Origin of the sequence: Paraglaciecola sp. 20A4, assembly GCF_011378905.1 — a bacterium.
In the GTDB taxonomy this organism is placed as follows: Bacteria; Pseudomonadota; Gammaproteobacteria; order Enterobacterales; family Alteromonadaceae; genus Paraglaciecola.
Genome location: NZ_WTPY01000011.1, coordinates 29,255 through 86,925, shown reverse-complemented (window position 1 = coordinate 86,925; position 57,671 = coordinate 29,255). Strand labels below are relative to the sequence as shown.

At 42.3% G+C, this 57,671-nt stretch carries 44 protein-coding genes and 2 pseudogenes (1 of these 46 cut by a window edge); 27 read left to right on the top strand and 19 right to left on the bottom strand.

The window, feature by feature from the left end; all coding sequences use genetic code 11:
* From glgP to GQS54_RS12360, 3 genes are all read left to right on the top strand, one after another.
* Window positions 1-604: the 3' portion of an alpha-glucan family phosphorylase gene (gene glgP / locus GQS54_RS12370; protein ID WP_166424296.1), read on the top strand. Its footprint begins 1,943 nt before the window's first position; only the last 604 of its 2,547 coding nucleotides appear in the window; its start codon lies off the left edge, out of view; its stop codon occupies window positions 602-604.
* Between the two features lie 182 nt (window positions 605-786).
* Window positions 787-3,327 carry a plasma-membrane proton-efflux P-type ATPase gene (locus tag GQS54_RS12365; RefSeq protein WP_240919925.1) on the top strand — a complete coding sequence of 847 codons (2,541 nt, stop codon included), beginning with the start codon at window positions 787-789 and terminating at the stop codon, window positions 3,325-3,327.
* A gap of 115 nt (window positions 3,328-3,442) precedes the next feature.
* Window positions 3,443-4,135, top strand: coding sequence for a VIT family protein (locus GQS54_RS12360; RefSeq protein WP_166424294.1), 693 nt, complete (start codon window positions 3,443-3,445; stop codon window positions 4,133-4,135).
* A 224-nt stretch (window positions 4,136-4,359) separates the two neighbouring features.
* Here GQS54_RS12360 and GQS54_RS12355 read toward each other — a convergent pair whose 3' ends face one another.
* Window positions 4,360-5,274, bottom strand: a complete 915-nt coding sequence (locus GQS54_RS12355; RefSeq protein WP_166424293.1) for an SGNH/GDSL hydrolase family protein — start codon at window positions 5,272-5,274, stop codon at window positions 4,360-4,362.
* A 492-nt stretch (window positions 5,275-5,766) separates the two neighbouring features.
* Window positions 5,767-6,225, bottom strand: coding sequence for a hypothetical protein (locus GQS54_RS12350; protein ID WP_166424292.1), 459 nt, complete (start codon window positions 6,223-6,225; stop codon window positions 5,767-5,769).
* A gap of 48 nt (window positions 6,226-6,273) precedes the next feature.
* Here GQS54_RS12350 and cls point away from each other — a divergent pair, with 48 nt between their 5' ends.
* From cls to GQS54_RS12335, 3 genes are all read left to right on the top strand, one after another.
* A complete protein-coding gene (gene cls / locus GQS54_RS12345; RefSeq protein ID WP_166424291.1) occupies window positions 6,274-7,728 on the top strand; it encodes a cardiolipin synthase in 1,455 nt (484 codons plus the stop codon).
* A gap of 59 nt (window positions 7,729-7,787) precedes the next feature.
* Window positions 7,788-8,561 (top strand): endonuclease/exonuclease/phosphatase family protein, encoded by a 774-nt coding sequence (locus GQS54_RS12340; protein ID WP_166424290.1) that lies wholly within the window; start codon window positions 7,788-7,790, stop codon window positions 8,559-8,561.
* 671 nt (window positions 8,562-9,232) lie between these two features.
* Complete coding sequence (locus tag GQS54_RS12335; protein WP_166424289.1) at window positions 9,233-11,875, top strand: TonB-dependent receptor; 2,643 nt, start codon at window positions 9,233-9,235, stop codon at window positions 11,873-11,875.
* Between the two features lie 153 nt (window positions 11,876-12,028).
* Here GQS54_RS12335 and GQS54_RS12330 read toward each other — a convergent pair whose 3' ends face one another.
* Window positions 12,029-15,022 (bottom strand): tetratricopeptide repeat protein, encoded by a 2,994-nt coding sequence (locus GQS54_RS12330; protein WP_166424288.1) that lies wholly within the window; start codon window positions 15,020-15,022, stop codon window positions 12,029-12,031.
* Window positions 15,023-16,025: 1,003 nt separating this feature from the next.
* Between GQS54_RS12330 and GQS54_RS12325 the strand changes: the two genes are divergently transcribed.
* Window positions 16,026-17,045, top strand: coding sequence for a GGDEF domain-containing protein (locus tag GQS54_RS12325; RefSeq protein WP_166424287.1), 1,020 nt, complete (start codon window positions 16,026-16,028; stop codon window positions 17,043-17,045).
* Window positions 17,046-17,101: 56 nt separating this feature from the next.
* On the opposite strand, the gene GQS54_RS12320 is transcribed toward GQS54_RS12325, so the two are convergent.
* Window positions 17,102-17,506, bottom strand: coding sequence for a DUF1801 domain-containing protein (locus tag GQS54_RS12320; RefSeq protein WP_166424286.1), 405 nt, complete (start codon window positions 17,504-17,506; stop codon window positions 17,102-17,104).
* Between the two features lie 344 nt (window positions 17,507-17,850).
* Between GQS54_RS12320 and GQS54_RS12315 the strand changes: the two are divergent.
* The 8 genes and pseudogenes from GQS54_RS12315 to GQS54_RS12280 form a co-directional block, all read left to right on the top strand.
* Window positions 17,851-18,672, top strand: a pseudogene (locus GQS54_RS12315) (alpha-amylase family glycosyl hydrolase); the annotation flags it as partial.
* A gap of 150 nt (window positions 18,673-18,822) precedes the next feature.
* Complete coding sequence (locus GQS54_RS12310) at window positions 18,823-19,689, top strand: alpha/beta hydrolase-fold protein (protein ID WP_166424285.1); 867 nt, start codon at window positions 18,823-18,825, stop codon at window positions 19,687-19,689.
* A 73-nt stretch (window positions 19,690-19,762) separates the two neighbouring features.
* Complete coding sequence (locus tag GQS54_RS12305; protein WP_240919924.1) at window positions 19,763-22,195, top strand: TIM-barrel domain-containing protein; 2,433 nt, start codon at window positions 19,763-19,765, stop codon at window positions 22,193-22,195.
* Window positions 22,196-22,418: 223 nt separating this feature from the next.
* The gene (locus GQS54_RS12300; protein WP_240919923.1) at window positions 22,419-23,237 is read left to right on the top strand and encodes a transporter substrate-binding domain-containing protein; all 819 of its coding nucleotides are present in this window, start codon (window positions 22,419-22,421) and stop codon (window positions 23,235-23,237) included.
* A 116-nt stretch (window positions 23,238-23,353) separates the two neighbouring features.
* Window positions 23,354-23,674 carry an excalibur calcium-binding domain-containing protein gene (locus tag GQS54_RS12295; RefSeq protein WP_166424282.1) on the top strand — a complete coding sequence of 107 codons (321 nt, stop codon included), beginning with the start codon at window positions 23,354-23,356 and terminating at the stop codon, window positions 23,672-23,674.
* Window positions 23,675-23,833: 159 nt separating this feature from the next.
* Window positions 23,834-24,463 carry an HD domain-containing protein gene (locus GQS54_RS12290; protein WP_166424281.1) on the top strand — a complete coding sequence of 210 codons (630 nt, stop codon included), beginning with the start codon at window positions 23,834-23,836 and terminating at the stop codon, window positions 24,461-24,463.
* Window positions 24,464-24,612: 149 nt separating this feature from the next.
* Window positions 24,613-24,999: a ribbon-helix-helix domain-containing protein gene (locus GQS54_RS12285; protein ID WP_166424280.1), complete on the top strand. Its 387-nt coding sequence runs from the start codon at window positions 24,613-24,615 to the stop codon at window positions 24,997-24,999.
* Window positions 25,000-25,231: 232 nt separating this feature from the next.
* A pseudogene (locus tag GQS54_RS12280) lies at window positions 25,232-26,152 on the top strand (M14 family metallocarboxypeptidase).
* A gap of 138 nt (window positions 26,153-26,290) precedes the next feature.
* Here the strand turns inward: GQS54_RS12280 and GQS54_RS12275 are convergent.
* Window positions 26,291-27,097, bottom strand: coding sequence for a class II aldolase/adducin family protein (locus GQS54_RS12275; protein WP_166424279.1), 807 nt, complete (start codon window positions 27,095-27,097; stop codon window positions 26,291-26,293).
* An 87-nt stretch (window positions 27,098-27,184) separates the two neighbouring features.
* On the opposite strand from GQS54_RS12275, the gene GQS54_RS12270 reads away from it, so the two are divergent.
* Window positions 27,185-28,111 (top strand): LysR family transcriptional regulator, encoded by a 927-nt coding sequence (locus GQS54_RS12270; RefSeq protein ID WP_166424278.1) that lies wholly within the window; start codon window positions 27,185-27,187, stop codon window positions 28,109-28,111.
* Here the strand turns inward: GQS54_RS12270 and GQS54_RS12265 are convergent.
* Window positions 28,108-30,480, bottom strand: coding sequence for a TonB-dependent receptor (locus GQS54_RS12265; RefSeq protein ID WP_166424277.1), 2,373 nt, complete (start codon window positions 30,478-30,480; stop codon window positions 28,108-28,110). The two genes, GQS54_RS12270 and GQS54_RS12265, sit on opposite strands and share 4 nt — an antisense overlap.
* A 446-nt stretch (window positions 30,481-30,926) precedes the next feature.
* Here GQS54_RS12265 and GQS54_RS12260 point away from each other — a divergent pair, with 446 nt between their 5' ends.
* On the top strand, window positions 30,927-32,210 hold the full coding sequence (locus GQS54_RS12260) for a DEAD/DEAH box helicase (protein ID WP_166424276.1): 1,284 nt from the start codon (window positions 30,927-30,929) through the stop codon (window positions 32,208-32,210).
* A gap of 150 nt (window positions 32,211-32,360) precedes the next feature.
* On the opposite strand, the gene GQS54_RS12255 is transcribed toward GQS54_RS12260, so the two are convergent.
* Together GQS54_RS12255 and GQS54_RS12250 are read right to left on the bottom strand one after the other, a co-directional pair.
* Window positions 32,361-33,788, bottom strand: a complete 1,428-nt coding sequence (locus GQS54_RS12255; protein ID WP_166424275.1) for an MFS transporter — start codon at window positions 33,786-33,788, stop codon at window positions 32,361-32,363.
* A gap of 108 nt (window positions 33,789-33,896) precedes the next feature.
* Complete coding sequence (locus GQS54_RS12250) at window positions 33,897-35,600, bottom strand: RluA family pseudouridine synthase (protein ID WP_166424274.1); 1,704 nt, start codon at window positions 35,598-35,600, stop codon at window positions 33,897-33,899.
* Window positions 35,601-35,770: 170 nt separating this feature from the next.
* Between GQS54_RS12250 and GQS54_RS12245 the strand changes: the two genes are divergently transcribed.
* Together GQS54_RS12245 and GQS54_RS12240 are read left to right on the top strand one after the other, a co-directional pair.
* Window positions 35,771-36,178, top strand: a complete 408-nt coding sequence (locus tag GQS54_RS12245; RefSeq protein ID WP_166424273.1) for a DoxX family protein — start codon at window positions 35,771-35,773, stop codon at window positions 36,176-36,178.
* 464 nt (window positions 36,179-36,642) lie between these two features.
* Window positions 36,643-37,926, top strand: coding sequence for a transporter (locus tag GQS54_RS12240; protein ID WP_166424272.1), 1,284 nt, complete (start codon window positions 36,643-36,645; stop codon window positions 37,924-37,926).
* 413 nt (window positions 37,927-38,339) lie between these two features.
* Here GQS54_RS12240 and GQS54_RS12235 read toward each other — a convergent pair whose 3' ends face one another.
* From GQS54_RS12235 to GQS54_RS12220, 4 genes are all read right to left on the bottom strand, one after another.
* The gene (locus GQS54_RS12235) at window positions 38,340-38,825 is read right to left on the bottom strand and encodes a hypothetical protein (RefSeq protein ID WP_166424271.1); all 486 of its coding nucleotides are present in this window, start codon (window positions 38,823-38,825) and stop codon (window positions 38,340-38,342) included.
* A gap of 14 nt (window positions 38,826-38,839) precedes the next feature.
* Window positions 38,840-39,511, bottom strand: coding sequence for a C39 family peptidase (locus tag GQS54_RS12230; RefSeq protein ID WP_166424270.1), 672 nt, complete (start codon window positions 39,509-39,511; stop codon window positions 38,840-38,842).
* A gap of 19 nt (window positions 39,512-39,530) precedes the next feature.
* The gene (locus GQS54_RS12225) at window positions 39,531-39,878 is read right to left on the bottom strand and encodes a hypothetical protein (RefSeq protein WP_166424269.1); all 348 of its coding nucleotides are present in this window, start codon (window positions 39,876-39,878) and stop codon (window positions 39,531-39,533) included.
* An 80-nt stretch (window positions 39,879-39,958) separates the two neighbouring features.
* A complete protein-coding gene (locus GQS54_RS12220) occupies window positions 39,959-41,857 on the bottom strand; it encodes a dentin sialophosphoprotein (protein WP_166424268.1) in 1,899 nt (632 codons plus the stop codon).
* Window positions 41,858-42,524: 667 nt separating this feature from the next.
* On the opposite strand from GQS54_RS12220, the gene GQS54_RS12215 reads away from it, so the two are divergent.
* Window positions 42,525-43,355, top strand: coding sequence for a winged helix-turn-helix domain-containing protein (locus GQS54_RS12215; RefSeq protein WP_166424267.1), 831 nt, complete (start codon window positions 42,525-42,527; stop codon window positions 43,353-43,355).
* A gap of 56 nt (window positions 43,356-43,411) precedes the next feature.
* Here GQS54_RS12215 and GQS54_RS12210 read toward each other — a convergent pair whose 3' ends face one another.
* Window positions 43,412-44,344, bottom strand: coding sequence for a LysR family transcriptional regulator (locus tag GQS54_RS12210; protein ID WP_166424322.1), 933 nt, complete (start codon window positions 44,342-44,344; stop codon window positions 43,412-43,414).
* 164 nt (window positions 44,345-44,508) lie between these two features.
* Between GQS54_RS12210 and nfsB the strand changes: the two genes are divergently transcribed.
* Window positions 44,509-45,162 (top strand): oxygen-insensitive NAD(P)H nitroreductase, encoded by a 654-nt coding sequence (nfsB, locus tag GQS54_RS12205; protein ID WP_166424266.1) that lies wholly within the window; start codon window positions 44,509-44,511, stop codon window positions 45,160-45,162.
* A 184-nt stretch (window positions 45,163-45,346) separates the two neighbouring features.
* Here the strand turns inward: nfsB and GQS54_RS12200 are convergent, their stop codons facing one another.
* Window positions 45,347-46,468, bottom strand: a complete 1,122-nt coding sequence (locus tag GQS54_RS12200) for a zinc-binding dehydrogenase (RefSeq protein WP_166424265.1) — start codon at window positions 46,466-46,468, stop codon at window positions 45,347-45,349.
* Window positions 46,469-47,432: 964 nt separating this feature from the next.
* Here GQS54_RS12200 and lepB point away from each other — a divergent pair.
* Window positions 47,433-48,083, top strand: a complete 651-nt coding sequence (lepB, locus tag GQS54_RS12195) for a signal peptidase I (RefSeq protein WP_166424264.1) — start codon at window positions 47,433-47,435, stop codon at window positions 48,081-48,083.
* A 74-nt stretch (window positions 48,084-48,157) separates the two neighbouring features.
* Here lepB and GQS54_RS12190 read toward each other — a convergent pair whose 3' ends face one another.
* Window positions 48,158-48,979, bottom strand: coding sequence for an alpha/beta fold hydrolase (locus tag GQS54_RS12190; RefSeq protein ID WP_166424263.1), 822 nt, complete (start codon window positions 48,977-48,979; stop codon window positions 48,158-48,160).
* A gap of 23 nt (window positions 48,980-49,002) precedes the next feature.
* Window positions 49,003-50,121, bottom strand: a complete 1,119-nt coding sequence (locus tag GQS54_RS12185) for a Zn-dependent alcohol dehydrogenase (RefSeq protein WP_166424262.1) — start codon at window positions 50,119-50,121, stop codon at window positions 49,003-49,005.
* Between the two features lie 152 nt (window positions 50,122-50,273).
* Between GQS54_RS12185 and GQS54_RS12180 the strand changes: the two genes are divergently transcribed.
* The 4 genes from GQS54_RS12180 (at window position 50,274) to GQS54_RS12165 (ending at window position 54,299) form a co-directional block, all read left to right on the top strand.
* Window positions 50,274-51,149, top strand: a complete 876-nt coding sequence (locus GQS54_RS12180; RefSeq protein WP_166424261.1) for an AraC family transcriptional regulator — start codon at window positions 50,274-50,276, stop codon at window positions 51,147-51,149.
* A 231-nt stretch (window positions 51,150-51,380) separates the two neighbouring features.
* Window positions 51,381-52,538: a cytochrome P450 gene (locus GQS54_RS12175; protein WP_166424260.1), complete on the top strand. Its 1,158-nt coding sequence runs from the start codon at window positions 51,381-51,383 to the stop codon at window positions 52,536-52,538.
* Between the two features lie 164 nt (window positions 52,539-52,702).
* A complete protein-coding gene (locus GQS54_RS12170) occupies window positions 52,703-53,011 on the top strand; it encodes a 2Fe-2S iron-sulfur cluster-binding protein (protein WP_166424259.1) in 309 nt (102 codons plus the stop codon).
* A gap of 31 nt (window positions 53,012-53,042) precedes the next feature.
* A complete protein-coding gene (locus GQS54_RS12165) occupies window positions 53,043-54,299 on the top strand; it encodes an FAD-dependent oxidoreductase (protein ID WP_166424258.1) in 1,257 nt (418 codons plus the stop codon).
* A 142-nt stretch (window positions 54,300-54,441) separates the two neighbouring features.
* Here the strand turns inward: GQS54_RS12165 and GQS54_RS12160 are convergent, their stop codons facing one another.
* Window positions 54,442-55,788, bottom strand: a complete 1,347-nt coding sequence (locus GQS54_RS12160; RefSeq protein WP_166424257.1) for a HAMP domain-containing sensor histidine kinase — start codon at window positions 55,786-55,788, stop codon at window positions 54,442-54,444.
* A gap of 5 nt (window positions 55,789-55,793) precedes the next feature.
* Window positions 55,794-56,513 carry a response regulator transcription factor gene (locus GQS54_RS12155; RefSeq protein ID WP_166424256.1) on the bottom strand — a complete coding sequence of 240 codons (720 nt, stop codon included), beginning with the start codon at window positions 56,511-56,513 and terminating at the stop codon, window positions 55,794-55,796.
* A gap of 169 nt (window positions 56,514-56,682) precedes the next feature.
* Here GQS54_RS12155 and GQS54_RS12150 point away from each other — a divergent pair, with 169 nt between their 5' ends.
* On the top strand, window positions 56,683-57,111 hold the full coding sequence (locus tag GQS54_RS12150) for a Spy/CpxP family protein refolding chaperone (protein WP_166424255.1): 429 nt from the start codon (window positions 56,683-56,685) through the stop codon (window positions 57,109-57,111).
* 115 nt (window positions 57,112-57,226) lie between these two features.
* Here GQS54_RS12150 and GQS54_RS12145 read toward each other — a convergent pair whose 3' ends face one another.
* Complete coding sequence (locus tag GQS54_RS12145; RefSeq protein ID WP_166424254.1) at window positions 57,227-57,607, bottom strand: hypothetical protein; 381 nt, start codon at window positions 57,605-57,607, stop codon at window positions 57,227-57,229.
* Between the last annotated feature and the right edge of the window lie 64 nt (window positions 57,608-57,671).

Genomic DNA, 57,671 nt, shown 5'->3' with positions numbered 1-57,671 from the left:
TCCTGCTTGGGATGCGATCGAAGCAGAAGCCCTTTACGATTTGCTTGAACAAGAGGTGATACCCGAATTTTATCAGCGAGATACCCAAGGTATCCCTGTTGCTTGGACAACTCGTATGCGTGAAAGCATGGCCCGTCTTACGCCACTGTTTTCAACCAATCGCGTGGTACGTGAATACACCGAACAACGTTACCTTCCTGCTGCTGAGGCTTTTCGTGCGCGAGCAGCCGATAACGGCGAAGTGGCGCAACAGATAGCCAATTGGCAGCAAGCATTAGAGCAACAATGGGCTGGATTACGTGTGGACGGCTTTACCGCAAGACAAGAAGGCAACCATTACTTATTTGCTGCCAATGTATTGCTAAACGGTTTAGCACCCGAAGATGTGAATGTTGAACTTTACGCTAATGGCTGTGACGGTGGTGATGCGATAAGACAATCAATGGATTGTGCTTATTTACCTGATGACAATAGGGGCGCTCACTTGTATCGCATCACATTACCCGCATTGCACGCGTTATCGCAATACACGCTACGAATAATTCCCTCTCGAGAGGGCGTATCAATCCCCCTAGAAGTGAACCACATTCTGTGGGAGCACTAATAATAGGTCCCAACGACGTCTAACAACTAGCATTACGTAAGCTTTTCTCCAATATAAGCCACGTTTACGGTTATAAACTTTAGTTTAGTTTTATATTGACAGATGCCGCTGGGAATATTTGCTAAGAGCGAGGATAAAAGCACTTAATTTCGACAATTCAACCTTATGAGAAGATGAATAATATGAAAACTAATGCTCACCAATCAAAAACACCGGGGCGGGAAAACGGTGAATCATTAGCGACTAATGACGATCTTAAAACGTTGCCCATTAGTGACGTAAAAAGAATATTAGCGGCATCGCAGGATGGTCTTACGCAATCAGAAGCAGCGAAGCGTTTGAATGCATACGGGGCCAATGAGATCCAGGAAAAAAAGACCAATTTGTTTCTAAAATTTCTCAGCTATTTTTGGGGACCGATCCCTTGGATGATAGAAATTGCGGTTATTCTTTCTGCTGCCGTCGGACATTGGGCAGATTTTTTCATTATCCTTATTTTACTTATGGCCAATGCCGTTATTGGTTTTTGGGAGGAAAGCCAAGCCGGTAATGCTATCGAAGCGTTAAAGGCTAAACTTGCCAGCAAAGCGCGTGTAAAGCGCGAAGGAAAATGGCTTAACCCTCCTGCACGAGAGTTGGTGCCCGGCGACGTTATACGCTTGCGGCTAGGCGACATTGTGCCAGCTGACGCGCGGTTGTTGGAAGGCGACACTGTAGAGGTTGACCAATCGGCGCTAACGGGAGAGTCGTTGCCTGCTACGCTTAAATCTGGCGACGCCGTTTTTTCAGGTTCGATCATTCGCCAAGGCGAAATTGAGGCGTTGGTTTATGCCACTGGCGAGAAAACCTATTTCGGCAAGACAGCCCAATTAGTAAAGGATGTGCATTCGGTCAGTCATTTTCAAAGGGCTGTGTTGAAGATTGGCAATTACTTGATTATTTTGGCCATAGCGTTGGTTGCGTTAATTATTACGGTTGCCATTTTACGTGGAGATCCAATACTTACGACTATCCAATTTGCTCTTGTGTTGACGGTGGCTGCAATACCCGTGGCAATGCCAACTGTACTGTCGGTGACGATGGCGGTTGGCGCGCGTTTGCTTGCTAGAAAAAAAGCCATTGTGAGCAAGTTAGTAGCCATCGAAGAATTAGCTGGTATGGATTTACTTTGTTCAGATAAAACCGGTACGTTGACCCAAAACAAACTCACGCTGGGTAGTCCATTCGGGGTGAGCGGGATTTTGGCAGAGCAGGTGATACTCAACGGCGCATTGGCATCACGTGCTGAGAACAACGATACAATTGATTTGGCTGTCCTTGCGGGATTGCCAAGCAAAGACGCGCTAAGTGCTTATGAGATCACTCATTTTCAACCATTTGACCCCGTTCATAAGCGAACGGAGGCGACAGTTAGAAATAAAGATGGAAACGCCTTCAAAGTGACCAAGGGTGCCCCACAAGTCATTTTGGAATTATCAGCCAATGCGAGTCAAGTGAAAGATGCGGTTGATCAGGCAGTGAACGAATTTGCCGCGCGGGGTTTTCGTTCGCTTGGTGTTGCTCGAGATGAAGGCGATGGGCAGTGGCAGTTCATGGGCATATTGCCTCTATATGATCCGCCCCGTGAAGATGCCAAAGCAACTATCGCGGCTGCCTTAACAATGGGCGTAAAAGTTAAGATGGTGACCGGTGATGCGCTTGCTATCGCCCAAGAAACCGCTAAAAATTTAGATATGGGTACTCACATTCTCAATGCCTCGGGCTTGGGAGACTCAGAAAAGCAAGAGAGCCCAGAGGTATCCAATTCCATCGAAAGCGCTGACGGGTTCGCTCAAGTTTTTCCCGAACACAAATTTCATATTGTTGATGTTTTGCAGAAGCGCCGTCACATTGTGGGGATGACTGGCGACGGCGTAAACGACGCGCCTGCGCTTAAAAAAGCGGATTGCGGTATAGCGGTCTCCGGTGCAACAGACGCGGCGCGTGCTGCAGCAGACATCGTGCTTACTACGCCGGGATTGGCGGTGATTATCGATGCGATAAAGGAAAGTCGGCGGATTTTTCAGCGGATGAACAGTTACGCGATATACCGCATCACCGAGACGATTCGCGTACTGCTCTTTATGACGCTAGCGATTCTGGTATTTAATTTCTATCCGCTTACCGCCGTTATGATCGTCATGTTAGCTCTGCTTAACGACGGTGCTATATTGTCTATCGCTTACGACAACGTGCGCTACAAAGACCAACCAGAGAAATGGAACATGAAGATGGTTCTAGGTGTGTCAACTGTACTGGGTGTCATGGGTGTTGTCTCTGCTTTCGGCTTATTTTATCTTGGCGAACGCGTGTTTCATCTTGACCGTGCGCACATCCAATCATTGATGTATTTAAAGTTGTCAGTCGCGGGACACCTGACTATTTTTCTAACAAGGACACGTAAGCCGTTCTGGTCAATACGCCCTGCAAAAATTTTGTGGATTGCCGTACTCGGTACGCAAATAATAGCAACATTTATTGCCGTATATGGTGTGTTTATGACGCCACTGGGCTGGGGGTGGGCTGGGTTTGTGTGGGGATATGCACTGTTATGGTTCCTTGTGAATGATCGAGTGAAGTTATTAGCTTATCGAATTTTCGATCCTGTCAAAAATACCACAGAAAAATCTGACACAGACGTTTTGCAAAATTCGCCACCAAATGAGATACCCAAAATGAATTAATAAGGTAGTGGCTGATGTGTAACGATTGCAATAGTGCTGTGCAACTTCCATGTTAGCCGCATTTTGTACTGCGAGTGGCAACATAAAATAAAAACGATTTAAGGAAAACGACCTGATGTCCCACACACAACCTCATCGTCAGAATCGCGTGGGTTGGTTAAGAGCGGCTGTACTCGGTGCAAATGATGGCATTGTATCAACTGCGAGCCTTATTGTTGGTGTCGCCGCGGCTAATGCCAGCCATATTTCCATCGTAGTCGCCGGTACGGCCGGCTTGGTTGCAGGGGCGATATCCATGGCCGCGGGAGAATATGTATCTGTTTGTGCTCAGGCCGACACTGAAAAAGCCGATCTGCTGTTAGAAAAGCAGTCACTGGAAAATGATTACGAGTCAGAAGTAACCGAGCTGGCTAAAATATATCAACAGCGTGGTGTAGAGCAGGCGTTATCGGTGACGGTAGCGCAACAATTGATGTCTCATGATGCCCTAGGCGCACACGCTAGAGACGACATTGGTATTTCTGAGCTAACCTCAGCCAAGCCATTATCTGCCGCATTTGCATCAGCGCTTAGTTTTACATTTGGTGCACTATTACCGTTAATGACGGCATATTTTTACCAAGCCGATAATTTGTCCTTGGTTATAGCGCTATTATCGCTGATTTTTCTGGCGATGTTGGGTGTTATATCAGCTTATCTGAGTGGGGCGAAAATCCTGACGGGTGTTGTTAGAGTGACCTTTTGGGGGGCCTTGGCCTTGTTAGCGACCGCACTGGTTGGTCAGGCTTTTAACGTCACAATAAGTTGATACTTCTAATGCTAGTCACATAATGTGAGTATGGTGCTAAAAATAAAAACTGGTAAGACATAACGATGTTTTGCTCACAAATAGCGAGTAGCATCGCAAATGGTCGCTGATTAATGCGTCTTAGAATCTTCTGTCGACTCGGGTATTCAAACCGGTATTGGTGACTAAATTACAGCTATAAAAAAGCCCTCCGTAGAGGGCTAATTGTTATTACGTTACATTTCTTAGGCTAAAGTTTTGCGTCTTGTACGCATCAGTCCAATCAATCCAATGCCAAAAATTGCCAGCATGGCAGGCTCCGATACTGGCAAGGCAGCCAGTGCCGCAGCCGCAATAAACCGATGTCCAGCTGCGGTTGGGTGTACTTCGTCCCATAACAAGTATTCTTCAGGATCTGCACAAGCGGTAACACCGTTTAAACAAGGTTGGGATACATTAGTGAAAGGGTATTCGTCCTGATTCAGCGTTATGTCAAGAAAGGTACTGAACGCATCGACTTGAGTAATGTTTAATCCGCCACCAATTGTGCCAAGACTACTTGCTAACGCAGAATTAAAGGCCAAAGCCCAAGGATCGGCGATAGGTAGGTTGGGAATTAAAAAGTCCATTGCACCTGCTGCTGAGAGAGATAAAACACTATCGATGATGTTGGTAACTGCACTCATCGGGGTGTAGGTATCAACTGGATTATTTTGCAGAAAATCATTGCCCCCAGCCCATATAACGTAGAGTGCATCAGCATCTGCGACGCCCCCATTTAAGGCTAAAAATCCAGGGATCTGTTCCTCGAGAACATTATCAGTTCTTTGCCCGCCGATAGCGTAATTCGTTCCGCCGGTACCTGCGTAAGCGGTAGTAGCAGATAAGCCTAGCTCGTCTGCTAAAAGCTCAACCCAAACTGGTCCATTAGAGAATCGACAATCAGCATAGGGATCAGGGGGACAAAATGCAGGGGCAAGATAGGTCAGTGCTCCTGTATCTGATAGCGAGTCACCAAAAATATTAAGACTACTGATTGGTGTAGCCGTGGCTGTCGCGCTGACAATTAGCAGAGAAGCCGCAGTTAAAGAAATCGTTTGTTTTACTTTGTTCCCGAAAAAATTAAGACTTCTAGCGAGTGGATTAATTATTATTTTCATTAAATTACCTTTAGACGTTATTAAACAAAATGACGGCATGTAGAATTTATTATTATTTGTACCCCACACGGATACGCTTCAGCCAAGAATCCCTCCAAAACGCATAGAAGTTTTCATGCTATTGAAAATAATGCAAATTTCGAGCCTTTCAATAAAATCAATAGCTTAGCTGAATTATAGAAAGTAAGTGGAAAAAAAACGGACACTTTATAGGCGTTTAGATTTGTATCTTGTTGATTATTGATTATTGATGTATCACGCTTGTCAGCTACAAGTTGTCGTTTTGATAAAACCTATCTGCTTAGCAGTGAATAACATATGTATCGACGAGTAGACGTAATATATTGCTTAGAATCTTATTTTTGGGTCGGTAAAATGATGCCTAACTAACGGCGTGAAGCTGCCTGAGTAGCAATGTTGAAATAGATAATTTCAGTCTAAAATAAGATGACGGTGTGATGCTTCACCACTATTCAAAAAGTAGCCGCTTATTTAATCAAAAATAAAGGGCTCTTTATTGGCTTTGGCACGGATCCAATTGAGGGAAGATCTGACCGATTTTCTTGATAGAAGATTCTGCTCTAATTCATTTTTGCCAGGGAAGGGGATCAGGCTTAGCCCTATTAACATGGTAATTAAGCCTTGCCCGGGCAAAACTAACATAATAATCCCACACACCAGTAAACCTATCCCAATAAGTATTTTTGCCATTTCAATGATGAATATTACGCTGCTTTTACCCGACGATAGTATAGAGATGACGTCAGCATTTTTACCTTTGCTTTTTCTGCGGATAAAGTATCGTTTATCCATGTTTGTAATGATGTAACTCATCAATATAAAATAACCTATAGAAACCGCCGTCGTTAGCAAAATGGTTAAGAATATAAAATTTGGGCCCATTGTCTCCGTTAGAAAGGTTGTCGCTTTGGTGTAATATTCTGTCAGCACTTTGTTTTCCGAAATTGATTTACATGCGCATTATTTGAGTTGGATTTTATGCAAATATTTGAACAATGGGTCGAATGGATTTACATCCATTGGGTAACCATCATAGTTGTTTTGCATATTGGCTTGTCCATTATGACATCCTTACATGTACTTCTGTTCAAAGAAAATGAACGTACATCGTTAGCGTGGATTGGCTTGGCTATCTTTTCGCCCGTCGTAGGCAGCTTATTTTATTGGCTGTTTGGGATAAATCGTATTAAGCGCTCAGCGCAGAAAAAGCATCCTCAAACACTTAAGCAGGATTTTCGCTCTCCAGATAAACCCAATAAAATATCTCATCTGCCGACTCATTGGCAACCGGCAATAATAGCGGGGCACACTATTCACCCTGTTAACTATGTTACAGATAATAGCATTGAACCACTTATTAATGGTGATATGGCTTACCCAGAAATGATTCAATCAATTGATGCGGCTAAACGCTATATTGTTTTATCGAGTTACATATTTGACTGCGACTCACTTGGACGAAAATTTGTAAATGCCTTGTCTGATGCGCATCAACGAGGTGTTATCGTTAACGTTTTATTGGATGGGGTAGGCATTGGATACAGCTGGCATAAATCAGACAGAGCGTTAAAAAAACTAGGGGTGAAGACAGCTCGTTTTTTACCTGCAATTTCGCTTACTAGTATTCGCTTTATAAATTTACGAAACCACCGAAAAATACTTTGTGTGGATGGTGACGTAGCCTATGTCGGCGGAATGAATATAAGTAAAGAAAATGAGGTGGAATCGGCAGAACACCCCATTGATGATATTCACTTTAAAGTGACCGGTCCGGTGATTGATCAGATTAGTCAGGTATTTGTCGAAGATTGGTTTTTTGCGACAGGAGAATTAATTGAATTTCCTTTGTTCGTGCAAAATCCAATGGCCCAAACCAGCAATAAAACTGTTGTCGCTCGCGTTATTCAAGATGGTCCCGATGAAGACCACAATAAAATACGGTGGACCTTGATTAATGCACTCGTTTGCGCACAAACAAGTGTGAAAATTATGACCCCTTACTTTATACCTGACCAAACTTTAATGACGTATTTACACGCTGCGGCCTTACGTGGCGTATCAGTGGAGATAATTGTACCTGAACACAGTAACATTCCTTTTGTGGATTGGGTGATGGAAGCAAATTTCTCGCGCATAATTGAGCATGGTGTAAAAATTTATAAAAATAAAAGGCCATTTGATCACAGTAAAATTGTTGTTATTGATGATATTTGGTCATTTGTCGGTTCTACTAACTGGGATGCCAGAAGTTTGGAATTCAATTTTGAAATCAATTTAGAATGTTTTGATAGCCAACTTAATGCCAAATTGAGTGCTTTTTTTCTCTCTAAAAAGCAAAATTCGCTACCGGTTACACAGCAGGAAATTAGCAATCTATCCATCTATAAGAAGGTTCGTAATAATTTGTTCCGGTTGTTTTCACCTTATCTTTGATAGGGTTAGTAAGCTATTAGATCTGTTTATAATCTTGTTTGCTAAAGGCCAATATAGTCATGCTTAAGAGTCGTTACAGTCCATTGGAGTCCTTGAAAATAATGGGGCATGCACCCAACCAAGTGATGGGCCCGAACATTGAGCTTTTGCTATGGAATGTGTTTAAATGCAAAAAAAAGGGTTGGTTAGAGGATTTCAAATCTCTGTCTAGTGACAAAGATTTAATCCTTTTACAAGAAGCGATATTAAATTCACCTTATGATGTCGACTTCAAAAAGTCGTTGCAGCATCAATGGATGATGGCGCGTAGTTTTAAGAACGTGAAAACGAATATTGAAACGGGCGTTAAAACGGGCTCAACTGTTGCGGCGCAGCAACATTATTTTTCGGTGTCGAAGCCTAGTGAGCCTCTTTCACAGACAAAAAAAATGTTGTTAGCAACGGTATATCCATTGCCGACCTTAGGGCAGTCGCTGCTGGTGGTAAACTCTCACATTATTAATTTTGTTTCTTTTGATAAGTTTAGTACACACCTGAACCAAGTATTCCACATGCTGGAAAATCATGATGGACCCATATTGTTAGCGGGTGACTTTAATACATGGAATGGAAAAAGGTTGCGCTACTTTAATCAGTTAGCAAGATCGTTTTCGTTAAACGAAGTAAGGATGGATCGTAAGCCAAGGATCAATCATTTATTTCAGCACCTTGACCATATCTATTTTCGAGGATTAGAGGTTGTGAACGCCCATGTGCATACGAATATTCACTCTTCCGATCATTATCCAATCAGCTTGTCATTGCATACACTAAATCCAGTTGCTATAAAGTAACCTAGATTTAAATCTATCTGTCGTATAGAAACCAATCAAATGATAGGCGCAAGAAGGAAGGTTGCCCAAGAGAGGTTAGGTTAGGGGATTTTATACCACTAGTCTCTATTGATGAAAGGTATTACCTTAGTCGCTTGTAGGTTATTCTTTAGCGTTATTTGAAAGCTATTTTTATCTATGTGAAATTTGATGTTCAAGGTATTTTAAAGCGTCGGACATACATTACAAACGTTAATGCCACGAGAGCTACAGGTGTTATTGACTTCGCTTAATACGGATTGTTAAGGATAACAGCATGCAATTTAAAACCTCGTTAAATGCACCTTTGGGGCTATTCCGCCAGATCGAGCTTTATAGTTTAAATATATTGCTCATCCCCTGTTTTGTGCTGAACGCCTTAATACACTCCAATACTACCAAAAAATTTGACTATTTCGATGTCGTAATAACAGTCTTCCTATCCGTGATAATGATTGGAAAGCGGATTTTCAGGCAACTATGTTTGCTTTATCTGAATGATTCAACTCAGAACTATAAACATGCAGCCTTAGGTTTTTTGAATAGAAAACGCTGGTAAATGTGTGTGGAGTCTAGTGCGCATGCAACAGTCAGCTAAAACTCAAACGAAAAATCATTTTAAAACGATAAACTGCCAGGAAAAGGACACACACATGGATAAAACAGCAACGCCTAAATTTATAAGAAACCCGATTGCGGTATTGGTAACACTTTCTTTGGGTCTTACGATCCCCATTGTTTGTGCTCAGGAAATCGAAGAAGAAGTAGAAACTCTGCGTCTGGAAACGATTACGGTTAAAGCGCAAAAACGAAAACAGAATATGCAAGCCGTGCCTGTGTCTGTTACGGCAATTTCCGGTAAACAGATGACTGAGGCTGTGCTACAGGACATGTTTGATGTTACGGCCAGTGTGCCGGCTTCATCAGCATTTCAAACTCAGAATGTGACTAATTCGAGCTTTTCAATACGCGGGATTGGTACGTCTTCACAGAACTTTGGTTTAGAGTCGTCTGTGGGGCTTTATGTTGATGGGGTTTATCGTGCTCGCCAGAGTTCTATGGTCAACAATCTCGTCGATATTGAAGCGGTAGAAGTGCTACGTGGTCCTCAAGGTACTTTGTTTGGTAAAAATACCCCTTCAGGCGCGATGTTAATCCGTAGTGTAGCCCCTGATCATAGCGGTACTAATAATTTTGTTGAAGCAACAATCGGTAATTACGGGTTAGTGAATTATTCAGGTGCTGCATCAATTTCTGCCATTGATAATGTCCTTGCTTTTCGTTTTACCGGTTTTGGTAGTCAGCGTGACGGCTTTGTTAGTGATGTTAACTATGGTGATGACGTAATAAATGATAGAGATCGTTGGGGCGGCAGGGTTCAAGCCTTATACACACCCAGCAATGATTTATCCGTTCGAATTATTGCTGATTATTCACAGATAGATGAAGTTTGCTGTGCTGCACCAGTGCAGTTAAGTAATGCCGAAGCATCCGGAATTGAAGGTAAGTTTGGTTCGGATAGTTTGCTATCACAGGCGCCATTTAACGCTACTATATTTGATGGTGATGATTTTTTTGAGCGAGAGGTTGCGCTTTCGTTTCTACCTGAGTCCAGCATGAAAGACCGTGGTTTGTCAGCTGAGATTAATTGGAATATTGATAAACAATACACGCTGGTTTCTATATCTGCTTATCGCAACTTTGACTCTGTTGATAATATTGATAGTGACTTCACCGATGCCGATTTGTTTGGCACGCGCAATGATTCACAACAGCGCTCTTTTTCGCAAGAATTACGCATTGATTACAACTCTGAAAATATGTCGGGCATACTCGGCGCTTACTATTTCCACCAGAATTTAGATTTAGATTATAGCTTGTACACGGGCGAGCAATTCAATGATTTTTTTCTGTCTGGCTTCTCTCAAGGCGCGTTTAATGACTTACTTGCTGGCATCGATACCTTAAGTGTTGCAACGAACGGGCTTATAGCTCCTTCTGCTGCACCGGCGCCTGCTTTTTCGGCCTTTGACCACATTGCCAAACAAACACACGAAAGTTACGCTATTTTTGGACAGGTTGATTATCGATTAACCGAAAAATTCACTCTCACAGCTGGTTTGCGCTACACCGATGAAAGCAAAGACCTGTCAACGGTTTTTACTGAAAATTTAGCAGACAATTCCGCGTTCCCTACGTTTTTCTCTTCTGTGGGTGATCCTCAGAATCCGACCTCAATTGTTCCAGGTACATTACTGTATGGGGCTGCTGCTGCTGGAAATGTTTTGACGGGGATCCAAACAAACACTATTGATATTACTAGCCCTGAAGGGCAGGCTGCTCTTGCTGCATTAACGCCATTTCAACGTGTTGGGTGGGGGTTTAACCCTCTTGGTGCCATTACAGCCGATAGATCAGATATTTCAGATTCGTTAAGCGATGATCAAGTAACTGGGACGGTGAAATTGAGCTATTTCCCAGACCGTAATACCCTGCTTTATGCGTCGTACGGTACTGGATATAAGTCCGGTGGAACGAATACAGATAGGATATCAGAGGGGTTCGATCCTATTTTTGGGGCCGAAACATCACGCGCTTTCGAACTAGGCCTTAAGAAAGACTTTATTGAACACGATTTGCGGGTCAATGTTGCTGTTCACTCAACGATAGTCGACGATATACAAGCCAGCACGTTTACGGGAACTGGCTTTAACTTGCAAAATGCCGGTGATTATAAGACCTCAGGTTTGGAAGTTGAGCTAACGTGGTTACCCACGGACACAGTTCAAGTTGATTTTGTGTACGCTCGTGTCAATGCTGAATACGATAACTTTATGCGAGGAAATTGCTGGACTGCATATACCTGGCATACGGGTATAGCAGATCCGGGGCAAGAAAGTACCGATCCGGCTGCTCCGAATCCATATTGTGATCGTTCAGGTGATAGACCAGGTGGTGAACCTGAAGATTATGCGATGATTAAGGTCAAGAAAGATTTCACTATTCGAGATGATATCAACGCTTATGTGTTAGCCGAATTTAGCTACACGGGTGATGTCGTATTGGATGGTAGTAACGACCCATTTGCGGTTCAAGATTCATACAACTTGCTTAACCTACGCTTTTTCATGAACTTCGAGAAATACGATATGGACCTGGTCTTTTGGGGACGTAATGTATTGGACGAGGAATATCTTAATCACATAGATTTCAACACCCCTTTACAAGAAGGCAAACTCAATGCCTATATATCTGATCCGGCTACCTTCGGCGTAACTTTACATAAGCGTTTTTAATCGATGGGTCGCTCCCATTTAGTCTTGAGTAAATAGGAGCGATTTAAATTTGTTAGCGTAAAAATAACCGGCATTAGCCGGTTATTTTTTGCGTTAATTATAGCCTTAATGTTATTCACTATTTAGTTTATAAAGCAGCATCAATGCTTGGTATTACTGCCAGCGAGCGTCCTTTGCAATGTCTATATTATTGCGTGTTGCCGTTATGAAAGGATGGTCTTTCGCATAGATTTCGAGCCCCGTTTTTAAGGCTAATTGATAATATTTAAGGGCTTTTTTATATCGTCCTTTTGCCTGCCACGCACTGCCCAAGTTAGAACGAGTTGTCGCAACAGACGGATGATTTTGACCAAAGTTATCGAGACTATTTTCCAAGGCTAACTCATAATACTCAATCGCCTTATCGTATTCTCCTTTCGCTTGCCATGCGCTACCTAAATTACTGCGTGTGGTGGCCACATTAGGATGATCCTCACCCACGGATGAGATGTATGTCTTTAAAGCGCGTTGATAATATTCAATGGCTTTGTCGTAATCACCTTTAGCTTGCCATGAATTACCTAAATTGTTCTGCCTAATAGCAACAGATGGATGGTCTTTACCAAGCGTTAAAATGCCACTTTTTAATGCCTGCTCATAATATTCAATGGCTTTATCATATTGGCCTAATGATTTGAATACACTTCCTAAATTACTGCGCCTTTTTGCCACCGAAGGATGGTTTTCACCAAAGTTCTTAATGCCTCCTTCAAGGGCTAACGTATAATATTCAATCGCTTTGTCGTATTCACCTAATGATTCCCATGCACTGCCTAAATTACTGCGCCTAATTGCGACCGAAGGGTGATCTTCACCAAAGGTTTTGATCCCACTGGCAAGGGCTAACTGATAATATTCGATGGCTTTATCGTATTGTCCTTGAGCCGCCCACAAACTGCCTAAATTACTACGCCTGATAGCAACTGAAGGGTGATCTTCACCTAAGGTTCTGATACCACTATTAAGCGCTTGCTCGTAATAGGTAATGGCTTCAGCGTATTGACCTTTGGCTTTTAATATCCGGCCGAGACTACTGCGTGTTTCAGCCACATCTGGATGATCCTCCCCTAATATTTTTATATTGCTGGCTAATGCCTGTTCATAAAATTCAAAAGCTTTATCGTATTGACCTTTAGCCAACCAAAGGCTACCAATATGACTTCGCGTGGTCGCTACAATAGGGTGCTCTTCGCCCAAGGATCGTCGGGCACCTTGTATTGCTAATTCATAATACTCTCTGGCTTTATCGTATTGACCTTGAGCCTGCCATGCACTGCCTAAATTATTACGAATTTTTGCAACATCAGGATGATCTTCACCAAAGATAAGTAGCGCTTGCTCAAGCGCAAGTTCATAATATTCGACTGCTTTTTGATATTGACCTTGTACTTGCCATAGACTACCAAGTAGCCTGCGAGTGCGCGCTACATCTGGATGTTCTTCACCAAAGGTTTGAATAACACTTGCCAGTGCCTGCGTATAGTATTCCATCGCTTTGTCATATTGACCTTTTTCTTGCCAAACGCTACCAAGCTGTCTACGTGTGCTTGCTACGTCAGGATGGCTATCGCCAAAGGTTGTAAGACTACTTGCAAGAGACAGATCATAAAATTCAATCGCTTTATCGTACTGACCTTTTGCCTGCCATAGACTGCCCAACAAGCTTTGTGTAGCAGCTACATTTGGGTGTTGCTCTGCAAAAATTTGTCTATCACTTGCTAAGGCCTGTTCGTAATACGCTAAAGCGACTTCATATTGGCCTTTTTCTTGCCATGCGCTGCCGAGCTGACGGCGAATGCTTGCCACGTCAGGGTGGCTATCACTGAATGTTAACAGGCTAGAAGATAGTGCGAGCTCATAAAATTCAATCGCTTTATCGTATTGACCTTTTGCCTGCCACAGACTACCAAGTAGCCTGCGTGAAACTGCTACATTGGGATGTTCCACACCAAACGTTTTAATATCACTTGCCAAAGCTTGCTCATAATAGTCCAAGGCTTTTTTATACTGGCCCTTTTCTTGCCAAGCGCGACCCAGTTGTCTACGTGTATTCGCTACATCGGGATGGTTTTTACCAAAAGTACGCACGTTGATAACAAGGGCTTTTTCGTACTGTTCAATCGCTTTGTTATACTCGCCTTTTGCTTCCCAGGCACTGCCTAAGCTATTCCGTATTATCGCGACCGAGGGATGATTCTCCCCGACGGAACGAATACTGCTGGTTAGCGCTAACTGGTAATAGTGAATTGCTTTGCCATATTGACCAAGTGTTTGCCATGCACTTCCTAGTTTGTTGCGCCGAGTGGCCACTGTTGGATGGTCTTCACCAAGGTTTGCGATACCACTTTTAAGTGCGAGTTCGTAATACGTTAACGCTTTTTGATACTGGCCTTTAGCTTCCCAAGCACTGCCTAAATTACTGCGCCTAATGGCCACAGATGGATGGTCTTCGCCATAAGTAGCAACGCCATCTTCAAGGGCTAATTCAAAGTTGTGAATGGCTTTGTCATACTCGCCCTTAGCTTGTAAAACCAGTCCTATATTGCTGCGTATAGTGGCCACGAACGAGTGATTTTGCTCTACATTAATAAGGCTACTAGCGAGCGCTAATTCATAATAATCAATTGCTTTATCATATTGTCCTTTGGCATACCAGACCAAGCCTAAATTGCTGCGTATTGAAGCAACTTCTCGATGATCTTTACCAAAATATTCGAGATTGTTGGCGAGAGCTAACTCATAATAATAAATTGCTTTGTCATATTGGCCTTTCGCCTTCCATGCCAGCGCTAGGTTATTGTGGAGCGTTGCGACATTAGGATGTGCTTTACCATAGGTTTCAACGTTACTGGCAAGTGCTTGTTCAAAGTATTCTATAGCTTTGTCGTATTCGCCTTTTACATACCACGAACTGCCGGATTGCCCGAGTGTTGTGGATGTAGTTACATCTTGCTCACTTTGAGCGGAACATACGGTTACAGGAAAAACTGTAACGAGTAAGGCAAATAGTATGGTTCTTGTGATCTGGGGTGAACATTGCATCCATACATTTGTTTGCTGCTCACGCTTAACTAACATTTTAAATTGACTACTACGTTTTCCGTTCATACGCATTCAATTACCAAGCCGCTTATTAACTCACTCTACAATAAAATGATAAAATAGCTGACACGATTAAAGATGGTGAGTTTGCACCTTAGTTGATGTTGTCAGATTATATCGTCGTTATTTGTACACATTTCAAGTTAGAAAAGAATCAATACACAAAGGTATCCGAGACACAGCATCCTAGCTTCTCTAGTTGTATCTTAATAAGTCTGTTTAGAATGTCTATCATTCAATTCTATCAGCGCAATGAATATGCAATATTTATTGCTTGTAAGGGACTGCTTTGCGCCGCATTTTATTTAAAATTCGGTCAACTACTTGCAGCGTAATTCAACTACTGCTTGATAACCCTGCATTCAACGGTTAAATGCGCTTACATGATCTGAATTAAGACCAATAGCCTTATTAATTATCTAAACTTGGGAATGATTATGACTCGGGCAATGACTATAGACGATCCGTTTAGAAACAAATGGGTGCGAGTGTTGAGGATATGGTTTCAATTGCCATTGTTAAAGCAGATTGCCAGCGGACCACTGCGCTAAATTTTGTGAGCAATGTGATAACCACAGTCCACGAGTATGCAGAGAAACAGTTTCTGGCATAAAGCCTTGTCTTGACGGTCAATCCGAAGTCGAAAAATAACGACAAGTGCCCTCAGGTGTTGATCGCCAAGGCGGTAAAAATAGTCCATTACGATAACGGGACCAGTTAATTAATCCTAAAACATTAACTTATTATGTGTTTTATAATCCGTTGAATACATAGCGTTCATCGACAGTATGCGACCGTTGTTGTGAGGATGAAAAGCCACAGGTGTCACAAATACCTGCATCAATGTGCGGATTAACGTATCAATACTTTTTCAAGTGTTAATGCATACTAAATGGTCAACTCACTCATTGTAGGTATACTCAGTAAATAGATCAGGTTTTGGCTAACCGTTATTTGGTTACTGGAAATTCAACACAAACGCGGTTGTCAAAGGGGAATAGATAGTTTAATGGTGATTTCCAAGTTATGGGCCAACGAATTTGATTATCGGCGCAATGTATTAAAAGCGGTATTGCTCGTTATCATATTTGCTGGCTGTATTTTTGTCGTCAGTAACTGGCAAGCGGGTTTTAAAGTCTACGCGGGAATCGAATTAGGGCTAGTAATCCTGTCTATTGGTATCCTGACTATTCATCAGAAAACACCCAATCTTACGTTATGGTCTTCAGTTTTTTTGGTTGCCTTATATTCAGTAATATTGATTGGAATATATAGTATTTCATTTAATTCAACCTTGTATACGTGGTTATATATTATCCCTGTTTTATCGTATCTATTGCTTGGTATTAAATTGGGCAGTTGGTTTACCATTGTCTATTTAGGGGCAGGGATTGGTGTACTTATCTTTGCTCATTTGCTTAAAAATCCTGATATTAACCCTATTGCGGTTGTCAATATTGCTCTGTGTTTAACGGCCATCTGGGTGTTGTCTTATACCTACGAATCTAAACGGACTGCTATGGTAGAGCGTTTGCAACAGATGGCAGCTATTGATCCCTTAACGGGCTTGAATAATCGTCTGCATCTTAATTCCGTCTTTGAAATGCTGTGTCAAAGTATTCCCCAAGACCAGCAATCCGTATCTATGCTGCTGCTTGACCTCGATCATTTTAAAAAGGTCAATGATCAATACGGCCACGATGTGGGGGATGAGGTGCTGGTAAAGGTATCTAGATTGATAAATGAGATGCGTCGTAGAAATGACTGGGCGTTTCGTTTTGGTGGTGAGGAATTTTGTTTGTTAATACCTAATACAAATGAGGCGCAGACGCAGCAAGTCGCAGAGCGATTGAGGCAGGCAGTTGAAAAAGATATTACCATCGATGATTTTACACTTAATATTACTGTCAGCATAGGCGTTGCTCGCTGGCCTTTAGATGGGAATAATTTAGCGCAGATTTATAAGGCTGCTGACGCGCGACTTTATCAAGCAAAAGAGCAGGGAAGGAATCGCATCATTCGGACCTAAGCTGAACAAAATGTTATGCCTACTTTCGCTGCGTTATTTCCAATGTGTTTTTATATTCATGCACCCAATAGAGGTTGATGCTTGAGGGTGTGGTACTTCAACGCAAGCGTTAAACAATGACCTAGAGGGGTAAGTTCAATCTTGCTAGTAAGAGGGATAGCTATTGCTCTATTGCCTTCGTAAATGAAGTCGTTTGGATAAATCTCTTTGAATGTTGAAAGCAAAATTGTTTGGCAATGAAAGTATACCTTGATGAAACTGGGATCCTTTGCTTTCCAATCTATTCGAATGGCACTACCGCCTTTAACCTTATAACTTGGCTCACCCCATTTTAAAGTTTCTTCAACGGGATTCAATTTATTGATGTTCGCGAGAGAAAATATTAAATTTTGAATTGATAAAAACTGGCTGATTGCTTGTTGTGGGTAGCCAGCCAATACCGCCTGAATATCTTCACTCATTGGTTACCCAGCCTTATCTCGTTATCGAACAAAAACACATCATAATAATCATATCTAAATATATGAACTAATCTAGATGGATAGCTCAAAATCTGGATGAAATAATGTACTGATAAGTCTTTTTATAACACATTAAAAGGATTCTATTGTATATGACGTTAAAAATTGACATTGGGTAACTTATTAAGCGCAACTGGTTAGTAATGAACCTATGAATACGTATGTAATATGCTATTCGAATCATGCTCTTACGAGTATCATTTGTGATTAAACTGTTAATATTTTACCCGTACTGTATGGATCGCAGTCAGTGAAATGTGTCGCTTTATTAGGATACCAAAACCATGCACGCACAGATGAAAAAATATAAATATAGCACCCGAATATTTACCTTAATATTGATGACCTCAGCTCTATTAGCCTGCTCCGATCAAATAAAAACTCAAGCGGCTCAACGCCTAAAGGAAACAAACGAAACGGTGACAGATGTTAATGTTAAGGGTGGCAAGCCAGTGGTTTATCAGGTTTTCACTAGGCTGTTCGGTAATACGAACACCACCAATAAGCCATGGGGCACAATTAAAGAAAATGGTGTGGGCAAGTTTAGCGATATTACTGATACAGCGCTTAAGGAAATTAAGGAGCTTGGTGTGAGTCATATTTGGTATACCGGCGTGCCCCACCATGATGTGATTACCGATTACACTAAATTTGGCATCTCACAAGATGATCCTGATGTAGTGAAAGGACGCGCTGGTTCGCCTTATGCGGTCAAGGACTACTACTCAGTGGATCCTGATCTTGCTGACAACCCAGCTAACCGTCTAGCAGAATTTGAAGCATTGATAATGCGCACACATGCCAACGATATGCGGGTAATCATTGATATTGTTCCAAATCACGTGGCGCGAAATTATCACTCGCTTGCCAAGCCTGATGAGCGCGCTGATTTTGGTGAAAATGATGAAACGTCTGTCGAATATGCCCGGGATAACAACTTTTACTATGTTGTTGGGCAAGATTTCAAAGTACCGAAGACGACTGGTCATTACCAACCGCTTGGTGGCGAATTTCATGATTTGGCCGATGGTAAGTTTTTTGAGTCACCTGCGAAATGGACCGGGAATGGCTCACGTAAAGCACAACCTGACGAGAATGACTGGTACTAACCGGGCAAAAAGTAAATTTTGTTGTGGAAAATCAAAAAGGGCATATCTCAATAAGCCTAGGACCGTTACAATCTCTGGTACTGAGTCTCGCAGTATAATATTTGAAGGCTCTTTTTTTAGCCAAGTAACTGAATGAGGCGGGTTGTAATGGGAATGTGGACGCGTAGCGCGAGTAGAATGTTGCTATCGGTTATCGTAGTTAGTGTTGCGCTAATGGGTGTTTCTGGCTGTGGACAAATTGAAAAGAGGGCTTCTACTGCAGCAGCCAATGTATCTATTTTACCTTATCCATTTCTTATCCCTGGACTTGACCGTCAGCGCATTGTGCGCCTGTATTTACCACCAGATTATGACAATGAAACACAGTCTTATCCCGTCATATACATGCACGATGGGCAAAATCTCTTTGACAATGCAACAGCATACGCTGATGAGTGGAAAGTAGACGAAAGCCTTAATTCGCTTGCTAAAAAATCAGGGCGTGAATTCATTGTCGTCGGTATCGACAATGGCGGTGACTTTCGCATGAACGAACTAAGCCCTTGGCCAAATGAACGTTTCGGTGATGCGCAAGGTAAAAATTACATGCAACTGATAGTTGAAGTGGTTAAGCCTTATATCGACAGCAATTATCGTACGCTCAGTGATGCGCAAAATACGGCCATAATGGGCAGTGCTATGGGTGGCTTAATGTCTCATTATGCAATTCATCATTATCCTGATGTATTTGGTAAGGCAGGCATATTTTCACCGTCCTATTGGTATTCACACGACGTGTTCAGTGATACCAAATTGCATCGAGCTAATAATAAGGCTCGCTTATTTATGTTGTATGGCAGCGGCGAAGGAGACGGCATGATTTCAGACGCGGACAAGATGCAACGACTACTGAAACAACAAGGCCACCCTCGCAATAATATGAAGTTTGTGAGTGTGCCACAGGGGCAACACAATGAGCTGTTGTGGGGGCAATCTTTTACCGAAGCAATTAAGTGGTTATTTGAAATCCATTGATATACCCGCTTAATTTCGCTGTTACTGTAAATAAGATAATATGATTAAAACACACATTTCAAATGGACGGAAAATGACACGACGATCTATCGGCTTATGCTTACTCCTTTTGGCATTTTCAGCCTCCAGTAGTGAGTATTTATCTCATTCACTCAATGGGCAAGTACTGCAGATTCAAACAGATGAAGGCGACGTGAGCATCACCGCGTTAGCTAATGACGCATTTGAAGTGTTTTATCAGCCAAATGATGTGAAGCAACTACCTTCATTTGCCATCGATGGGGTAGCAAAGCCTGCTAAATTGACGGTAACGAATGAGGCTGAAACGATTGTTTTTTCAGCCCAGGGCATACGTGCTGAAATTGAAAAGTCTCCACTGCGTATTCGCTATTACCGAGACGATAAATTGTTGTTGGCTGAAAAAGGTGGTTTGTTTATTGATGATAATCAGCGCGGTTTTAGCTTTGCCTTACAAAATAATGAAAAATTACTTGGTGGTGGTGAACGAATTGTCGGGATGGATCGACGTGGCCAGCGTTTACCGCTATATAACAAAGCCCATTATGGTTACACCACCGAATCAAAACAAATGTATTTTGGTTTGTCAGCGATCATGTCGAGCAAAAAATACGTTTTGATATTCGATAATTCGGCTCGTGGTTATATGGATTTAGGTGCCACTGACTCTGATGAGATGCGTTTCGAAGCGATGGGCGGGCGCACCAGTTATATTGTGGTGGCAGGGGATACCTATCCGCAACTTATAGAGCACCTTGTCACAGTGACTGGAAAGCAACCATTGCCTCCACGTTGGGCACTGGGTAGTTTCGCTTCGCGTTTTGGTTATCGAAGTGAGCAAGAAGTGCGTGATACGGTCAAATTATATCAGGATTCTGGTTTTGGACTAGATGCCATTGTGCTTGATTTGTATTGGTTTGGGGCTGATATCAAAGGCCATATGGGAAATCTAAGCTGGGATAATAAAGCATTCCCCACACCGCTGAAAATGATCAGTGATTTGCGCCGTGATGGTGTCAAAACAATATTAATTACTGAGCCTTTTATCTTATCATCATCAAAAAAATGGCAAGACGCAGTGAGCAATAATGCTCTGGCACTGAATAGTGAAGGGGCGCCTTATCAGTTTGACTTCTATTTTGGCAACACAGGGTTAGTCGATGTGTTTGATCAAGATGCACGTGATTGGTTTAATCTAACCTATGCTGAACTTTTCAAACAAGGTGTTGCAGGCTGGTGGGGCGATTTGGGTGAGCCTGAAGTACATCCTGGTGATATGTTACATAACCTAAACGGTATTGTTGCGACAGGTGACGAAATTCATAATGCTTATGGGCATAAATGGGCGGAGCAGGTTTACCAAAACCAACTTTCATTAGCACCCAATACGCGCCCATTTATTATGATGCGTTCTGGTTTCGTTGGCTCTCAACGCTATGGAATGATCCCATGGACCGGTGATGTCAGCCGTTCCTGGGACGGCTTGAAACCTCAGGTCGAGTTGTCATTGCAAATGGGCTTATTCGGACTGGGCTACACCCATTCTGATTTGGGCGGATTCGCTGGTGGGGAGGTATTTGACCCGCAAATGTATATAAGATGGTTACAATATGGCGTATTTCAGCCAGTGTTTAGGCCCCATGCTCAAGATAATATAGCCCCAGAACCGGTCTATCATAAAGGTAAAACCAAAGAAATCTTGCGCTCATATGTTGAATTACGCTACGCCATGTTGCCTTACAATTATTCGTTAGCATATGAAAATAGCTTGACGGGCATGCCACTAATGCGCCCGATGTTCTTTGAGGACGAGAGTGACTTAAGCTTGATTGACGAAAAGGATCAATATTTTTGGGGGGATGCGTTACTGGTAAAACCAATCACCAGCGCAAATATGAAAGAAGTAAGTATTAGGTTACCTAAAGGCGTGTGGTTTAACTTTTGGAGCGACGAGCGATACGACGGAGAGCAAACCATTACCGTTGCCACGGATATTAAACTTTTACCTGTTTTTGCGCGAGGTGGATCCATAATACCTATGACGATACCGGTACTAAGCAGTGATAATTACGCCACTGAGTCGTTGGACTTACATTATTACGCCGATCAGAGTATTTCAAGTTCTAGCAGTGTTATGTATAACGATGATGGCAAAAACCAGCATGCGATACGCGACGGTGCGTTCGAAACGATTACGTTTTCTGCAAAACGCGGCACCGATGCTAAGGGTACCCAAAATACACTTGAGTTCAGTTTAAAGCGAAAAGGTAACTTCAAAGGTATGCCGAATAAACGGATGATTACTTTATGGATCCATAATTGGACTCAGAGTATTAATCAAGTAAGGATTGGTGACAATCAACTGGAGTTGATTGAAGACAAAACGGTATTTCTTAATGCTAATAGCGGAGCAAGGTGGGACAGCGACACGAACACTCTTGAAGTAAAATTTAGCTGGCAGAAAGACAATATTGTATTTGTACAGTAATGCTGTTGGCGCAGGAACAGTTTTGTTAATCATCACATGATGAAATTAAGGTGATAACGTTACTAGCTGAATATTGAAACGCTGCTATAGCAGTAAAAGAAATTTGCTGATAACAAATTTTTTTCATTTAAGTTGGTAAGTTTTACGCTCTGCGTTACCTTAAGCATTAGGTGCAAGTTTTGGCGCTATAAAACGTGCCATTAAGCCAAAGAGAATGGATTGCTTGAAATATCAAAACGGCGTTTTGCTTGCTTCAATTTTGTTATTGAGTCAAGTGTCAATCGGCAGTGAGAGACAGACTTTAAAAGCATGTGGTCATCACGATTACGCGCCCTGGAATTGGCTCGAAGGGGACAAAATTGTCGGTGTTTGCGCCGAAGTAGCCACGCAGCTTTTTGGTGATCTGGGTTATAAAGTCGATTTAACGTATGTGGGCCCATGGAAACGCTGCCAGCAATTAATTGAGCAGGGTGACGTGGATCTCAATATCTGCTCCTTTATTAATTTAGAACGAAAAAACTACTCGGTTTTTTCTAAAACACCGATGGCAAGCAATGAGAATGCGCTGTTTGTAAACAAAGAACGCTATTTTGATTACACAGGGCCTGAATCGCTAAATGCAAAGTTCATCGGCTTAGTTCATGGGGTAAGCCTTGGCAGTAACTTAGATCATCACTTACAGAAAAATAGCTACGTAATTCGAGTTGCAAACCACCAGAGCTTATTTTCAATGCTCGCACTTCAAAGAATTGACGCAGTGATTGTTGGGCGCCAATCAGGGCAGCACTTGCTTAATCTATATAATTTAAACACGCAAATAGTCGATGTGCCTACGCCTTTGTTAACAGGCAATTTATTTTTCTCCATGTCAAAAAAGTCTCCGTATATTGGTTTGCTCAATGATATAGAAAAGGTCTTAACTTCGGAACAATACCGTGTATGGTTATCCAGTCTATTAGAGCGATATTCCTTTAAGCATAAAGCATTCGTGCATCGTAATGCAGTTGTGGATAAAACCCTTGAGGTAAAGCCTAAAAACTAAGCGCGATTTCAAATGTGATATATATGCCTAAGTACGGTTAAATATACCTATCTACAGTGGTTTTATTCCGCTGTATTATTATATGCTTTCATCAAGTTCTTATATGGAGTTAGGCAATGAAAAAATTAATTGTCTTGGCGCTGCTGTTTTTCGCAACGATTCAAATTATACCGACACTTAATGCACAATCAAATCAAGGTGATCTGCTTACTCAAAGCGCACAGCAGATGATACAGACAAAAAATCCTGCGCAATCCGTTAATAAGCCAGCACGCAAGTCAGCACCAATGATCATGAATTTTCGCTGTGATGGTCGTCAATATTGTTCACAAATGACATCTCGAGCCGAAGCTGAGTATTTTTTGCAACACTGCCCAGATACTCGTATGGACGGTGATAACGACGGTATTCCGTGCGAAAATGATAGCCGTTTTTAATAAAAGCGCTTTTTATTAATAGAATCCAAAAATATTAAGTTTTTAACCTGAATAAAATCAAATATTAGTGCTTTATACTTTCATTTATTAGTTAGTCTTTACGGTTGAAAAACCAGCACTATTTGATTTGGTAAAACACCCACAGCATAGGTAAATCCCATGGACGTATTTGTAGCTAAAATGGCTGAGTTCATCAAAGTTGAGATGGTCACTGATCTCGCTCACGATTTTGAGCATGTCAGGCGGGTAGTGTCTAACGCTAAGCAGTTAAGTTTGGCAGAAAGAGCCAATGAGTGGGTGGTTATGCCTTCAGTGTGGTTACACGATTGTGTGACGTTACCAAAAAATCATCCTCAACGGGCGTCGAGTTCTGTAATGGCAGCTGATAAAGCGTTAGTTTTTTTAGCTGAGATAGACTATCCAAGGGAACATTTTGCACATATTCACCATGCCATAATGGCGCACAGTTTTAGCGCAGATATAGTGCCGGTCAGTTTAGAGGCATGTGTGGTTCAAGATGCAGACAGGTTAGATGCCATTGGTGCGATAGGTATTGCGCGTTGTTTGCAAGTCGGTAGCGCATTACACCGTGACTTGTATGAAGCGGACGATCCTTTTGCACTGTATCGTGATATAGATGATAGACAGTTTACTTTAGACCATTTCTATCAAAAATTACTTAAAATTGAAGATACATTACATACAGAAGAAGCGAAGCGAGAAGCGCGGCTGCGTACCGATTTTATGCACCACTATATCCGCCAATTACGCCACGAAATTGGCGTGTAAGACGCAGCAAACAACAAGTGAGTATAATTGTAGTATAGTTTTATTACCCTAGAGTGCGATGTTCATGATTAACTTTACGTAGATGATTCTCGTGGGGATCGTGTTTAGCATTATAAAAGTATGCAGGACATTCTAAAAGGAGCGTTAGTATGTGTCAGTTGTTTGTTGGGGCAGAGGCCGAACTGTGGCTAAGTAGAACAAAGTCGTTACGGATCGAAGGTGTGGTAACATCAATTCGTTTAGAAAATTTCTTTTGGGATGTATTAGCTGAAATTGCCTTTCGTGATGAAATGTCTGTTAATCAACTGATTACAAAACTGTATTTTGAATCTCAGGATACTGAATTAGACTTGAGTAACTTTACGTCATTTTTACGCGTGTGTTGCGGCCGATATTTGTCATTAGTGGCCGATAGTGAATTAACCCGCTGTGAAAAAACACCAATGAAAAAAGATGGAATCGATTTGTTATTGTCGAATGAAAATAAACGAACTCAAGCTAGGCGTCGCTGCTTTACCCGTGAGCCCTCAGTATAAATTTTCGATTAAAAACGGTATTACCATTCAAGTAATATCGATTTTCGCCCTTACCTTGTTTCTCTTCGCTGCTTATTCGTAACGACTAGTCAATAATTGCTGACAAAATTCTCTATCTTTTACCAAGAATAAATCTTTCCGTATCTGACTATTACTTATAAATACTTTACTATATTCATGTTTTCATCATCTCCTCCCTCTTTAGCCACACACAATATTTTATAGGTAATTCATGACTCAAACGCTTAGTTACAGTATTGGTAAACCTGGTATTCCTTGGACTCTCCCTGAAAAAGAACAATGGCTTGCACAGCAAGTCATTAAGCGCAGCTACCATAACGAAGTAATCGTGCACATTGATAGTTTGCGAAGTGATTTCAACGTTGAGCAGTATGGTGTTTTAGAATACGTCAATGGCCCTTATCCACTCTATGTTGTTAGCACGAAAGAATTTAGTAAACAAAAGCCGACGATATTAGTAACCGGTGGTGTGCATGGTTATGAAACAAGTGGTGTGCAAGGTGCGCTGCGTTTCGCATTGCAACATGCGGCTAAATACCAAGCGAATTTTAATCTGGTTATTGCGCCATGTATCAGCCCTTGGGGGTATGAAACGATTAATCGCTGGAATCCGGTGGCGGTTGATCCTAATCGCTCTTTTATACCTCAGAGTCCATCACTTGAAGCTGCGCAAATTATGGCTTACGTCAGTGATTTAGGTATGCCAATTTATGCTCATATTGACCTACACGAAACCACTGACACTGACAATAGTGAGTTTAGGCCTGCACTTTGCGCTCGTGATGGTATCTTTCAAGAAAATTGACAGATCCCCGATGGTTTTTATACGGTTGGAGATACGCAAAATCCCCAAGATGCATTCCAACGCGCAGTGATCGAAAGTGTTGAGAAAGTAACTCATATTGCGTTACCAGATGAATCAGGCAAGTTAATAGGTTCACCCATGACGCAGCATGGTGTAATCAATTATGCATTAAAAGATTTGGGCTTGTGTGCTGGCTTTACGAGTGCGCTCTACACCACAACTACCGAAGTGTATCCCGACAGCGCTAATGCAACACCCGAAGAGTGTATTTTAGCGCAAGTGGCAGCCATTACTGGTGCCCTGGATTTTTTGCGTAAACAAAAATAGGCTCATCTTTAATAGTGAACAGCGAGAGCCCTCGCTGTTCACCTTAATATTCTAAGAAAACCCAAATGTTGTTAACGTCGCGTCAGATGTCTTAGATTCAAATAAAGCTGATTCAAATCGTTGCAGTAGCAATCCAGCCTATTCTAAGAAACTGGGATCCTGGGCTAATAACATTGAATACAGTGGCTGGAAATTACCCCAAGTCACTAATTCAGAACCGTTAGCCGCTTTTGTTTTACGAGCAATTTCAGGGTTTATCAACGTCAATGGTCCTGCCGCTTGCGCGAGTAGTTGGCTTTGGCAGCAGCTGTCCATCAATATAAAGTTAGCGACCGCAGCATCTACAGAAGATCCCACCGTAATTAAGCCGTGATTTTGCAAAATGACTGCAGTGTGTTGACCTAATGCTTCGGCAATCAAATCACCTTCGCCTTTTTCAGCAACAACACCTGTAAATGTACCAAAAATCCCATGGTTCTCGTAAAACATGCACGCGTCTTGAGAGATAGGCTGCAAAGGTTCGCCTAATGAAGAAAAGGCTCTGCCATATTTGGTATGCGCATGAGCTACCGCGTTGACATCTGGGCGTGCCATATGAATACGCGAATGTATTGCAAATGCTGCGTTATTTACGGCGTGTACACCGTCAACTATATTACCTTCATGGTCGATACGCACTAAGTCAGTCGCTCTGATCATCGAAAAGTGAATACCCAGTGGGTTCACCCAAAAGGTATCGGGCTCGATACAATCACGAAGGGTGATATGCCCGGCCAATCCTTCATCGAAATGATGCAGCGCAAACGCACGAAACCCAGCGGCTAAACGCTGCTTCTCGTATTCGCGCTGCTGTAGCTTATCGGTAAACGTAGGTGGCATGGGAATTTTGAATTTGCCCGCACCGATAGCCATATGTTGTGCATCTTGTTGAATTTTATTGTTCACGTTATACCCCTAGTTTATTGATTTGACACCAGTGTAATACTTATTAGAATGAATACGAATGATGTTATTTGATTGTGATGAATTAATATGCTGCATAGTAAAATTGATTTAAATCTGTTTCTTATCTTGGTAGCGGTTTATCGAGAGGGTTCGATAACGGCAGCGGGAAAACGACTTCATCTTAGTCAACCCGCGGTCAGCCATGCGCTCTCTCGCCTGAGAGACAAGTATCAAGATCCGTTGTTTGTGCGTCATGGTCGTAAAATGATACCCACAGAAATGTGCCAAACTATCATGCCCAGAGTGCTGAACTCAGTGTCTGAGCTCGAATCTACTTTGCATAATATTGGTGACTTTGACGTACACCAATACCAGCGAGAAATGAAATTCGGATTTAGGGATATCCTTGAGTCTATTTTCTTCCCTGAACTTACAACAGATCTTATGATCAACACCCCAAACATTACCGTGAATAGTCGCCAAGTGAGTCGTATCGACATGGAAGCGGCCCTAGAAAACCAAGCGCTTGATATTGTGATTGACGTGCTCACCCCAACCAGTGATGACATACAACATACCCTCATTTGTGACGAACACTTTTCATTGATTTGCCGAAAAAACCACCCGATTCTGGCGGACATCTCTTTGGTGAATTACATAAAAGCTGATCATGCATTAGTGACATTGAAAGATTCAGCGGTTAACACCGTGGATATGGCATTAGCCAAGCATGGTGTGTCACGTAAATTCGCCCTAAAATGTGAACACTATTTTGCTGCTACCAGCGTCATTAGCCGCTGCGATATGTTACTCACCATGCCTAATGCTTACGCTCGTTTACTCAAGCAACAAATGCCCGTGGAAGTCGTGCTATTGCCGTTTGAAGTGCCCATTTTACCAATACACATGTATTGGCATAAACAAGCCGTGCACGATCCACTAAATACGTGGATGAGGGGAAAATTACTCGACATTGCCAAGCGAGTTATTCCCCCACCATCTAATAACGCCTAAAAAAAGTACGCCCCCTGAAGTAGAATACTGCGTGGGCGTTCCACTAAGAAACGATGGGCGTAACTCAAAACGGGAACATCGTTCGCTTGGCTAAAGGTGCGTTTGTCCGTTAAGTTATTGACCAGTAAAGACAAAGACCATTTATCTTCTGCGTCTAGTAAACCTATTCTTACGTTCACTTTCTGATACGCGTCCTGGTGAGCGATGGGATCTAAATCTTGCTCAAGGAAGAAATCGTCAGTGAAATTCACTGCCACGTTTGCGCTAAACGTATAGCCTGATAGCACAGTTGTTTCGTAATTGAGCGCAATATTACCTGAATAATTTGGTGCGAATGCCCCGGTTTTGCCCGTCAAAGACTGTGTTGCCTGCCCGAGTAATTCTGACTGGCGAACAGTAGGCGCGGCGCCATCATAGGCTTGATACTCAAAATCAAGTAATGCAACATTGGCTGTTAAATCCCAGTTGTCAGCAATAGCCCAACGGGCATCTACTTCCAGACCTTTTACGGCTGTTTCCGCCGCATTTTTGACTACGAATGCATTGCCATTAAATTCAGACACCTGCAAGTTTTCATACTCGGTATAGAATAGTGTTGCATTGACTTCCAGTTGGTTTTTTATCGGTTCTGATTTGACGCCTAGCTCATAGTTGGTCGCTTTTTCGTCTTCAAATTCAAAGCCCGATTCGGGGTCAATATCTGTGCCTTGCGATGCGTTCAAACCTGAACCATCAAAGCCTCCAGCCTTATAACCTATCCCTGCATTTGCGAATAACATGGTGTCACTAAAGCCAAAGTATTGAAAACTGATGCTGGGTGAAAGGTGTGATTCCGACCGATCAGTGGCTAAGTTATGTACGCCAGCGCCAGACAAGCTGCGAGAAATCGTTGGCGCAGCGGCAGTGGCGAATTGTTGCACAGCTTCAGGCGTTCCTTCTGCAAATAATGCATAGACAGATTGCTGGCTTGTGACGTCTTTAGTTTCGTGCTGATAACGCAAGCCTACATTGGCTTTCCAATCGGTGTTCATGTTCCAGGTGACAGATGTGAAGGCCGAGTAGCTTTCTTGATCCTGTTCAAAAAGAGCTAGGGTGCCTAAGGACGTTCCCACCAAATTGGGTATTAAAATCGATGCGCCAAGCATAACGTCGTTAGGGTGTGACAATTCACTGTTCATGTAAAACACCCCTGCTATATATTCAATAGTCTGATCTGTCGGGGAAGCGATCCTAAATTCTTGGGTAAATTGTTGGTAGTTCTCAATGTACTCTTGGCGAATAAGCGATACTTCTGAATAATCTGCATCAAAAAGTGCATCCCAATCGTACTCACTGTAAGTTGAAATTGAGGTGAATTCATAATCACTGACATCGTAGGTGATGTTTAATACCGCATTGTCACTTGAAGTGTCATTTCCCTCGTTTAAGCCACCGGGGTGGCCGTCACCAGAGACCGAACTGATGTAATCTAAACCACTGGTATCTGAGAGTAAAAATGAGCGATAGCCCACATTACCAGTGTTGGTGGGGTCTAAGGAGATTTGCTCATTCCGTGACGGGGTATCGATTATATACTGATAGCGAGAGCCGCTAGTAGAAAAATTACCATGTTCCCATTTAAATTGGGCGCTCAAGTCGTTATTAACCTGCCAATCAGCGGTGAAGCGCACGCCATGGGCATCGCTTGATGCTTCATCTCTATCTCGTGCTTGATTGAATACGAAACCATCTCTTGATTCGTCAAATGCGGCCACGCGGATAGCTAAATCGTCTGTAATAGGCAGATTAACCACAGCGCTATAGCGGCGCTCGTTATCCGAGCCTATCTCTACTTTTACATTGCCCTCAAACACAGAGCTTGCAGGGTTAGAACTCATACTTAGTACGCCAGCCGTGGCGTTTTTACCAAACATAACGGACTGGGGGCCTTTGACTAATTCTATGCGCTGCATGTCCAAAAAAGGGAATTTTGCTTGGTGGCCCCGGCCTAAATAAATGCCGTCTTTATAAATGGCTACCGACTGCTCAAACCCGGCGTTAGTGCCAGAGCCGATGCCACGCACAAAAACGCGTTTACTACTAGAAGTTTCAGTGATGTGTACATTAGGCAAAGATTCCGACATATCCAGTAAATTACCAATGTTATTTTTGCTTAGATCTTCTCCGGAAAATGCCTGAATAGAAGTCGGAATATCTTGTAGCGACTGCACGCGCTTTTGAGAGGTGACTATGATGCGTTCAAGGCCCGACGTGTCAGTTGATTTCTGCTCTTGAGCCATTTCAACCTGCGCCGTGACACTGGTTGAAGCAACAAGCGTGATACTCAAACTGTTGCGAATAAAGCGGCATAGCGGTGAAAGAGTAAACATGATATCCCCTGTTAATTTATGGTTTTTATTTTGTTAACGAAATGTGTTTTATCGATAGTCTCTGTAACAGAAGGAAATGGGAACTGATGAATATGCATTTTGGTCTATGCACACGATGCATGATTAATCGTATTTACTATGTGCCTAACGAAGTAACGCGGCCAATATTGTTGAAATCTACTGGGGTAAGAGGCGGGCATTTCATTGCATTTTTAACCGGGAATTTTCAATAATGGCGCGATAAGGGTCATTAAGTGGTGTATTGATTGATATAGTTGTGATCCGAAACGGAATTTCCTGTATATTTCGCCATCGTTTTTTAAACCAATCACGCAAATTCAACATTCAGACGTTACGCTTACTAAATAACGTCATGGCAACTATTTACACAGATAGCATGTAAACAAGTTGCGTCTATGTTTTTGTCTGCCGAAAGAGAAATTAGCATGAACTTTTCATCATTAGATTTAGCGCCAGAATTACAACAAGCGATTGATGCTTGTGGCTACAAAAAAATGACGCCCGTCCAGCAGCAAGCCATTGTGGTTGCGCGTCGTGGTAGGGATGTTTTAGCCAGCGCCCAAACCGGTACCGGTAAAACCGCAGCATTTGCAGTCCCTATTTTACAACAAATGTTAGCTAGACCAAAAGCTACCGTACCGGGAACACCTCGCGTTCTTATTTTAACTCCGACGCGAGAGCTTGCTGAACAGCTTGCGACTAACATTGCACGTTACGCTCAATTTACTGAAATTTCAGTGTTGGCCCTTTATGGTGGCGTGAAGTTAGGTGGACAAGCCAGTAAACTAAAAGCCGGTGTGGATATTGTCATTTCTACCCCTGGGCGTTTACTAGAACATATGACGCTAAAAAATGTTGAATTAGCGAAGGTAGAATTTGTGGTCCTTGATGAAGCAGACCGCATGCTGGACATGGGGTTCATTGCTGATGTACGCCAAATGCTTGCTCAGATCACATCGGGACACCAGACGCTATTATTTTCAGCGACTATTTCTCCTACAGTGAATGAGCTAGCGCATAAGCTGCTTACCAATCATCAAGAAATTCGTGCTACTCAGTTAAACAGTGCCGCTGATACAGTACAACACGTAATGTACCCTGTAGCAGAAGAAGATAAAACACGTCTATTCAAAACGCTGCTAGCCGAACAGAATTGGTATCAAGTACTTGTTTTTACCAGTACTAAAGAGCAAGCCGATAAACTTATGGCTGCTTTGAAAACCAGTAAAATTGATGCGGCTGTTTGTCATGCTGATAAAAGCCAAGGTGCTCGTCGCCGTGCCATAGCAGATTTTAAATCTGCCAAACTTCAGGTATTAATTGCGACTGAAGTCGCTGCCAGAGGTCTGGATATTCAAGGCCTTGATCATGTAGTTAATTACAACTTGCCGTACTTACCAGAAGACTATGTGCATCGTATTGGCCGAACAGGACGTGCGGGACAGCAAGGTAACGCTATATCGTTTGTTAGTCGCGAAGAAGAACGCACTGTAGAGCGTATCGAACGTTTAATTAACAGTAAAATTAAGCGTATTTCACGCCCTGATTTTGCGGTAAGTAACCGTGAGTCGTTGTTGAAAACAGTGCGTAAACACAGCAAAAATAGCCGTACTAATAAAGTGTCGCAAACGGTTATTCGGATGGATAAAACCAGCGGCGCCAAAATAAAGCCTAAAGCCAAGCCAAAGGCAAAGCGCCCAACTAAGTAGTAATGAGTATGCGAACGGTTGAATAGTGAACGAATTCAACCGCTTGTAAACGCATTTAAGGCTCTAATAAAGCGAACTTGATAACATCAGGCTCGCTTTTTTAATGCCACCCAGAATACAAAAAATATTTGTATTCTGGGTGGCATTAAATTATATCTCGTTATCTGCTGAAATGGCTTTATCGGGCTTGCTTTCTCGGCCACGAAAACCAGATATGAAGCAGGCCGCCACCACGCAACCAAACGAAACATTCAACGCAACCAAAACGGTTTGCAGCAGAGCAGGGTATTGCGCAGGGACAATTTGCGCATCACCAATGTAATGATGAACCAATAAATTCACCATACTCATGCCCACTAGATTACCGATGGTTCTGGCTAAATTTAACGAAGCCGAGGCCACGCCTAATTCAGTACTGTGTACAGCACCCATAATGGCGTTGTTGTTCGGGGTTGAAAATAATCCAAAACCAATACCAACCAACAGCAACGAGCTGCCGATATACCAAGCTTGGGTATCAATATCCATTCGACTCAAAATGAAGAAGCCACAAGCCACTATTGCACAACCTGTCGTGGCCAGTAATCGTGGCTGTACTTTGTCAGATAACTTGCCTGATAATGGTGCTAAAAACGCCATGGCTAGGGCTTGCAATAGAATAATTTGACCTGACTCAGATGGGCTAAATCCTTTCACATATTGCAGATACAAGCTAAGTAAGAAAGTTAAAGGATAGTTACTGGCGTACATTAGCAATGAGGTTGCCAGTGACATCGAAAATACTCGGCTCTCTTTGAACATTTGGACCCGAATGAGGGGGTGATCCCGTTTTGACTGATGTACAACAAACCACACCATTGATATCAGTGCAATAGCGAGTAACACGCACCCCATAAGAGAAGGCAGTTGACTCAAACCAAAGACTAAGCACGTTGCGGCAATAATAAAAATACCCGAGCCACGCCAATCAAACTTAGCCTTGTGCTCGTTTTTCCACTCGCCGTGCATACGGGTTTTAATCAATAGGAGCAGCATAATGACTAGGGGGACTTGGAATAAAAAGACTGAACGCCATCCCCATAATTCAGTCAGCCAACCACCTACCGCAGGGGCGACGGTTAAGCCTATGTACACACAAGCGGCTGCTATACCTAATGCAAAACCGCGCCTATCCGCCGGGGTAACAGAGGTTAATATCGCCACGCCCGTTCCGAATATCATTGCCGCCGCAGCGCCTTGCATAAAGCGCCAAAATAACAACCATTCAATGTTAAACGCTAAGGCACACATGGTTGACGAAAGGATGTTGAGCACTAAACCATAACTATATATGCGCTTGCGCCCATAATTATCAGCAAGCTTGCCAAAGGGCAGCATTAACGCCACGTTGGCAAGCAGAAATATAGTCGGCAGCCAACTGACCATTTTAGCGTTTGCTTTAAGCTCTGCAGCAAGATCCGGTATGGCGATGTTGACCGAAGCCATACCCAACGGCCCAATGAATGACCCCGCACAGACCACAATGAGTGCCACTGTAGTCAAAGGAAGTTTTGAAAATGAAGTAAATAAAGAGGCCATATGCACCGATAGTCGCGAGAAGAGCCGCTATGATACCCATTGCCGTGATGACTTTCACTGCTCTTGCTATGAATAATCGGCTTTTAGCAATGATTGCCGATTTATGCTTTAGAAATCAGCATCGCAGGTAAATTCAAGCCACTGGTTTGACACGGGGTGAAACAAGCCAAGATACTGCGCGTGTAGATGTAAGCGACGCGCTCGATTACCATATAAATCATCACCGACAATCGGCATGTTTAAACCACGTTCGTGGGCGCAATGAACGCGTAATTGGTGGGTTCGACCTGTTCTGGGTTGTAAAAATACTTTAGTTTGTTGCGTTTTTACCTGGCGCTCAATTACGCGCCAAGTGGTATATGCGGGCTTACCTGTCTTTTCACACACACATTGGCGAGGGCGATCATAAAAGTCACCCGCTAAAGGCAAGGTAATCACGCCTTCGTCATCTTGCAAAACACCGTCAATAAGGGCCATATACCGTTTACTGACTTGCCGACTAATAAATTGTTTTTGCAACTCCTTATGGGATGCAGTACTCAGTGCTATTACCATTAAACCCGAGGTAGACATGTCTAAGCGGTGCACAATTAATGAGCCCGATGCATGGGGGAACATGGCCTTTATACGGGTGTATACCGAGTCTTGAATGTGCTTGCCCGGCACTGATAATAACTGAGGGGGTTTGTTGATAATCAGCATTTCATCATCTTGGTAAACGATATCGATGTGTTCGTCGTCAGCGGCATTTTGCAATAGCTGATTCTCTTCCACTGTTAAACCTTGCAACATGTGATTCAAAATGGGCTGACATTTACCTATACACGCTGGGTAAAACTGCTTGTGTTTACGTACTTGCGATTTTGGTGATGCGCCCCACCAGAATTCTGCCATGGCCACAGGCGTTAAATTATTGGCGTAAGCGTAGTGAAGTAATTTTGGTGCGGCACATTCTCCCGCGCCAGCCGGAGGTGTGCGCATAACGGTGTCACTGAATATAGCCGCCAAAGACTTTTTTTCGCCTAGCCCATTCAGAAACTGATACTGCTCGAAGAGACGTTGCTGTAATTGTGCTGAAAGGGTTTTACGCTGTTTCTTGAGCGACTGTATTCGCTCTTCAAATTCATCGAGGTTGCACTTAGCATTTGCGATAGCAAGTACTAGGTCTTTTTTATCTTGATTGAACGCAAGCTTATCTTCGATGCTTTGCGCTGCTAGCGCTTTCAATAACGCAGCGACCTCAGTGTCATCTGCCTTGACCGTTAGGTTATCTCGCATCGACTTTCGCTTTGCTCTATTGGCAACGACCTGCAAACGTTTGTCTTCAATTTCAGCAAGGCACTTTGCTTGAGTCTGCTCAAATTTTTCTTTGGCTAACAGATAAGCACTGTCTTGCAAAATAACATCAAGCTGAGCCGTGATATTGATGATGATTTGCTGCTCATGATGAAAAAAACTATCGCTGGCCAGCATATCGAACACGGGCGGAACGAATTTTGTTAAATGATTTTGCTCCGCTAATTTCCCTGAAAACGCACTTAAATAGCCCAGCTCCCCCAGATGATTTTTAACTAATAACACGCCGAACATTTTACCAATGATAAGCGTCGGGTCGTCGCCCAAGCCGAAATTATGATACCAATCGTCTTGCTTGAGTAAATGCTGTTGAAGTTCTTCTGCAGCCAGTTCACAAAGCGGGTGAGGCTGATAATAAAACGGAAAGGTAAACTTATCGGGTAATGCGAAAGACGGATTGCCGTTAAAAATATCAGCAGAAAAAACAGTAAAGCACGTGGGTGAGGTATGCGTCATGGGCGATAGAGAGTCGTTTAAATCGAATTGGAATTAGCGTGTTAGATGTGAAAGTCTATCATATTTGGCGTTTTTACTTTAGTTTATCCGCACTTGCTGACTGATTAATTTATTCATATGCATTGAATAAAATCTTAGTATTCAAAAAACAACAATAAAAAGGAAACCCCATGAATGTACTTGAAACCTCGTGTTTACTCGCTGGAAGGTTGTTACTTGGCTTGTATTTTATTTTACCTGGACTGCAAAAAATCTTTAGTTTCGATGCCATGAGCCAGTATATGGCGCAACATGAAGTGCCGTTTGTCGCGCCGCTTTTAGTGTTTACCATTGTCATTCAATTAACTGCAGGGCTGGCGATTATAGTGGGTTTTAAAGGACGTGTTGCAGCGTTTATATTGGCTGGCCTAACATTGGTTATCAGCGTGTTCATGCATAATTTTTGGAATTTGCCAGAGGGCGGTAATGTCGCTCATGAAACACAAAACTTTGTTAAAAACATGGCCATCATGGCAGGCTTGTTAATTTTGGCGGCTAGAGGCACTGGGCGTTTGAGTTTGGATAATAAGGGTCAATAGTCTGAATTCAGATCATAAGTAAAGACGAACTTTCAAAAATACCTAATCAGCGAAACTCTTTTCCTATGGTACGACTAAAACCTAAGTCAGGTTCGATATTTTGTTGAATGAACGTCTGCTCCTTGAGTAGGCAATCATTCAATATTTCCCTGTTCTATAAAATCGTTAATAGCGTATTTTAATTTATACAGCGTTTACCTTAATTCTATTTATTAGATTATATTTTTTGTCTTAAATGGTGGTTTTGGTGTGTTTTTTTACCATTTGATGTTTTGTATTTGCTAATTATTTAGCCCTATCATTAAAGCGTTCAAAGTGCGGTGCTTTATCACTCATTCAAATAATCATTCTGCATGATTTAAATTTGAGTTTTCCTCAGTCGTTCACTATTTTTAAGTAATAATAAATTAATTATTACGTTATACAAAATTTAGATGTTTTCATAAGCGAATAAAGGATTAGTTATGGAAAACCTAGCAACTGAAGTGCGCCCTCTCTTTTTTACCAAAGTATCAAAAATTGCCATGTCTATTTGTTTCATTTCTTCATCAGTGTGTTACGCCGGGGAAGATATGGCAGAGGATGATAAATCAGACAGCAAATATGAGACTGAGTTGGAACGGCAACGTATCTTATTGATAAAGCAAGGTCAGCAAATTGAAAAGCTCACCCAGATGATAACTGCGTTGACGGCTAAAAATGTTGCGCCTATGCCCCCCTCTGGGGCGAACAGCGATAGCACACGCAAAGGGCGCGCGAGTAAGTCTGTCAGGGAAGCGGATCACAATATAGCTAAAAACAAACCCGTCGGCCAAGCACCTGCAAAATCTTCCAGTGCAATAGACGCAAGTGCAATCCCTGAATTAGGCGATACCTTTAGCGGTGTATTATCCGGTAAAGGCACTTTGGTATTAGAGCCCTCTATCGGCTATTCGTACACAGATAACAATCGTGTTTTTCTAGATGCATTTTCTTTTATCCCCGCGCTTGTGGTGGGCTTAATTGACTTACGGGAAATCAAGCGGCATAGCTTTATTGGCAGTATCTCTGCGCGTTACGGGATCACTGAACGCTGGGAAGTTGACTTGAAAGTTCCGTACATCGGTCGAAATGACAGCCAGCGCTCACGACCTGTGAGTATCGGTGTCAGTGAGGATGAAATTTTTAATGCGAGCGGTCATGGGTTAGGGGACATAGAGTTATCGACTCGCTATCAACTCAACTCTCCAAAAGATGGCGGGCCTATTTACGTGGCAAACCTTGTGGCGACGATCCCTACCGGAACCAGCCCGTTTGAAGTTGAATTTATGCAATCAACGCCAGGTGCAGTATTTCCTACTGAGCTGCCTACTGGCTCTGGGTACGTGAGTATTCAGCCCAGTATCACTGCAATTTACGCTACTGATCCTGGCGTATTTTTCGGTAATTTGAGCTACGGATATAACATGGACACAGACGAAGACGTAGGGAATGTTGACCCAGGCGACAGTGCAGGTGTTAGTTTTGGTCTAGGCGTTTCACTCAATGAACGCACATCCATGAGCCTTAGCTATTCCCATAAGCATGTATTGAAATCAAAAATTAATAATATGAAAATCGACGGCAGCCAGCTTGATATCGGCCAGTTGATTATCGGCTATTCATTTCGATATTCACCCTCAACCAATGTAAGTTTGTCGCTGGCTATCGGGGTGACTGACGATGCGCAAGATACCCGCTTGAATTTTAGAATGCCGGTGACGTTATAAGTGTTAGGTCTAATGCTTACCACTTACCATGTGGGCGATTCAGCGATTAGCTAATAAGATGCTAAATCTGCGATATTGCAATAATCAAATAGACAAGGCTTTAGCTGGTGTAAACGCGTCAAATAACATCATAGTTTGGCCATGCTGTTGTGCTGTGAACTGCATCAACTGAGTCCGAGTGGCTGTTTGAAATTAAGACCTCCGCTTATTGTTTTATAAAAGCGCGACTCACTATTCTATGAGGTGTAGAAGTGTTATTTGCTGATGGGGGGCGTTCTGATAGCCGTTAGTGGCAACAGCAGCTAAAATAGTTCTGGGACAATAATGAACTCCATACAACGCTAAGTGTATATGCACTTAGCTATAACACGTACTATTTGTTGCGACTGTATCGATGTTAATCGAGCGAACGACTATTGATGTGATCTGGCGTTAAAGTAGGTGTTGTATAACTGGTCTTGTGCAAAAGCTTGTTTTGCATGTTCGAGGTTCTTAATCGTGATATCAATATTGGTGATTGCCGATAACGTCTGATTATCAAGGGTGTTCTGCAAGACCGTGTTCAACGTATTGTTAGGCAATATAGATTGTAATGAAAATTCGTCTTTGCTTAATAGAGTAAAGTCTTGCGGGGTTTGAAAGTAAGCGTGACTGGCCAGTTCGCCGTTTCTAAATATGCTCTTTTGGAAGTTCAAATCTACAATCACACCATTGCCAAGTACAAAGCCCCCGCGTAATTCTGCAAGTGTGCTCTCGTCTACGGCTTGCCAATGAGCAACGACATCTACCGTTTTAATCAGGCTAGGGTCGTGAGCAGCAGTGGTTGGTAACGCAAAAAGAAAGAGGGTGAGGGTACCAAGGTGACGTACTAAGGTTCGTATGGCCAATGATTGTTTCATGATGAGTCCTTTGCTTAGAAGTCAACGCTAGAGGGCTGTAAAACATTAAATAAGCCCAGACTAGTGTGGTCTATTGCCAAGCCTAAGTTAGCGCGCACTAAGTGATCATTCTCTTGATCATTTTTGTAATGGTTAACTGCAGTCTCTTTTTGGTCTTGAATTACAAACAAAATTCGGTTGTCCCACATTTCTTGAAATGCCTGGATTTTTATCGACTTTAAGCCCACAGCAGGATCTCCTACTAACACTTCAGAGCCGTTGCTACCCTTGATGATTACGAAATGCATGTAACCATTGTTATTAATAATCGTGATGGCGGGGAGTTGTGCGCTAGAGAGTTGTTCAAGGGTGATTTTAAAACCATTGGCGTTATAGCCCCTACGTGACAGGTATTGCTTCATATCGAGCAGTGAGAAACCTTGATGCTTGATTTTTTCTTTATTGCCGTGCTCAAACATGTCTTTAAATACGTTTAATTCGTTCACTACGTCATCGTAGTGAAAGGACAACAAGCTTGCTAGCGTCGCTGAGCCACAGCTAAAGTCATACCGTTGTTTATAAATGGTTTTAAAGCGTAACTCGGTAATACTGGATACTTTAATCGAAAATTGACCGTTAAAATCCACCAGGCCGCCGAGCACAGGTGAGGTCGTTAGCAGCATTACCAGACAGAGTAAAAGTCTCATGTATACACCTATTCATCCGTTAATTAGGGGCAATGGTCACAGTGATAATCGTCGAGTCCTGAATGATGACATTGTTGCCGGTATTTTGAATAATGGAGAAAACACCGGATGCTTCATTGAATGAACCGCGATCAATCGAGTTGTTGCCGGTGACGCTATTCGAATTGTAATTGTGGGTTAATACGGCTTCCAAATGGCTGTTGTTCGTGACATCTACTACACCGCCCAAGCCTCGTTCTTGTTCTAAATCTTCAATCAAGACAGGTCGCATTTCATCTAGGTTCAATTGCGCTGCACTACAAAATGATACCAGTAAAAGTATTGGAAACACGGTATGTACAAGGGTAAATTTAGGTAATATCTTCATGGCTCGTGTCCTTTTTAATAAGTTGCTGACGATGTCGTCAGCAACTTATTTTCCTTAAAATGAAGCCTACGATAAAGGTTCTATTGTGGGTTCACATTTACATTTCCTTGGAAGGATACTTGCTGTTGTGCCAAGGCATTGTGCCCTAGATTTTGCACGTTTTGGTTGATACCAGCGGTTCCGTTGAATGTATCAGACATATTATTGTTGCTGGCGATAGTTGACTGATTATCAAAGCTGTACGTAACATAGTTACCTGTAACAGAGCCAGTCAAGTTTGACTCATTGACACTGTAGGTTGTTGTGGCCACACCGCCGTTATTTGCAGCGGATGTTCCCCATCCTTCTGACCATGCTGAGCTACTGTCGCTGTTATCGCTGTTATCACTGTTGTCGCTGTTGTCGACAGAGGCTGTGCTACCGCCGTTTGCAGACGCACCGCCTTCAGCTGCACTGGCATAACTATTGTCACTGTTATCACTGTTATCGCTGCTATCACTGTTGTCTACTGTTGCAGTACTACCGCCGTTCGCAGATGCGCCACCTTCGGCTGCACTAGCGTAGCTATTATCACTATTGTCGCTGTTGTCAGAGTTGTCAGAATTATCAGAATTGTCAGAGTTATCGACATTGGCTGTACTACCGCCGTTTGCTGAAGCGCCTCCCATAGATGAGTTAGCATAGCTATTATCGCTGTTATCCGAGTTATCTGAGTTGTCTGAATTATCGCTATTGTCTGAATTATCAGAGTTGTCGCTATTGTCAGTGCTGGCTGTGCTGCCCCCATTTGCTGACGCTGCACCCATAGCATTGGCGCTGGCCATGCTGTTGTCGCTGTTATTGCTATTGTCTACTGAGGCAGTACTAGCACCATTAGCAGCTGCAGAGCCCATTGCGCTAGCGCTTGCCATGCTGTTATCTGAACGGTCAGAGCTGGCGGTACTGCCACCATTTGCTGCAGCGTCCGATGCAGACGCATAGCTATTATCGCTATTGTTACTGTTGTCGGATTTATCGCTACTGTCTGAATTGTCAGAACGGTCTGACATCGCCATGCTACCGTTGTTAGCGGTTGCTTCTGTGCCTGCGGCATAACTGTTGTCACTGCTGTCTGAGCTTGAGCTATCTGAGTTATCAGAATTGTCGCTATTATCAGAGTTGTTAGACTTGTCGCTATTATCCGAATTATCTGAGCGATCAGTCATCGCCATACTGCCATTATTCGCCGCTGAGTCGGCTGCTGACGCATAGCTACCATCGCTCTTATCGCTGTTGTCGGAGTTATTACTATTGTCTGAGCTGTCGGAGTTATCGCTGTTATCCGAGTTGTCTGAATTATCAGAATTGTCAGAATTGTCAGAACGATCAGTCATTGCCATACTGCCATTGTTCGCGGCTGTATCGGTTGCTGACGCTGAGCTACCATCGCTTTTGTCACTGTTATCAGAGTTATCACTGTTGTCAGACTTGTCGCTGTTATCTGAGTTATCAGAGCGATCGGACATGGCCATACTGCCGTTGTTAGCCGCTGAATCTGTTGACGAAGCGTAGCTGCCGTCACTCTTATCACTGTTGTCGGATTTATCTGAGTTATCAGAATTGTCGGAATTGTCCGAGTTGTCTGAATTATCAGAGTTATTGCTGTTGTCAGTTGCAGCCATGCTGCCATTATTGGCGGCTACTTCAGAGCCAGATGCTGAGCTGCTATCACTTTTATCACTGTTATCGGAATTATCTGAGTTATCCGATTTGTCAGAGTTATCCGAGTTGTTTGAATTGTCAGTGCTGTTGTCGGTTTTAGCGGTGGAATATTCATTTGCCGCAGCTGAAGAGTCTCCTGTGCTATCTGCACTGGCTGTCGCTGTTTGAGAATCAGCAACTTCGTTTGCGGTGTTCGTAGGGTTTGCCCATACGCTGGTTGCCGAACCGAGTATGATGGCCATGCTTGCTGCTAATAAACTTTTATTAAATATTTTCATCTTTTATGCTCCATTAAAAAACGATTTGTTACCATTCAGCAAAATCATCCTGAAAATAGCAACGCATTAATATATTAAAATATAACAAGTGAAAGGACGCATCGTTGCGAGCCTAGTCACTCGCAACAACTGTAGTTAATGGACAACTCAAAATTCCATCAATAAATAATTAAATTGGCATCAAAAATGTAAATTATTAATATTGTTTACATATTTAAAATAGAATGTTGCGTAATTTTAAACTCATTTAAATAAAATTTTTATAGTTTGCATAATTTATGTTTCAGTCTGAATAGAGAGCTGTATCGTGAGTCGTTTATTACCCGTTAACGGGGGCGATGTATTATTAATTGCCTTAATTGCCTTAAATGCAAAAAGGTTATAAATAAATAACCCTGTCTGTTTATTTTACATAATAAGTCTTTTGCTGGATGATATTGGTGATGGTTTTAATTAAGTTACCGTAATCATTAGGTTTATTATATTTGGTTTGTTTATTGCTAAGTGAATATTGATTATTATCGAATATAATGACTATCGATTATTTATTTTTGAATTGTAAATTAATCAGAAAATTGTGTTTACAAGGGATTCTGTTTTCTTCTTTCAAATATTTGCTGTTTTGTGTGTGGAGTCCGTCTGATTATGATTAGTAAAGGATCTTATTATGACTTATGCACAAACACAGCAGGGTATGCTAGTGATCTCAAATGATAACTTTCTCGTTGGTTTACTCACTGGCTTTAGTGTAGCGAACGGTTTTTATTTTTATTCCTTACCGGTGAACAATCCCTTGACCGTCAATAGCGTGCAACCCATTTGTCGAGTGGTACTTATAGACTTACGGAATTTAACACCATTATTAATGCGCTCTCATTTCGCAATCCTACAGCAAGTTAATGCTCTGCACGGTGTACCGGTTTGCGCTATTTACGACCAAAATGATCTAGATTTTGATCCTTGTTTATCATGGGTTAGCTATTTTAATGATGTTGACTTAATAGCCCAGCTCGACCGTTACTTAACTGACCTCATCGCTAGCTCAGCTAATATGTTTTATGAAAGACGCAGTCAAGAGCGTCGATGTGCAATTGATAGACGCGGCTTAGCTGCATTAAGTCATGCGACTGAAAATACAATTGGTAATCTACCAGTGACAAATAAATCAGGCCAGAACGATCCAGATCGTTTTTCACTTGGGCCATTCCGAGTTAATAAAAATAGCCGTTCTGTTTGTTATAACAGTCGTGATTTGGCGTTAACGGGTAAAGAATTTATGTTGTTTATGTTACTGGCAGAGGTACATGATCAGGTCTGTAGCACCGAAAGAATAATCGGAAAATTATGGCCAGATACGCGTAGAGCGAATAAGTCAGACCTATATCAATATATGCATTTACTGCGTAAAAAAGTCGAAGACGACCCTGAGGTGCCGAAATGGATACTTACCGTTAAGGGGGTTGGCTATCGTCTTAATACTAAGGAGTTATTATTGTAGCCGGCACGCTAATGGTGGGTTGCAAGAGCAGGCGTGCCGCTAATTTTCATCGCAGTTCAGCGGGTTATTCGTGCTATGGATTCAAGTTGATCCGTTAACGCCTTAGCGCTCTGATATATATGGTTTTTAAATGCGTTGACAGTTGGACTCAACAGTCGTCTTTCAGCGCAGACTAAATTTAATGGAAATGGTTGGCCTAGCCAACCATCGATATTAATTTCTATTAATCGACCATGTATTAAATCCATAATAATATCCAAACGGGATTTACGTGCAATACCTTTCCCCGCGATTGCCCATCTACGAGTAATGTCGCCATCTTTGCATTGGCGATTCCCTTGCACATCAATATTGCTAATGTTTTCGCCTTTGCAAAATGACCACCGTGTATCAAGTGTGTCATTGTGACCATGACACAGACAATTGTGCTGAGCTAATTCGTCTAGCGTTTTTGGCATGCCGAATTCGTTAATATATGCGGGTGACGCACACAATACCGGTAAATTATTAGCAGAAATAGGTATAGCAATCAGGGCAGAATCTTTAGGTTGACCATAACGAAGGGCCAAGTCTACCGGCTGACTGTAAAGGTCCGCCTGAGAGTCAGATAATTGCAAGCGCACCGCCAATTTGGGATGCAACGCCATAAACTCATCCAGCCAGGGTACCAGTAAATTCCGACCTAAATCTGATGGAGCTGACAATTGAATCACACCACTGAGCTCAAGATCTTCCTTATGTATTTCAGTGGTGGCGTGGTCCAAAATAGCCAGTGCGTCTTTGCAGTGTAGTAAAAATTGTTGACCTTTTTGGGTTAAACGAAGACTTCGTGTTGAGCGTATAAACAGCAGTACGCCAACGTCCGCTTCAAGGCGTTTTAAGGATGCGCTGACGACCGCGGGTGATAAATCCATTTTTCTAGCGCAGGCAGATAAACTGCCTTGTCGGGCGATTTCACAAAATAGTCTCAAGTCCTGTAAGTTTTTCATTGGTTGAATTCCACTTTCAATAAGTTTTTGAAAGTGTTTCATGACTGTCCCTATTTTTCAATAAAACTAAATTGAATAATATGTGATTATCAACATTGAACGCGGTAAATAACGGCACAGCCCGACACCGTATATGAAATTAAGCCAATTAATAAGGAATGCCAATGAACCTCATCGATATTGTACAAACACGTTACTCAGTAAAAGAATTTGACGCTTCCAAGAAGATTTCTGATACTGATTTTAGCCAAATTAAAGCGTTACTTCGCTTCAGTCCATCAAGCGTTAATTTGCAGCCTTGGCATTTTGTTATCAGCGATAATGATGAAGGTAAAAAACGCATTAGCAAGGGTACTCAAGGTTTTTTTATTTTTAATGAAGCCAAGGTGTTAGATGCATCTCATGTCATTGTGGTATGTGCAAGAACAAGTGCTAACGAAGAGTTTTTGAACCATTTATTAGACAAAGAAGATAAAGATGGCCGTTTTGCTGAAAAGCAATTTAGGGAAGGTCAACATATGGGAAGAAAAGTTTTTGCCGATATTCATCACTATGACGTAAAAGACTTCCAACATTGGATGGAAAAGCAAGTTTACCTAAATATGGGCACTTTATTATTGGGTGCCGCTGTGCTGGGAATAGACGCTGTGCCTATGGAAGGAATTGATGCAAAAGCCATTGATGAAGAATTTGGCTTGCGTGAAAAAGGTTACACGGCTCTGGCTATCGTGTCTTTAGGCTATCGAAAAGAGACTGATTTTAACGCTTCTCTACCGAAATCACGCTTACCTGAAAGTGAAATTATCGACATGGTTTAAGATTGTAGAGCGATCAATAATATTATCGTGTTCACTTGAAAAGATTATGTCATCAGTTTAAACATAATTTTACTGATAGATTATTTTGATGATGACAACATCGATAGTTGTGATTGATACGGTAATCTAAAAATAGAAAGGGCCAACAAAGTTGGCCCTTTCTATTTTGCGTAATATGGCGAAATTAACCCTTGTTAGGGTTTAAGATATACTTGCCGCCTGTGGTTTTAGCATTGTATTTGATAATAGTTTCGGGCGTTAGTGCTTCTTCGAACGTGAGTTCTTCTGTTGATTCGATAGCAAAGGTGGTATTAATTTCATCTGCAACACGTTTATGCAATTCTGCTATCTTCGAGGCATTTAGTTTTCCAAGGAAGCGCATTAACAACCATCCGCCGACACTCCAAGTCATACCAAATGCGCGATTTAGAATGGTCGGTGCAAAATCCAATCCGCCATAGATATATACTTGCTTGTTATCAAGAGAACCATAGGTGTTAAAGCCTGTGGCATCTTTGCTGCCTACGGCTTCCATTGCCGTTAAAATATCGCTGGCTAATTCACCACCGCCTATCGCGTCAAATGCTAAAGTGGCGCCTGTAGCCGCAATGGCTTGGTATAAATCTTTTTTAAAGGTTTCACTAGAAGAATTAACCACATATTTTGCGCCTAGCTTTGTTAGCTGGTCGACTTGTTCTTGCTTGCGTACGATATTAACTAATTGTACGCCTTCCTCAATACATATCTTATTCAACATCACGCCTAGGCTAGATGCTGCAGCAGTGTGAACCAGTGCGGTATGTCCTTCCATCCGCATGGTTTCAACCATGCCTAATGCAGTAAGGGGATTCACAAAGGATGAAGCCGCTGCATGAGCCGTTGTATCATCATGATGCACAATACATGCTTGTACTGGAACACAGCAATATTGGCTATAGCAGGCGCCCGTTAGTACTGCTACTGTTTTGCCAATAAGCGCTTGAGCCTGTTCACTATCACCCGCAGCGATAACCACTCCAGCACCTTCATTACCAATTGGTAGTGTCTGATCTAAGCGAGATTTAATCCGCGGCAACATGCCTTTATGCACAGGCGCGGTTAACGTTGTTTTATCGTCACTTAATTTTGCTTTAGATAAATCAGCGGGACCAAACATTGGCCACATATCAGATGGATTGATAGGAGATGCTTCCATTTGAACAACAATTTCATGTGCTTTGGGTTTTGGTACATCTACTTCGTTTAATTTGATTGTTAGCTCACCATCAGATGAAATTTGGGTAAACAGCTGTTTGGATTTGTTCATATTCTGTAGTCCTGTCAGGTTGCTCTTCGAGCCTGATATTGTCCTATCATGCAGCGAAGGTGGTTTTTATTAATATGTGAAAAAATTACCATGGGGACGCAAGGCTTGCGAGTCAATAGAAATGTTACATGATCATCACTGGTATAAATTCGTAGTGCTCGGCTATTTTAGGGATGTCATGACGGTTTTAGGGATGTCATCACGGTTATTTTGTTGAACTCAATCGCAGAATCGAAATTTTTTGCTTGGTAAAGTCAGTTATCTGCTAATGCAATCAATGTTTGCCAGTCTGCAGATTGTTCATGCTAAAACAGTGGGTGTATCGTCTTGTCGTTGACTAATCTACATGGCCAGATAGATGTATTTTAATGCTTAAGGATAATTCGATTACTACCGATTGGGTGCTCTTAGTTGTCGATAAAAATGAGTTAAACCTGTTTGATCATATTATGCTTGATATGAACTGATTGCTTTATTTAGTTGATGGTAGGTTGTGGAAATAGATTGCTTAAGGTTCCGCATGGGTCATTTATCCCCATTAGCAGACTTGCGCAATTTGTGCTTTGAGTCATTCACTTTCAGCGCGTAGTCGTATTTAATCCGATCGCGCGGACAAGCTCGTATGCAGTGATAATGCACTTATAAATAACACGCAGCGTTGTGTTAATCGTATGCGCACAGCAAAAGGGGTTACTCCGTTTAGAATGTAAATAAACGATATCGTTAACCTTGTGAGTATTGCCCGACTATAATTCAACATCATATATATGATCTGAGTTCGTCAAACAACCCAAATCCCGTGATTGCCAATAATGGCTCCAGATTAGGCAAACGGATACATCGTTACGCTTAGTAACAATAAAACAAAGTGTTTCTCTTTTTTGTCAGCAATACTCACTTTAAATTAAAGATAATTACGCGTGTATAAACTATCTTAGTGTATTTTTTTCCATAAGGTGCAGTCATGCAGATTAAATTAAAAACCCTATATTCAGAAAACAAATCATTTATTTTATTCATCTTATTGATGTGTGTGTTTAGAAGCGCAGTGGCAGATTGGAACGAAGTGCCAACAGGCTCAATGCAGCCGACTATTGTTGAAGGTGATCGCATCTTAGTCAATAAGGTGGCCTACGATGTTCAAATGCCTTTTAGCCATCACTCTTTGTATAAATTAGCTGACCCACTGCGTGGTGATATTATTATTTTTGACTCTGAGGTATCAGATAAACGATTAGTCAAACGTGTGGTAGGTGTGCCGGGCGACACGATCGCGATGATTGACAATACACTGTACATAAACGACCAGCGGCTGGAATATATTGACGATAAAAACAATGGCCGTTTTAGTGATAAAATCGAAGATTTATTGGGTGTGCAACACCGTATTCGCATTGCCAATGGCGGTTCAGCGTTATCGAGCTTTACGACCGTAAGCGTACCGGCCGGTTATTATCTCGCAATGGGGGACAACCGTGATAATAGTGCTGATTCTCGCGTGATTGGCCTCGTACCGCGCCATGAAATAATTGGCCGTGCTCAGCAGGTTGTCGTGTCGCTAAATTACGATAATTATTATCTACCGCGGTCTGAGCGTTTCTTACATACCCTATAGCCTATAAGGTAAAAAATAGGCTGTTAATTGAGCCACGCTAGCTGCAGGTTAGCACAATTAACGAATCGAAAGACTTATACCGGGATGGCAGTAGAATAGCGTTTTTCAATGTCAGAAAACCACATCAAGCTCTGTGCAACATTCTTATGCCAGTAAGACCATTGATGACCGCCTGCATACTCATGATATTCATGAGATATGCCTACAGTAGCTAATTGATGTGTTAGCCACTGGTTTGATTCGAGTAATTGATCCTCAGTCCCACAATCGAATCGCACGGGCGGGAGGGTATCCGCATTTTTAACAAACCAATATATTAAGTCTGACTCATTTTCAGACGAGCAGTCATAAAAGGATAGCGGTGTATCGACGAAATGTGTCATGTCTTCTATTTTGGTAATAGACGAATGGCCTGAAATACCACTAAAACGAGAGGCGTATTTTGCACCTAAACGCAATGCACCATAACCACCCATAGACAATCCACTGATATACCAGCGACTCTTATCTGTCACGGCTGGTCCTTGAACTTGTTTAACAGCCTGAATAACGTCGTCCATGATCCACTGGTCGTAATCATGTTTATCACCAAGAGGTAAATAGGCTGATCCATCTTTAAGACCGCCGTCAGATGGCATTACCAGTAAAAATTCTTCAAGTCCTTTTGCTCTAAGTGCATTGTATACCTCGTGGACTCCGCCTAGATTCATCCAAACCCAATGATTACCGTATACACCGTGTAAAAAAATAACCACAGGTATATCGGTTTTGGGTGTATAAGCATTATAAATGGTGACGTCATGCCGCCCATCGAGATGACTTGAATGTACTGTAATAAACTTGGTTCTATCAGGTGAATATTCTCGATTCGACACTTCTATGCGCTCAATGCTCATTGTTAGCTCCGTTATGTATCTGCTTAAGCAAAAACGACTACCCCTTTGGCTATTCGCCCGTTTAGCATGTCGTCGAAACCTTCAGCAACATTCTCAAGGGTATAGGTTTTACTGACGAGTTCATCCAGCATGAGTTGCCCGCTGGTATATAAGTCTAATAACGTGGGAAAGTCGGCTTGAGGATTACATTTTCCATACAAAGGGTTAAGGTAAATTTTATCCCATTCGAATAGCGCGCAATTAAAATCGATGCGCTGTTCAATTCCACTCACTTGAACCGCTGTACCTGCATTGCGAATAAGCGCTAAAGGTGCCGAGCCGAGGGCGGGAATAGCGGTACACTCAAATGCATAATCAGCGCCGCGTTCGTCGGTTATCTTATTCACCAGTGCGCGCATTTGAGCAAAATCGAGATCATGGGGGATTGAAATAAGTCCGTGAGTGGCGCCAAATACTTTGGCCTGTTCAAGACGAGCGTGATTGATATCGATAGCAATAATTTTGCGGGCTCCGGATATACGGGCCGCTTGAATAACGTTTAAGCCCACGCCGCCGCAACCTATAACGCATACAGTGCTGCCTGCCTTTACACTCGCTGCGTTGACTACTGACCCATATCCGGTCATAACACCGCAGCCGATAATTGAGGCCGAAGCAAAAGGAATATTATGGGTATACTTAACTACAGCGGCCGCTTTGACAACGGTGTATTCACTTAATGTACCTAAGTGAAATGAGCGTTCAAGAGGTTCGCTAGCGAACGTTGTGGCCTCAGCGTGGGCATGACCACATAAACCATTTCCACACACGGGGGAATTGTTTTCACAGATATGTACGTTTCCATCTTGGCAAGCAAAGCAATGCCCGCAGGGTATCGACCAATTAAGAATGACCTTATCGCCTATATCGAAACCTGTTACGTCATCACCTATGGCATCAACAATACCAGCACCTTCGTGGCCGACGACAAACGATTTATTCCAATTCTGAATAGAGTCCCAATCGGTATGGCATAAGCCCGACGCTAATATTTTAACGCGGATTTCACCTTTTCCTGGGGGCGCAACATTAACCGTAACCAGTTCGTAAATGCCTCGACCATTGGAGACAATCGCTTTTGAATGGTGGGTTATTGGTTTCATGATTAGCCGTCTCTAGTAAATCGTTTGATAAAAAGTATCAAAATTACACCATGTAACAGTGACAGTTTATGTCACATTTTGGTGACAAAGTATCACATAAAGGGGTAGTCTCATTGCTATTGGAAATATTTCACTGTTAACAATGGTGTTAAATGAAACAACAAAATGTGTACTGTGAACCACTGTGTATTGCTAAAGAATATTTGTTCGATATTCAAAAGGTGAGCTATCAAGATGCTGAGCCATACTCGTGTCTAATGCATTTTCATGAAGTGCATGAATTGATTATTTTCGAAGAAATAGAAGGTAATTATTTCTCAAGTCAAGGCGATTCAACCCTTGAAGATGACGACATCGTGCTTACGCCCGCTCTTGAAGTACATAATTATGAAATAAGCCCCAAAGCCAAGTCGTGGTACCTGATTCAGTTTATGCCTAAGATCCTAGACTTAGCCCAATTTCAATCAGTTAAACCGTTATTTAATCGCGGCGTGCATTTACGCATGAATAAAGAGAATATCACTATCGTTCAGCAGCAAAGCAAATGGTTGTTAGATTGCTTTAACCAACAGCCGCGAAGTGAAAAGAGCTTAGCTTTATTGTCATTACTGCTTTTATGGATTGCTGACCAAGCCCAAAACGTAGAGCAGAACAACGACCACACCTTGCGCCATTCCCAAGGTTTTGCGCGTTTAATGCCGGTTATTAATTTATTTAAACATGATGAGTACGTTAACTTAAGTGTGACTGAAGCGGCGAAAAAATGTCACTTATCGACTTCGCATTTTTCTCGATTATTTAAAAGTGTATTTCGCCACACCTATGCCAACTACATCTTGCAACATAAACTTCATCACGGCGCTCGCATGCTTAGTCAAAGTAAGTTTTCGGTTACGCAAATCAGTTACGAAATGGAGTTTTCAAGTCCATCTCACTTTATCGCTCACTTCAAAAAATACTACGGTGTAACGCCATATCAATATAGAAGCGACATTAATCGTCGCATATTGAGTGCCGAGACGGCTTAATCCCCACACTTTATTAAGTATATAAATCAATTTTTATGGCGCATATACCTACGGCGTAAATTGCGGACTAATGATATTTTTGCTGATAAATAGCCATCTTTTTGCATTATATAACGTAATAGACAGTCGAAATTTGATAGTTTTAGTTAGGATCTAGGTATTTATAGGGCAATTGCCAGCCTAAAATGTTTCACAGTTCTTACTGATTAATATGCAGGTTTGATGCTAAATATGAAAAAACATCTATCACCCGATCCTTTTAAAAATACCCGGGCAACGAGCGGTTGTGCACATATGGATGATCAGAACGATCCCGTAACCATGATCTTGCGTCTTAAAGATGTGCGCAAAACGGCGCATAACTGGAAGACATTCCAGTCGGGAGCAACCCCTGGACGCATCGTTATTCCTTCCGAAGTTAAAATTCGTGATACCCGGCAAATACCGTTTGAAGTTGATCCTCCTCTTCATGGCTCGTTTCGAGCTTTACTCGACCCATGGTTCAAGCGTCCTCTGGAGGCTGACTACAAAGCAAAACTATCCACCCAGATCAAAGCATTAGTGGAAAATGTATTAAAAGCGGACAAGGTCGAAACCGTCGCCGAGTTCTCTCTTTGTTTACAATCACATGCACTTACCTTGTTATTAAATACTGATGGCAGCGAAGCTGACACGTGGATTGGTTGGGGCACTCATGTTTTTCGTAGCGAGCACGACCCACTTGATGGGAATAAAGCAGCGTTACTGTACGACTATATCGATGCGCAAATAAAATCAGCGGCAATTAATCCTCGCCATGACCTTTACTCAGTATTGTTGGCTGCGCAAGTTGATGGCAAAAAGTTAACGTTTGATGAAATCAAAGGGATCATGATATTAACCTTTGCTGGCGGACGAGACACAGTTATAAATGCTGTTACTAATACCATTGCTTATTTTGCCGAGAACCCAGAGTCATTAGTGCGTTTGCGTAACGAACCAGAAATCATTGGTCGTGCGATAGAGGAGCTTATTCGTTATTTCGCTCCCTTGACGCAAATGGGTAGAGTGGCAACAGAAGATACCCAAGTCTGTGAACACGCCATTGCGGCGGATTCCCGTGTATCACTGTGCTGGGCATCAGCAAATCGCGATGAGAGTGTGTTCGAATCTCCAGATGAAGTCATCTTGGATAGAAAATTAAATCCCCATGTCAGTTTTGGTTTTAGTCACCATAATTGTTTAGGTGCCACCCATGCCAGACAGATCATGCGAATACTGATAGACACATTAATTGAAAAAGTGAGCTCTATCGACATTCTTGATTGCGAAGAAAATATTGAAACGTTAGGGGAGTTTTCACGCAAAGTGGGTTTTCATCGACTCAATGTTAAATTCAATCCACGCTAAAAGTGTGCTTAATAAGTCCGCAAATTTTATACCCTAGAGCGATTAATATTTCCGCTAGCAGTACGCAAGTGGGCCAGATAATAAGAGGCAAATAAGTAGAAATATAGAGCACGCAGAGACGCGACGTGAACGTGCCATCTAACTAGACATAAGAGGATCAAAAAGTGGCTAAAATTACATTTATAACACAAGACAATATACCGGTTACTGTCGAAGGTGAATCGGGCTCGGTTATGGCGCTGGCTGTTGATAATAATATTGCTGGCATCGACGGTGATTGCGGGGGCGTTTGCTCTTGCGCCACATGTCATGTCCACGTGGCTAAAGATCAATTTAGCTTGGTAGGAGAGGCTAGCGAAATAGAGAAAGACATGTTGGAGTTAGATGATAGCACCGACGATTATAGCCGTTTGTGTTGCCAAATTGACATTACAGATGAACTAGACGGATTAGTACTAACCGTCGCCGGTTAATACCCAGCAGAAATATAAAGGTTGAGACGTTATGACGTGCACTAATAATACCCAAGATACATGCATTATTGTTGGCGCCAGTCATGGCGGCGTGAATCTCGCTTTTGCTTTACGAAAGGACGGGTACACCGGGAAAATCAAGTTAGTTGATGCGGATAGTAATCTGCCTTACCACAGACCCCCTCTATCAAAAACCCATCTTGTATCTGAGCAGCCTGCCGGTCAATTGTTAAAGCCAATTGAGGGATACGAAAAAGCACAGATTGAGCTAACACTCGGCGTGAGCGTGATCGATGTTAATCGTCAGTACAAAAAAATTACGCTTAGTGATGGTTCTGTGCAGTCTTACACGAACTTAGTTCTGGCCACGGGTGCCACACCCATCATTCCCCCTATTGCGGGACTTAAAGAAGCCAAGAATGTATTTACCATTCGTACCGCCGACGATGCCAAAGCAATTACCACAGCCTTCAATGCCTGTGAATTTAAGCGAGTAGTGGTTATTGGTGGTGGGTATGTTGGCCTTGAAACCGCAGCGTCGTTGCGCAAATGTGGGGCGAAAGTGACGGTCCTTGAGCGTGAATCTCGTTTGCTTGCGAGGGTAACAGCCCCTTACATGTCTGATTACTTCTACGGGTTACATCAAGAAAATGGTGTTTCGGTTTTTAACGATAAAAACGTGAGTGAAATACGCACTAGCGATAATGAGAATTCGGTTGTGTGCAGCGACGGTAGCGAATATCTAGCTGACATCATTATTGTTGGGGTAGGGGTGCGCGTGAATACGGTTCTTGCAGAGCAAGCTGATCTGATCATCGAAAATGGGATTGTTGTAAACGAGTACAATCAAACCTGTGACAAAAACATCTTCGCCATTGGAGATTGTTGCGCGCAATTTAATCCTCATTACCAACGTTGGATACGGTTAGAATCAGTTCAGAATGCTGTCGACCAGGCCAAAGTGGCGGCCGCCGTCATTTGTGAAAAGCCGCCCAAATACAATCCGGTACCTTGGTTTTGGTCTGACCAATACGCAGTTAAATTACAAATGGTCGGGTTATCACAAGGCTACGACAATATCATTACGCGCAAAGAAAGTGATAAGCCTGGTAGTTTTTCAGTCTGGTATTTTAAAGGTGAAGAATTATTAGCAGTTGATGCTGTTAACCACGCAAAGGCTTACGTGCTGGGGACGAAATTTATTAACAGCCACGTAGAAATGAATAAACACAAATTAATGGATAATACCGTTTCTCTGACTGCGGACATCGTCAAAAAAATCGCTTAGGGATAGTGGGTAAAATGTAAAGTCATTAAATATGAAAAACCGGTGCGCTGACGGTAACGTTTTATAAGCGACCGTTTTTTAATATTGCCAATGTACGATTGCCTTAATCAGGAATCTTCGACATTGTCGATATATTTGTCGATTAGATTAGTTCTCGTGGCAGTATAATTTCTACGCATAAACCACCATCATCAGGACTACTTATACGCAGTTCACCTTTATGTTTATCTATGGCTTTAACCGCAATACTCAAACCAAGCCCAAATCCACTGGTGTGCATCTTGTTTCCTGCTCGGTAAAAGGGTTGCAGCAGTTTTGACATTTCCTCTTCATCCACTCCTGGCCCATGGTCACGCACCATAACAACCACACTATGTTCTCTCGATGATGTACTTACCTCGACTAGCTCTCCATTGGCAGAATATTTACATGCGTTACCTATTATGTTGTCGAATGCTTGCAGCAAGGCTTCTGGGTATCCTGGTATTTCTACTTTATCAACTGAGGTAAAACTCACCGGTATCGAGGGATAATTGACCGCCATATTATCAATTGCTTGTTGGCACAATGCATTGATATCGCAGTTTTCTGCGCTTGGGCTACTTTGTTCGAGCTTTGAATAATCGAGAATTTGTTGTATGAGTTGGTCAATACGCAGGCAATCGCTGTGAATTTGCTTGACGTGTTGACTGTCTGGACTTTTCTGTTCAATCAGCGCTGCTGAAACCTGTAATCGCGCTAATGGAGCGCGTAACTCATGAGATACATCGTGTAAAAGTTGCTGCTGGGCGCTGGCGGCTGCATGAGTTTTATTCACCATAAAGTCAATATCGAGCGCCAAATCACCTAATTCATCCCCCCGGGCAAGTAGCTTTCTGGGTAATGGCACCACTTCTTGGTGATTGGCATAACGCCGACTAAATGTGCCTAAATAATTGAGCGGTAAAATAATACTCCAACTTAATAGTGCACTGACAAGGGCTGACGCGATAAAAATAAAACCAAACTGTAATGACTGAAAGCGATATAACACTTGTTTGTATATTCGCGGTGCTTGGGGTTTGCTCATTTGTACTAGGTAGATTCGACTGGATGGACCCGATACGCGCTGTTCTGTTCGTTCCTCAGATTTGATTTTGTTCAATCGATAATGATAAATCGTATTCCCGCTTTCATCTTTGATAAGCATGGGAATCAGATGCCCATCGCGGTTATTCTTGTTACTGATCCAGTTTTTTAACTTCCTTTGCTGCCTAATGGGTGTGGCTAAGTTTTGTTCGTAACGCCAGACAATACGCTCAGCTTGTATAATAACGTCATTGTAGAACCGTTTATTGTATTCATCTGACGAAAATTTATTCACTAATACGAAGCCGGTCGCGATCATAACCAACAAACTGGCGAGCCAAAATGCGATGAAAATGCGCCAAAACAACCGCTTAACACCAAAGGCGTGTTTTGCGGTATCCCAAAAACCGGTTAGCGTCATCGCTACTAACCTTTTTCTTTTTGTAATTGCGGCTCAGTCAACATTTGGTAACCAACGCCCCGTACAGATTTGATCACGTCATGTATATCTGCGGCTGCAAGCTTTTGTCTTATACGGCTAACATGCACATCCATTGCTCGATCATAGGCTTCTAATGGTCGGTTCAAGACTTCTTGAGTCATATCTTGTTTGCTTATGGTTTGTCCAGCGCGTTCCATTAATAAACTCAATGCGTTGAATTCGGCACCCGTTAACGGTAATGCTACATTATTCACTAACGCTGAACGGGCACCACTATCTAATACTATACCGTGTAATTGGGCATGCACAATGTGGTTACTATTACCTTGCTGAGTTCGACGAATGATTGCGCGTATTCGTGCACTTAATTCCCTTGGATTACAAGGCTTAGCTAGATAATCATCTGCGCCCATTTCTAAGCCCACTATTCTATCAATATCGTCACCACGACCGGTTAACATCAGTATAGGCACCTGTTGCTTAGCTCTTACAGTGCGCAGTACATCTAACCCTGACATGCCAGGCATCATAATATCCAGTACGACAGTGTCGAATTCATTGGATTCCAGTAATCGCGCAACAGCAACATCGCCGCTATTGAGTGTCTCTACGGTAAACCCGTCTTCTTGTAAAAACTCGCTTAGTAGGGCACATAATGTTACGTCGTCGTCTACTAGCAATATTTTGTATTTATCATTTTCCATACAACTGAGTTTAACCGCTTTGTTATTAGGACTAACTAACTTTACTGAACTTTACACTAGCTTAACCCTACTTATCGAACCCTTTGTGCATACTTAGCGCCGTTGATGAAACAAATTACATTTATCCCGTCATTCACAGGAATGACACAAACCAAGTAGGAATATTATTATGAAAAAATTAATTGCTGGGGTTTTATTAAGCGCATGTATTGCAGACGGCGCATTAGCGGGTGGACAACATTCAGATCGTCATAGAGGTCAAGGCTTCTTTCCTATACATAAGATGGTTAAGGTACTTGATCTGAGCGATGAACAAGCAAGTCAACTTAAGGCACTGAAGTCTGAAATGCAAGCCGATAGACCTGAAAAGGGTAGCGGCACATCCATGAGAGCTCAATTAGCCCAGCTTGATTCAAGTGACGAAAATTATGAGCAAAAGCTAAACGAACTGGCTGACTTACGTGCCGAGCGCGCCAAAGCACAGTTTTTAAAGGCCGCTGATATGCGTATAAAAATCAATCAAATTTTAACGCCTGAACAACTTGAAAAGTTCAAAGCATTGAAGGAAAAACGCAGTAAACGTCACCACAAAGCATAGTTGCTCTATCTGGTCGAACCTCGTGAGTAGATTCTTCAATACGGCAACCGTAACGCTAAAAAGCTGTGTATCAATTAAATGGTACGCAGTTTTTTATTTTCAGCATTGTGACATGTCATGATTGACTATTTAACCACTTGATTGCGTCCGGGAGATTAGTGAAAACAGCTACATTTTGTGCAGATTTCGCTGGAATTCGTATATCATCTATTTTCACTAGGGCGTGTATCTTGGACACCATTGCTTTAGCAACCATATTTTGTGTGTTCAGCCAAATGTTATATCTGTTGAGTTCTGTATAAGCTTCGGGTGTGAAGCCTTCCACTGCTAAGTTACTGACCACGATTGAAAAAGGGGCGCCATGAAAGGTCTCTATTGTGGCGATTATATTTTTCGTTAATGCCTTTGTGCCGTGCTCATTAAAGCAACCACTGAGTTCTAGGATGATGATATTCCTCTCTACCGAGATTGAATAACTACCATGCTCAAGACTCATAAGACCTCCCGGTTATTCCCCCACCATAGACTAAAGTCGAGAACGCATTCTTAACATTAATTAT

Coding starts and splice junctions, on each gene's coding strand:
- GQS54_RS12365 (WP_240919925.1), top strand. CDS start 787: ATGAAAACTAATGCTCACCAATCAAAAACACCGGGGCGGGAAAACGGT.
- GQS54_RS12165 (WP_166424258.1), top strand. CDS start 53,043: ATGACGTGCACTAATAATACCCAAGATACATGCATTATTGTTGGCGCC.
- GQS54_RS12235 (WP_166424271.1), bottom strand. CDS start 38,825: ATGAAACAATCATTGGCCATACGAACCTTAGTACGTCACCTTGGTACC.
- nfsB (WP_166424266.1), top strand. CDS start 44,509: ATGAACCTCATCGATATTGTACAAACACGTTACTCAGTAAAAGAATTT.
- GQS54_RS12160 (WP_166424257.1), bottom strand. CDS start 55,788: ATGACGCTAACCGGTTTTTGGGATACCGCAAAACACGCCTTTGGTGTT.
- GQS54_RS12255 (WP_166424275.1), bottom strand. CDS start 33,788: ATGGCCTCTTTATTTACTTCATTTTCAAAACTTCCTTTGACTACAGTG.
- GQS54_RS12320 (WP_166424286.1), bottom strand. CDS start 17,506: ATGAGTGAAGATATTCAGGCGGTATTGGCTGGCTACCCACAACAAGCA.
- GQS54_RS12230 (WP_166424270.1), bottom strand. CDS start 39,511: ATGAGACTTTTACTCTGTCTGGTAATGCTGCTAACGACCTCACCTGTG.
- GQS54_RS12325 (WP_166424287.1), top strand. CDS start 16,026: ATGGTGATTTCCAAGTTATGGGCCAACGAATTTGATTATCGGCGCAAT.
- GQS54_RS12210 (WP_166424322.1), bottom strand. CDS start 44,344: ATGAAAAACTTACAGGACTTGAGACTATTTTGTGAAATCGCCCGACAA.
- GQS54_RS12185 (WP_166424262.1), bottom strand. CDS start 50,121: ATGAAACCAATAACCCACCATTCAAAAGCGATTGTCTCCAATGGTCGA.
- GQS54_RS12340 (WP_166424290.1), top strand. CDS start 7,788: ATGCTTAAGAGTCGTTACAGTCCATTGGAGTCCTTGAAAATAATGGGG.
- GQS54_RS12270 (WP_166424278.1), top strand. CDS start 27,185: ATGCTGCATAGTAAAATTGATTTAAATCTGTTTCTTATCTTGGTAGCG.
- GQS54_RS12335 (WP_166424289.1), top strand. CDS start 9,233: ATGGATAAAACAGCAACGCCTAAATTTATAAGAAACCCGATTGCGGTA.
- GQS54_RS12145 (WP_166424254.1), bottom strand. CDS start 57,607: ATGAGTCTTGAGCATGGTAGTTATTCAATCTCGGTAGAGAGGAATATC.
- GQS54_RS12225 (WP_166424269.1), bottom strand. CDS start 39,878: ATGAAGATATTACCTAAATTTACCCTTGTACATACCGTGTTTCCAATA.
- GQS54_RS12180 (WP_166424261.1), top strand. CDS start 50,274: ATGAAACAACAAAATGTGTACTGTGAACCACTGTGTATTGCTAAAGAA.
- GQS54_RS12175 (WP_166424260.1), top strand. CDS start 51,381: ATGAAAAAACATCTATCACCCGATCCTTTTAAAAATACCCGGGCAACG.
- GQS54_RS12215 (WP_166424267.1), top strand. CDS start 42,525: ATGACTTATGCACAAACACAGCAGGGTATGCTAGTGATCTCAAATGAT.
- GQS54_RS12360 (WP_166424294.1), top strand. CDS start 3,443: ATGTCCCACACACAACCTCATCGTCAGAATCGCGTGGGTTGGTTAAGA.
- GQS54_RS12330 (WP_166424288.1), bottom strand. CDS start 15,022: ATGAACGGAAAACGTAGTAGTCAATTTAAAATGTTAGTTAAGCGTGAG.
- GQS54_RS12200 (WP_166424265.1), bottom strand. CDS start 46,468: ATGAACAAATCCAAACAGCTGTTTACCCAAATTTCATCTGATGGTGAG.
- GQS54_RS12290 (WP_166424281.1), top strand. CDS start 23,834: ATGGACGTATTTGTAGCTAAAATGGCTGAGTTCATCAAAGTTGAGATG.
- GQS54_RS12155 (WP_166424256.1), bottom strand. CDS start 56,513: ATGGAAAATGATAAATACAAAATATTGCTAGTAGACGACGACGTAACA.
- GQS54_RS12150 (WP_166424255.1), top strand. CDS start 56,683: ATGAAAAAATTAATTGCTGGGGTTTTATTAAGCGCATGTATTGCAGAC.
- GQS54_RS12220 (WP_166424268.1), bottom strand. CDS start 41,857: ATGAAAATATTTAATAAAAGTTTATTAGCAGCAAGCATGGCCATCATA.
- GQS54_RS12285 (WP_166424280.1), top strand. CDS start 24,613: ATGTGTCAGTTGTTTGTTGGGGCAGAGGCCGAACTGTGGCTAAGTAGA.
- GQS54_RS12245 (WP_166424273.1), top strand. CDS start 35,771: ATGAATGTACTTGAAACCTCGTGTTTACTCGCTGGAAGGTTGTTACTT.
- cls (WP_166424291.1), top strand. CDS start 6,274: ATGCAAATATTTGAACAATGGGTCGAATGGATTTACATCCATTGGGTA.
- GQS54_RS12265 (WP_166424277.1), bottom strand. CDS start 30,480: ATGTTTACTCTTTCACCGCTATGCCGCTTTATTCGCAACAGTTTGAGT.
- GQS54_RS12355 (WP_166424293.1), bottom strand. CDS start 5,274: ATGAAAATAATAATTAATCCACTCGCTAGAAGTCTTAATTTTTTCGGG.
- GQS54_RS12310 (WP_166424285.1), top strand. CDS start 18,823: ATGGGAATGTGGACGCGTAGCGCGAGTAGAATGTTGCTATCGGTTATC.
- GQS54_RS12190 (WP_166424263.1), bottom strand. CDS start 48,979: ATGAGCATTGAGCGCATAGAAGTGTCGAATCGAGAATATTCACCTGAT.
- GQS54_RS12250 (WP_166424274.1), bottom strand. CDS start 35,600: ATGACGCATACCTCACCCACGTGCTTTACTGTTTTTTCTGCTGATATT.
- GQS54_RS12240 (WP_166424272.1), top strand. CDS start 36,643: ATGGAAAACCTAGCAACTGAAGTGCGCCCTCTCTTTTTTACCAAAGTA.
- lepB (WP_166424264.1), top strand. CDS start 47,433: ATGCAGATTAAATTAAAAACCCTATATTCAGAAAACAAATCATTTATT.
- GQS54_RS12295 (WP_166424282.1), top strand. CDS start 23,354: ATGAAAAAATTAATTGTCTTGGCGCTGCTGTTTTTCGCAACGATTCAA.
- GQS54_RS12260 (WP_166424276.1), top strand. CDS start 30,927: ATGAACTTTTCATCATTAGATTTAGCGCCAGAATTACAACAAGCGATT.
- GQS54_RS12305 (WP_240919924.1), top strand. CDS start 19,763: ATGACACGACGATCTATCGGCTTATGCTTACTCCTTTTGGCATTTTCA.